At 68.6% G+C, this 56,392-nt stretch carries 56 protein-coding genes and 1 tRNA gene; 35 read left to right on the top strand and 22 right to left on the bottom strand.

From position 1 onward, the window contains the following. Nucleotides 1-784 precede the first annotated feature (784 nt). Together ABD810_RS06565 and ABD810_RS06560 are read left to right on the top strand one after the other, a co-directional pair. Nucleotides 785-1,381, top strand: a complete 597-nt coding sequence (locus ABD810_RS06565; RefSeq protein WP_344935574.1) for a hypothetical protein — start codon at nt 785-787, stop codon at nt 1,379-1,381. Between the two features lie 249 nt (nt 1,382-1,630). Then, the gene (locus ABD810_RS06560; RefSeq protein WP_344935572.1) at nt 1,631-2,500 is read left to right on the top strand and encodes a site-specific integrase; all 870 of its coding nucleotides are present in this window, start codon (nt 1,631-1,633) and stop codon (nt 2,498-2,500) included. 315 nt (nt 2,501-2,815) lie between these two features. On the opposite strand, the gene ABD810_RS06555 is transcribed toward ABD810_RS06560, so the two are convergent. Further along, the gene (locus ABD810_RS06555; RefSeq protein ID WP_344935569.1) at nt 2,816-3,412 is read right to left on the bottom strand and encodes a TetR/AcrR family transcriptional regulator; all 597 of its coding nucleotides are present in this window, start codon (nt 3,410-3,412) and stop codon (nt 2,816-2,818) included. A gap of 180 nt (nt 3,413-3,592) precedes the next feature. Between ABD810_RS06555 and ABD810_RS06550 the strand changes: the two genes are divergently transcribed. The 5 genes from ABD810_RS06550 to ABD810_RS06530 all read left to right on the top strand — a co-directional run bounded on the left by ABD810_RS06550 (nt 3,593) and on the right by ABD810_RS06530 (nt 7,685). Next, nucleotides 3,593-4,495 carry an NADP-dependent oxidoreductase gene (locus tag ABD810_RS06550; protein WP_344935567.1) on the top strand — a complete coding sequence of 301 codons (903 nt, stop codon included), beginning with the start codon at nt 3,593-3,595 and terminating at the stop codon, nt 4,493-4,495. After that, nucleotides 4,492-4,914: a PPOX class F420-dependent oxidoreductase gene (locus tag ABD810_RS06545; RefSeq protein ID WP_344935565.1), complete on the top strand. Its 423-nt coding sequence runs from the start codon at nt 4,492-4,494 to the stop codon at nt 4,912-4,914. The genes ABD810_RS06550 and ABD810_RS06545 overlap by 4 nt, the downstream gene beginning before the upstream one ends. 1,037 nt (nt 4,915-5,951) lie before the next feature. Next, nucleotides 5,952-6,668 (top strand): RNA polymerase sigma factor, encoded by a 717-nt coding sequence (locus tag ABD810_RS06540; RefSeq protein WP_344935563.1) that lies wholly within the window; start codon nt 5,952-5,954, stop codon nt 6,666-6,668. Beyond that, entirely contained in the window at nt 6,665-7,243 is a 579-nt protein-coding gene (locus ABD810_RS06535) for a hypothetical protein (RefSeq protein ID WP_344935561.1), read from the top strand. Before ABD810_RS06540 ends, ABD810_RS06535 begins: the two co-directional genes overlap by 4 nt. A gap of 106 nt (nt 7,244-7,349) precedes the next feature. Next, nucleotides 7,350-7,685, top strand: a complete 336-nt coding sequence (locus ABD810_RS06530; protein WP_344935559.1) for a hypothetical protein — start codon at nt 7,350-7,352, stop codon at nt 7,683-7,685. 239 nt (nt 7,686-7,924) lie between these two features. Here the strand turns inward: ABD810_RS06530 and ABD810_RS06525 are convergent, their stop codons facing one another. Further along, nucleotides 7,925-8,818, bottom strand: a complete 894-nt coding sequence (locus ABD810_RS06525; protein WP_344935557.1) for a hypothetical protein — start codon at nt 8,816-8,818, stop codon at nt 7,925-7,927. A gap of 491 nt (nt 8,819-9,309) precedes the next feature. Here ABD810_RS06525 and ABD810_RS06520 point away from each other — a divergent pair, with 491 nt between their 5' ends. Beyond that, nucleotides 9,310-9,738: a hypothetical protein gene (locus ABD810_RS06520; RefSeq protein ID WP_344935555.1), complete on the top strand. Its 429-nt coding sequence runs from the start codon at nt 9,310-9,312 to the stop codon at nt 9,736-9,738. Here ABD810_RS06520 and ABD810_RS06515 read toward each other — a convergent pair. Both ABD810_RS06515 and ABD810_RS06510 read right to left on the bottom strand, forming a co-directional pair. Continuing rightward, nucleotides 9,709-10,260 carry a flavoprotein gene (locus ABD810_RS06515; protein WP_344935553.1) on the bottom strand — a complete coding sequence of 184 codons (552 nt, stop codon included), beginning with the start codon at nt 10,258-10,260 and terminating at the stop codon, nt 9,709-9,711. The genes ABD810_RS06520 and ABD810_RS06515 overlap by 30 nt on opposite strands. Further along, nucleotides 10,257-11,720: a helix-turn-helix domain-containing protein gene (locus tag ABD810_RS06510; RefSeq protein WP_344935551.1), complete on the bottom strand. Its 1,464-nt coding sequence runs from the start codon at nt 11,718-11,720 to the stop codon at nt 10,257-10,259. Before ABD810_RS06510 ends, ABD810_RS06515 begins: the two co-directional genes overlap by 4 nt. Nucleotides 11,721-12,060: 340 nt before the next feature. Here ABD810_RS06510 and ABD810_RS06505 point away from each other — a divergent pair, with 340 nt between their 5' ends. The 9 genes from ABD810_RS06505 to ABD810_RS06465 all read left to right on the top strand — a co-directional run bounded on the left by ABD810_RS06505 (nt 12,061) and on the right by ABD810_RS06465 (nt 19,188). After that, on the top strand, nt 12,061-12,420 hold the full coding sequence (locus ABD810_RS06505) for a hypothetical protein (protein ID WP_344935548.1): 360 nt from the start codon (nt 12,061-12,063) through the stop codon (nt 12,418-12,420). 443 nt (nt 12,421-12,863) lie between these two features. Next, nucleotides 12,864-13,595: a GntR family transcriptional regulator gene (locus ABD810_RS06500; RefSeq protein ID WP_344935546.1), complete on the top strand. Its 732-nt coding sequence runs from the start codon at nt 12,864-12,866 to the stop codon at nt 13,593-13,595. Nucleotides 13,596-13,717: 122 nt separating this feature from the next. Beyond that, a complete protein-coding gene (locus tag ABD810_RS06495) occupies nt 13,718-14,137 on the top strand; it encodes a plasmid replication, integration and excision activator (RefSeq protein ID WP_344935544.1) in 420 nt (139 codons plus the stop codon). Beyond that, nucleotides 14,134-14,418, top strand: a complete 285-nt coding sequence (locus tag ABD810_RS06490; protein WP_344935542.1) for a hypothetical protein — start codon at nt 14,134-14,136, stop codon at nt 14,416-14,418. Before ABD810_RS06495 ends, ABD810_RS06490 begins: the two co-directional genes overlap by 4 nt. Beyond that, nucleotides 14,415-14,735: a hypothetical protein gene (locus ABD810_RS06485; RefSeq protein ID WP_344935541.1), complete on the top strand. Its 321-nt coding sequence runs from the start codon at nt 14,415-14,417 to the stop codon at nt 14,733-14,735. Before ABD810_RS06490 ends, ABD810_RS06485 begins: the two co-directional genes overlap by 4 nt. 91 nt (nt 14,736-14,826) lie before the next feature. Beyond that, nucleotides 14,827-16,248 (top strand): FtsK/SpoIIIE domain-containing protein, encoded by a 1,422-nt coding sequence (locus ABD810_RS06480; protein WP_344935538.1) that lies wholly within the window; start codon nt 14,827-14,829, stop codon nt 16,246-16,248. Continuing rightward, complete coding sequence (locus ABD810_RS06475) at nt 16,245-16,406, top strand: hypothetical protein (RefSeq protein WP_344935536.1); 162 nt, start codon at nt 16,245-16,247, stop codon at nt 16,404-16,406. The genes ABD810_RS06480 and ABD810_RS06475 overlap by 4 nt, the downstream gene beginning before the upstream one ends. After that, a complete protein-coding gene (locus ABD810_RS06470) occupies nt 16,403-18,064 on the top strand; it encodes a replication initiator (RefSeq protein ID WP_344935533.1) in 1,662 nt (553 codons plus the stop codon). Before ABD810_RS06475 ends, ABD810_RS06470 begins: the two co-directional genes overlap by 4 nt. Beyond that, on the top strand, nt 18,064-19,188 hold the full coding sequence (locus ABD810_RS06465; protein WP_344935530.1) for a tyrosine-type recombinase/integrase: 1,125 nt from the start codon (nt 18,064-18,066) through the stop codon (nt 19,186-19,188). The genes ABD810_RS06470 and ABD810_RS06465 overlap by 1 nt, the downstream gene beginning before the upstream one ends. Before the next feature lie 88 nt (nt 19,189-19,276). Here ABD810_RS06465 and ABD810_RS06460 read toward each other — a convergent pair. The 7 genes from ABD810_RS06460 to ABD810_RS06430 all read right to left on the bottom strand — a co-directional run bounded on the left by ABD810_RS06460 (nt 19,277) and on the right by ABD810_RS06430 (nt 22,880). Beyond that, nucleotides 19,277-19,351 (bottom strand) — tRNA-Val (locus ABD810_RS06460). 35 nt (nt 19,352-19,386) lie between these two features. Then, entirely contained in the window at nt 19,387-20,472 is a 1,086-nt protein-coding gene (locus ABD810_RS06455) for an ROK family protein (protein WP_344935528.1), read from the bottom strand. Nucleotides 20,473-20,758: 286 nt separating this feature from the next. Continuing rightward, a complete protein-coding gene (locus ABD810_RS06450) occupies nt 20,759-20,995 on the bottom strand; it encodes a hypothetical protein (protein ID WP_344935525.1) in 237 nt (78 codons plus the stop codon). A gap of 135 nt (nt 20,996-21,130) precedes the next feature. Next, on the bottom strand, nt 21,131-21,589 hold the full coding sequence (locus ABD810_RS06445) for a peroxiredoxin (RefSeq protein ID WP_344935523.1): 459 nt from the start codon (nt 21,587-21,589) through the stop codon (nt 21,131-21,133). A 115-nt stretch (nt 21,590-21,704) separates the two neighbouring features. After that, a complete protein-coding gene (locus ABD810_RS06440) occupies nt 21,705-22,133 on the bottom strand; it encodes a DUF3052 domain-containing protein (RefSeq protein WP_344935521.1) in 429 nt (142 codons plus the stop codon). A 134-nt stretch (nt 22,134-22,267) separates the two neighbouring features. Next, nucleotides 22,268-22,675: a secondary thiamine-phosphate synthase enzyme YjbQ gene (locus ABD810_RS06435; protein ID WP_344935519.1), complete on the bottom strand. Its 408-nt coding sequence runs from the start codon at nt 22,673-22,675 to the stop codon at nt 22,268-22,270. 10 nt (nt 22,676-22,685) lie between these two features. Continuing rightward, the gene (locus ABD810_RS06430; protein ID WP_344935517.1) at nt 22,686-22,880 is read right to left on the bottom strand and encodes a DUF1918 domain-containing protein; all 195 of its coding nucleotides are present in this window, start codon (nt 22,878-22,880) and stop codon (nt 22,686-22,688) included. A 122-nt stretch (nt 22,881-23,002) separates the two neighbouring features. Here ABD810_RS06430 and ABD810_RS06425 point away from each other — a divergent pair, with 122 nt between their 5' ends. Both ABD810_RS06425 and ABD810_RS06420 read left to right on the top strand, forming a co-directional pair. Further along, nucleotides 23,003-24,637: a HAMP domain-containing sensor histidine kinase gene (locus tag ABD810_RS06425; RefSeq protein WP_344935515.1), complete on the top strand. Its 1,635-nt coding sequence runs from the start codon at nt 23,003-23,005 to the stop codon at nt 24,635-24,637. After that, nucleotides 24,634-25,296, top strand: a complete 663-nt coding sequence (locus ABD810_RS06420; protein ID WP_344935513.1) for a response regulator — start codon at nt 24,634-24,636, stop codon at nt 25,294-25,296. Before ABD810_RS06425 ends, ABD810_RS06420 begins: the two co-directional genes overlap by 4 nt. Nucleotides 25,297-25,379: 83 nt before the next feature. Here the strand turns inward: ABD810_RS06420 and ABD810_RS06415 are convergent, their stop codons facing one another. The 4 genes from ABD810_RS06415 to ABD810_RS06400 form a co-directional block, all read right to left on the bottom strand. Continuing rightward, nucleotides 25,380-26,609, bottom strand: a complete 1,230-nt coding sequence (locus ABD810_RS06415) for an ABC transporter permease (protein ID WP_344935511.1) — start codon at nt 26,607-26,609, stop codon at nt 25,380-25,382. Nucleotides 26,610-26,646: 37 nt separating this feature from the next. Further along, on the bottom strand, nt 26,647-27,396 hold the full coding sequence (locus ABD810_RS06410; RefSeq protein ID WP_344935509.1) for an ABC transporter ATP-binding protein: 750 nt from the start codon (nt 27,394-27,396) through the stop codon (nt 26,647-26,649). Next, nucleotides 27,393-28,439: a peptidoglycan-binding protein gene (locus tag ABD810_RS06405; RefSeq protein WP_344935507.1), complete on the bottom strand. Its 1,047-nt coding sequence runs from the start codon at nt 28,437-28,439 to the stop codon at nt 27,393-27,395. The genes ABD810_RS06410 and ABD810_RS06405 overlap by 4 nt, the downstream gene beginning before the upstream one ends. 96 nt (nt 28,440-28,535) lie before the next feature. Further along, a complete protein-coding gene (locus ABD810_RS06400) occupies nt 28,536-29,099 on the bottom strand; it encodes a hypothetical protein (RefSeq protein WP_344935504.1) in 564 nt (187 codons plus the stop codon). Between the two features lie 365 nt (nt 29,100-29,464). Here ABD810_RS06400 and aceE point away from each other — a divergent pair, with 365 nt between their 5' ends. Further along, nucleotides 29,465-32,221, top strand: coding sequence for a pyruvate dehydrogenase (acetyl-transferring), homodimeric type (gene aceE, locus ABD810_RS06395; protein WP_344935502.1), 2,757 nt, complete (start codon nt 29,465-29,467; stop codon nt 32,219-32,221). A 115-nt stretch (nt 32,222-32,336) separates the two neighbouring features. On the opposite strand, the gene ABD810_RS06390 is transcribed toward aceE, so the two are convergent. Together ABD810_RS06390 and ABD810_RS06385 are read right to left on the bottom strand one after the other, a co-directional pair. Then, entirely contained in the window at nt 32,337-33,059 is a 723-nt protein-coding gene (locus tag ABD810_RS06390) for a helix-turn-helix transcriptional regulator (RefSeq protein WP_344935499.1), read from the bottom strand. 111 nt (nt 33,060-33,170) lie between these two features. After that, nucleotides 33,171-34,193, bottom strand: coding sequence for a PHP domain-containing protein (locus ABD810_RS06385; protein WP_344935497.1), 1,023 nt, complete (start codon nt 34,191-34,193; stop codon nt 33,171-33,173). Between the two features lie 175 nt (nt 34,194-34,368). Here ABD810_RS06385 and ABD810_RS06380 point away from each other — a divergent pair, with 175 nt between their 5' ends. The 9 genes from ABD810_RS06380 (at nt 34,369) to ABD810_RS06340 (ending at nt 42,806) form a co-directional block, all read left to right on the top strand. Further along, the gene (locus ABD810_RS06380; RefSeq protein ID WP_344935495.1) at nt 34,369-34,830 is read left to right on the top strand and encodes a hypothetical protein; all 462 of its coding nucleotides are present in this window, start codon (nt 34,369-34,371) and stop codon (nt 34,828-34,830) included. A gap of 1 nt (nt 34,831) precedes the next feature. Next, on the top strand, nt 34,832-35,986 hold the full coding sequence (locus tag ABD810_RS06375) for a glutathionylspermidine synthase family protein (protein ID WP_344935493.1): 1,155 nt from the start codon (nt 34,832-34,834) through the stop codon (nt 35,984-35,986). Nucleotides 35,987-36,082: 96 nt separating this feature from the next. Further along, nucleotides 36,083-36,532, top strand: a complete 450-nt coding sequence (locus tag ABD810_RS06370) for a DUF350 domain-containing protein (protein WP_344935491.1) — start codon at nt 36,083-36,085, stop codon at nt 36,530-36,532. A 105-nt stretch (nt 36,533-36,637) separates the two neighbouring features. Beyond that, nucleotides 36,638-37,747, top strand: a complete 1,110-nt coding sequence (locus tag ABD810_RS06365; protein ID WP_344937528.1) for a PucR family transcriptional regulator — start codon at nt 36,638-36,640, stop codon at nt 37,745-37,747. 117 nt (nt 37,748-37,864) lie between these two features. Further along, nucleotides 37,865-38,797 (top strand): ACP S-malonyltransferase, encoded by a 933-nt coding sequence (locus ABD810_RS06360; protein WP_344935489.1) that lies wholly within the window; start codon nt 37,865-37,867, stop codon nt 38,795-38,797. Nucleotides 38,798-38,802: 5 nt separating this feature from the next. Next, nucleotides 38,803-39,750, top strand: a complete 948-nt coding sequence (locus ABD810_RS06355) for a beta-ketoacyl-ACP synthase III (protein ID WP_344937526.1) — start codon at nt 38,803-38,805, stop codon at nt 39,748-39,750. A 71-nt stretch (nt 39,751-39,821) separates the two neighbouring features. Further along, a complete protein-coding gene (locus ABD810_RS06350; RefSeq protein ID WP_344935486.1) occupies nt 39,822-40,061 on the top strand; it encodes an acyl carrier protein in 240 nt (79 codons plus the stop codon). A 75-nt stretch (nt 40,062-40,136) separates the two neighbouring features. After that, on the top strand, nt 40,137-41,369 hold the full coding sequence (gene fabF, locus ABD810_RS06345) for a beta-ketoacyl-ACP synthase II (RefSeq protein ID WP_344935483.1): 1,233 nt from the start codon (nt 40,137-40,139) through the stop codon (nt 41,367-41,369). A gap of 12 nt (nt 41,370-41,381) precedes the next feature. After that, the gene (locus tag ABD810_RS06340; protein WP_344935481.1) at nt 41,382-42,806 is read left to right on the top strand and encodes an acyl-CoA carboxylase subunit beta; all 1,425 of its coding nucleotides are present in this window, start codon (nt 41,382-41,384) and stop codon (nt 42,804-42,806) included. A 104-nt stretch (nt 42,807-42,910) separates the two neighbouring features. On the opposite strand, the gene ABD810_RS06335 is transcribed toward ABD810_RS06340, so the two are convergent. Further along, nucleotides 42,911-43,771 carry a helix-turn-helix domain-containing protein gene (locus ABD810_RS06335; protein WP_344935478.1) on the bottom strand — a complete coding sequence of 287 codons (861 nt, stop codon included), beginning with the start codon at nt 43,769-43,771 and terminating at the stop codon, nt 42,911-42,913. 198 nt (nt 43,772-43,969) lie between these two features. Here ABD810_RS06335 and ABD810_RS06330 point away from each other — a divergent pair, with 198 nt between their 5' ends. Next, nucleotides 43,970-44,389, top strand: coding sequence for an ATP-binding protein (locus tag ABD810_RS06330; protein ID WP_344935476.1), 420 nt, complete (start codon nt 43,970-43,972; stop codon nt 44,387-44,389). 24 nt (nt 44,390-44,413) lie between these two features. Here the strand turns inward: ABD810_RS06330 and ABD810_RS06325 are convergent, their stop codons facing one another. Further along, on the bottom strand, nt 44,414-44,908 hold the full coding sequence (locus tag ABD810_RS06325; protein WP_344935473.1) for a DUF3145 domain-containing protein: 495 nt from the start codon (nt 44,906-44,908) through the stop codon (nt 44,414-44,416). A gap of 191 nt (nt 44,909-45,099) precedes the next feature. Here ABD810_RS06325 and ABD810_RS06320 point away from each other — a divergent pair, with 191 nt between their 5' ends. From ABD810_RS06320 to ABD810_RS06305, 4 genes are all read left to right on the top strand, one after another. Beyond that, on the top strand, nt 45,100-46,131 hold the full coding sequence (locus ABD810_RS06320) for a S8 family peptidase (RefSeq protein WP_344935471.1): 1,032 nt from the start codon (nt 45,100-45,102) through the stop codon (nt 46,129-46,131). 43 nt (nt 46,132-46,174) lie between these two features. Then, a complete protein-coding gene (locus ABD810_RS06315) occupies nt 46,175-46,693 on the top strand; it encodes an RNA polymerase sigma factor (protein WP_344935469.1) in 519 nt (172 codons plus the stop codon). Then, nucleotides 46,690-47,175 (top strand): hypothetical protein, encoded by a 486-nt coding sequence (locus ABD810_RS06310; protein ID WP_344935468.1) that lies wholly within the window; start codon nt 46,690-46,692, stop codon nt 47,173-47,175. The genes ABD810_RS06315 and ABD810_RS06310 overlap by 4 nt, the downstream gene beginning before the upstream one ends. 1,493 nt (nt 47,176-48,668) lie before the next feature. Next, a complete protein-coding gene (locus ABD810_RS06305; RefSeq protein WP_344935466.1) occupies nt 48,669-49,967 on the top strand; it encodes a CHAT domain-containing protein in 1,299 nt (432 codons plus the stop codon). Between the two features lie 98 nt (nt 49,968-50,065). On the opposite strand, the gene ABD810_RS06300 is transcribed toward ABD810_RS06305, so the two are convergent. The 3 genes from ABD810_RS06300 to ABD810_RS06290 form a co-directional block, all read right to left on the bottom strand. Next, nucleotides 50,066-50,869 (bottom strand): sulfurtransferase, encoded by an 804-nt coding sequence (locus ABD810_RS06300; RefSeq protein ID WP_344935464.1) that lies wholly within the window; start codon nt 50,867-50,869, stop codon nt 50,066-50,068. Between the two features lie 253 nt (nt 50,870-51,122). Then, nucleotides 51,123-51,713 (bottom strand): DUF5998 family protein, encoded by a 591-nt coding sequence (locus tag ABD810_RS06295; RefSeq protein WP_344935462.1) that lies wholly within the window; start codon nt 51,711-51,713, stop codon nt 51,123-51,125. Nucleotides 51,714-51,850: 137 nt separating this feature from the next. Then, on the bottom strand, nt 51,851-54,529 hold the full coding sequence (locus tag ABD810_RS06290) for a bifunctional acetate--CoA ligase family protein/GNAT family N-acetyltransferase (protein ID WP_344935460.1): 2,679 nt from the start codon (nt 54,527-54,529) through the stop codon (nt 51,851-51,853). A gap of 154 nt (nt 54,530-54,683) precedes the next feature. Between ABD810_RS06290 and ABD810_RS06285 the strand changes: the two genes are divergently transcribed. Continuing rightward, nucleotides 54,684-55,577, top strand: a complete 894-nt coding sequence (locus ABD810_RS06285) for a carbohydrate kinase family protein (protein ID WP_344935458.1) — start codon at nt 54,684-54,686, stop codon at nt 55,575-55,577. Nucleotides 55,578-56,392 lie beyond the last annotated feature (815 nt).

Below are 56,392 nucleotides of genomic sequence, written 5' to 3'. Positions count from 1 at the left end.
CGGCACCCGGGTTCGACCAGTCGCCTGGTGCGCTGAGCTCCGCGAAAGCCTGTTGGCCCGGGCCGGGGAACTGCTCGCTCATCGGCGATCCGAGCCAGCTGACGATGGTGCGCACCCACTGCAGCCCCTGGTCGCCGAGCTCCTTGGGGATGCCGAACAGGCCGAGGAAGACCTCCATCGGGTACCGCTTTGCTGGTGCGCGCTACTGGGTTCGAACCAGCGACCCCTCGCTTGTAAGGAGCCAAGATCCCCTCACCACTCCCCCGACCTGCTGCGCGGCGCGCCCGGCTGGCCACGACCGACCGTTCTCGGGGCTGGCTAATGGCACGGTGATCATGGTCATGACCTGCTCCTTGATCACGCCGAATGGCACGCAGTAGCACGCGCTCAGGCACGCGGATGGCACGCACACCTTCGGGTGGACAACCCCGTGCGAACTCCCCCACCTGATCACCCCGTCTGCCTCGACCCACCGCGAAGCGGCAGCAGGCCGGCGACGGAGCCACAAGCCCGTCTTCGCGTGTACGTCCACCGGTCCCTGTTCCTCGATCATGGGACGCCAACGATCACAGACGGGCTTGTGCCGGAGGAGCCGGCCTGCTGGGCTCGCCTGGGTCGCGGCAGCCGGGGTGATCAGTCCCCACCTCAGCCACCTACGGCCCTGCGGTCACCGCAGGAGACCACCCCGGAGCCGAGGCCCCCGCCGGAGGCGCTTTGTAGTCAGAACCCCGGCTACAAATGGCGGCTACAGGAACCTGGTGTTACCACGGTCCGTTCTCTCAACATGGGGAAGGTCGAAGACCGTGTACATGGCTTCGTCGATCGACACGGCTGGCTTGTCTTCCCGCTAGGCGGGCTGATGATGAGTGTGGCTCCCCTGATCCTGTTGGAACAGGCGTTTGATGAACCGTGGCTTTGGCCGCGGGTCATGGTAGGTGCCGGCATCGGTACGAGTGTCGTCGCTGTTCCCGCTGCCTTGGCCTTGGTCCAGAAGATACGCCGGACGGCGTTGGGCGTGCTCGCCCTGGTGGTTGCAGCCGCGATATTGACTACCGGCGCAATGAAGCGGTTCAACGGCAGACACGAGCCCATTCCTTTGGGAAAGGTTGGACAAGCCGAACTCGCAGGCTTGTTGGCTGCGATCGTCGCCTTGGGCGTTGTGGCTGTGCTGGCCATGGGAGCCCATGGCGTGGTCGGCCAGGCACGCGGTCGGCGACACCGTGGTCGGGTGGAGGAACTTGCCCCGAATACGTATACAGCGACGTGCGCGTGTGGCTGGCGAGGAAAGTCCAGACAGGACACCTCGGCAGCTTTTGTCGATGCGGGCAACCATGCGAACAAGGTAGACATCACGATACGGAAACAGGACTTCTTCTCTTGACCAGAGCGGCACCTATTCAGCGTCAGGCGGCGGCGCGCCTTAGTTCGCCTGCGCGATAAATGCCTTTTGATAGCTCTGCGTCACTCACTGTTTCAGCACTATCGTGCACTAATCTGTTTCGAAGGTGTCGGAGTTCCTTAAAATCAGACTGCTCTAGCTGCAGGTCATCGAAGAGATTAAAATAACGCTCGTCGGCAAGGGCGTGAGTGCGTCCGAGGTCGCGAAGTCGTACAGGTTCCTGCGAGCCGGATGATGACGGCGGCCGATGATCGGATCATCCCGCGCAACCCGTGCCGGATCAAAGGCGCGGACGAAGAGAAGCCGGACGAACGGCCGGTGCTGACGGTCGCCCAAGTGTTCCAGCTCGCTGATCTCGTGCCCGAACGCCTCCGCGCTCTCGTCCTGCTGGCCACGTTCGCGAGCCTGCGATGGGGTGAGGCGGCGGCACTCCGGCGGATGGATCTGGACCTGAACTCGGGCACGGTGAGCGTTCGGCAACAGCATGTGGAGCTGGACACGGGTGAGCTGCTCGTCGGTCCTCCCAAGTCGCGGGCCGGCGTGCGTACCGTCGCGATTCCCTCGGGGATCACTCCGGTGCTTGAGCATCACCTGGCCTCGTACACCGGTCCGGAAGACGACGCGCTGATCTTCACAGGTTCTCGGGGCGGCATCCTGCGGTGGAGCACTTTCCGGCGAGCGGCCAACTGGGCGGGGGCCACGCGCAAGATCGGGGTCCCCGGGCTGCACTTCCATGATCTTCGGCATACCGGCAACACGCTCGCGACCGGGTCGGGGGCGAGCCTTCGGGACCTCATGGAGCGGATGGGGGCACGACAGCGTGCCGACTGCGATGATCTATCAGCACAATACGGCGGAGGCGGACCGGAAGATCGCCGATGCGATGGACGGCAAGATCGCGAATGTGATTCCGCCAAGGCGAGTGCTCACCGAGCAAGATCAGCGATGAGTGCTAGTGGCACGTTAATGGCACGAGCCCCGTTTTCCGAGGTGGGAGACGGGGCTGTTTCCGCTGGTGGGCGCTACTGGGTTCGAACCAGTGACCCCTCGCTTGTAAGGCGATCCGAGCGGGGGCACGATCAGGGTCGATACCGGCCCTGACCTGGGCGTACGGTCCATGACCGTCCACCGGCGTCCGCCCCCGTACGGGTTCGTTGTCACCCGGATGGTCACCCAGAACTCGCGCTCTCTGCGCGTCCTGCCGTCAGCGCCGATTTCGGTGACTGCCACAGCACCTCGGCAGCAAGCGGGATTCCTGCCCGCCGGGTGACCGGTGTCCGTCGATCAGGCTGCGTGCGGCCCGAACCACACCGAGCCCAGATCATGACCGGGGGTAAGAGGAACGTCGACGTTCGGCACCGCGGCCAAATGCCACAGCAAGGCGATCGGCGAATGAGCCGTCGTCAAACGCGCTGATCACCCCGGCAGGGTGTCGTGAACGGCTTCGCATGGGCTGAGCAGGGTGGCGAGCTGATCTCGGCACAGCCGGCGATATTCCGCAGAGCCAGGGGCGACGCCTAGAACGCTCTGCACCATCTGCGGCATGGCGACCGGGGCGAAGGCAGCCATGTGCGCGAGCAGCACGATGAACTCGGCACTGACCGAGTCGGTGAGCTCGCCCGCGCGCTGACGATCACGGATGCGGCGCACACCCTCTTCGATTCGCTGCCCCTGTGCGTGATTGGACTCCTCGGCACCTTGGCCGGGATCGTCGCCGAGGGCCTGCCACACGACCAGGCGCGCCCAGTCCAGGTGATCGAGAGTCACGTCGAGATATGCCTGTAGCGACTCGGCGAAGGTGGCTTCCGGAGGCACCAGTGTCTCCTGGCGGGTGGACCAGCGCCGTCTGAGTTCATCGAGCAGGCCTTGCTTCCCGCCGAAGTAGTAGGCGATCAATTGCTGATTGACACCGGCCCGGGCCGCGATGCCCGCGGTCCGGGCGCCGGAGTAGCCCTTGGCCCCGAACTCGACTATGGCCGCGTCGAGGATCTTCTGCCGTGTTCGCTCGGCCATCCGGTCGCGCTCTCCCGGAGTGCGGTGCCGACGAGGCGCGCGTGGCTGTTCGTTGACTCCTTCTTGCGCGGTCACCGCCCCAGTACAGCAGTTAATCATTTGATTGACAACTATCAATCAAATGATTGATACTTCCTCGACTACCTGGACTACACGAAGGGGCAAGACATGGCGAGGATCGTGGTGTTCGCCGAGTACGGCGAACCGGAGGTGCTGCAGGTGGTCGAAACGGACGACCCGCACCCTGCGGAAGGGGAGATCCGAGTCCGGGTGAAGGCAGCCGGCGTACAGCCGTTCGACGCCGGCTACCGACGTGGCGCTTTCGCCCGGTACAACCCCGCCGTGTTTCCCGCGCGCCTTGGAAACGAGGTGGCGGGTGTCGTCGACATGGTCGGGGCCGGTGTCACCGAGTTCACCGCAGGCGAGCCGATCATCGCCTTCGTCGACGCTGTCGGCTACGCCGACACCGTCGTGGCACCGGCGACCAACGCCGTGCGCAAGCCGTCCGCCATGCCGTGGCCGGAGGCCGGAGTCCTGTCGGCCAGCGGGCAGACGGCCGACACCGCGCTCGACGCACTGAACGTCACCGCCGGCGACCGCCTGCTGATACACGCGGCGGCCGGTGGCGTCGGCTCGTTCGCGACACAGCTCGCGATCGCACGCGGGGCTACCGTGATCGGCACTGCGAGTCAGCGCAATCACGCCTACCTGGAGAGCCTCGGCGCCCTGCCGGTGACGTACGGACCGGGACTCGCCGATCGGGTCCGGCAGCTGGCGCCGGAGGGCATCACCGCGGCGCTGGACTGCGTCGGCGGCGAGGCCAACGACGTCTCTGTGCGGCTGCTCGGCACGGCCGAGCGCGCCATCACCCTGGTCGACTGGCAGGCCGAACAACGACTTGGGGTACGCAGGGTCGGGACCGACCGCTCAGCCGCCCGGCTCGCCGGTCTTGTCGCTCGCTATGAGAAAGGCGACCTGACAGTGCCGATATGGAAGCGATTCAACCTGGAGGAAGCGCCCCTTGCTCATCGCGAGATCGAGACCGGTCATGCCCGCGGAAAAATCGTGCTGGTGACGACGTGAGCCGAATCGACACCACCGTCTTCACCGAAGGTGAGATCACCTACCTTTCCGCCCAGCGGCTCGGCCGTCTGGCCACGATCGCGCCGGATGACGGCCCGCAGGTCAATCCGGTGTCCTGCTACTACAATCCGGTGACCAACACGATCGACATCGGCGGTCACAACATGGCCGCTAGCCGTAAGTACCGCAACGTGCGGGCGAGGCCACGGGCCGCCGTCGTCGTCGATGACATGTCGGGCGGCATGGACAGCATCCGATGCCTGGAGATCCGCGGCACCGCGGAAGCCATCGACGCCCCCTCCGACAGCGCCGCCCGTACGTTCGGCGCGATCATCCGTATCTACCCGCGACGCGTCATCAGCTGGGGCATCGACCCGCCACACCAAGCCCGCGGCGCCCGATCCATCCCGCGGGGTTGAGGTCAAGCGAATCAACGGAGCGGTCCGCGAACCTTACGTCGGACAAGCGGCGGCGGCCCATCGACGCCCCCCACGTACTCCCTAAAGAAGGCAGGCAACCACCGCGCGACGAAGCCCTGACATCCGGGTCATCCAGGAGGGAGCGAGGGCGATGGACGGCATCTTCCCGCTGTCAGAAGAGGCGTAGTCACTCAGTTAGTCACTCACGCCCCGTTTCCTTGATCGGAAGCGGGGTGTTTTGGCTGGTGGGCGCTACTGGGTTCGAACCAGTGACCCCTCGCTTGTAAGGAGCCATGACCGCCTCGCCAGTCCCCCGACCTGCGGCGCGCCAAGCGTCGCCGGCCACGAGCGACCTTCCCCGGCGCGAGCTAATGGCACGCTAATGGCACGGTGATCATGGTGATGACCTGGGTTGAGCTCACGCTGGGTGGCACGAAGTGGCACGCGCTTAGGCATGCCCATGGCACGTACATCGTTATGGCGTCGGCGCACGTACCCAATCCGCATTAGCAGCTCGGCCCTTGCCCGTCCCAGGACGTTTCAAGATGGACAAATGCATCGCTCCGGTCTCCCTGGAACGGCATCGCGCGGGACCGGACTGCAACTAGACACTGCAACCACCGAGGGATCACTGGATGCGGCCGCGCACGGCTCCAGCATCCGATCATCCTGTCCGCCTCGACCCGCACGCCCGGGTTCTATGATCAACGACATGCCAGAGCAACACGAATCCCGACATAAGGATTAAGAGTCGCATAAGCCGCAAACTGGCCACTGTGCCACAAAGGCACGTCAACGCATCCAGTCAGATGTCCAGCTTGCCTCAATCTTCACTTACGCCCAACCTTTCCCCCTGACATCGCCTTTATCACTACGACGGCATCTAACGGACGCCGTCGCCACAGAGCAGTGACCGACGCCACGCGGGTGCACTCCAGAGCGAAGGCGCCCAGATGCCGCATTAGCTCCAAATATCCGATTTGTGATGTTCTGTCCCGGAAGGGGTTGCAAGCGTAGGCTCATTCGCAAGATTGAGCATGAACATACATCTAATACCGTTTAGCCAAATCCGGCGAGCGGCGACTCTATACGGAATGTTCGTGACACAACCATCAAAGGGTCAATCCTCGGCCGCGAGAGAAATCCGGGAACCGGGAATGCTCGCGGATTCACATACGCCATCGACTTCTTCAATCGATGCCACCCCGAAGGGCGGAACAGCGCATTGGCTCCACAGTTACGACGCATTTTACGAATACATGTACCCTAGAATTCGGGTAGCCATGTTCGCCAAATGCCGCGACTGGGGACGGGCAGAAGACGTGGCTCAGACGTCCATGATCATATGCGAGAGAAAGTGGGCCATAGTCCATAGGCATCCTAAGCCTGACCTGTATGCCCACAAGGTTGCGAATCGGATCATGCTACGGATTCTGCAATCACCGGACATAACCCAGGAAGAATCTCTGACGAATGTCGAGGAAAACGTCCTTCAAGCTCATACGATCCTCACTAAGGCCGGCGCCGACGAGGCCGTAATAAGAAGAATCGTCATAGAGGGCGCTATCCGATCACTACCATCACGCCAAGCAGAAGTTGCTGTGCTGCGCTTCATCAACGACTGCAGCGAAAAAGAGATATCCAGCATCCTGGGCATCTCGATCGGTACGGTCAAGTCCACGGTCTTCACCACACGCGAGAAGCTTAAATCTTTGCTCGAGCCCATAATGACCGAGAGAGGCGATGCTGAGTGAACGATCGTATTCTCGATTCAGTCAACGATCGCTTACATGAGATAGCTGGTCGCCTTGCGTCCGGCGATTCACGCCCAGCGAACTATGAGCAAGGCATCGATAGCGACTACAAGAAGGTGCTCTCCACACTGATCCATTTGGTCGATGAAGAAGACCTATCTCAAGACGTCCTTCTTATACATAAGCAGGCAACGGCCACTCTACCTATATTCGATGAGGCAGACGTGGATGCCGCGATCGATTCCGCCGTAGCAGATCTCGAAAAGAAAGGCGGCCGCCACAGGCGCGAATCGAGAGTAGTCCAGGAACAGAGGAAACTGATCGAATCTCTCACCCAGTTAGGCATCGAGCAGCAGGATTTGGTCATCGTAGCGCGATGCCTCGGGGCAACGGATATCGCCCTTGACTTTTGGAAAAGTCCAGCCGCGCCTGAACCGATGATTATTGATGCGCTATGCGAGGAAGAGTCGATGTCTAGTGCTGAGGAATCCGTGGAGAGCGAGAAAAGCGCCAATAGCATCCGTTTCAAAGCCGGTCAGCACTCTCGCGGTCGCCGCCACTGTACCGGGTCTTGAGTTGACACGCGTAAGAGGAAATTCCATCACTAACGATCAGGGGGTCTGTTCCATGTCACCGGGAGAGATGAATATCAAGTGGCGAACTCTGGCAATAGGAAGTATATTGCTGAATCTCGGAACCATTGCCACCATTGCGGCTATAGCGGCAGCGAAGGACGCCGATACACTCAACACTCTAGCATTGGCGCTTGCCGTCATCGCTTTTGTATGTCAATTGATAATCTACGGTATCCAAACCTGGCAGCACGACGGCCAATCGCAGCAAGAGAACCGCTTGACATTGGAAAAGCTGGCTGAAGCATGCACACAGATCGACGCCGCATGTAAAGTGATCCAAGCCCAGCATACGAAATTCTTGTTATTGAAGCACAGTTCGTCGCAGGAATTGAGAAGCGAGACCGGGCTGTACAGCGTGTCAGCGTCAGAAACCCTCGACTAGTCTAGTACTCCAGTTGCAGTTGGTAATCGCGCCGCTTGAGTGGGCATGGGTGCGGCTAGCGCGTGATCATCGAATGTTGTGTGGACAATCAAAGATCCCGCGGTGGCCGCGAGCCACAGGCGGCGCCATCATCAAGACCAAGCTCACCGGCCCATTACCGGCGAAGATCACGACCATGATCTCAAAATTCTACAGGGGCCGTAGGCTTATGACCACGGGAAGATCGCGCTCGGTTAAGATCAGATATCTCTGCCTTCAGATAGATTTCTTGGGTCAACCAAAATCTTTGCCAGAAGCTCGCGAACAATAATCTCTGCCTGTCGTAAGTTATCACGTAATTCCAGAGGTCGCTCACCCTCGTGTACCAGTTTACTCCGAATATTGTAGAGTTCCTGAACTTCACGAGCTCGATCAGATCCGAGGTATCGAGTAACGGTGCGCCTAATTCCGGCACCGAGAGAAATTTGTTTGAGGAAGTTTAGGCGACCTCGAAACGATTGGGCCTCACCAACTTCCAGATGCCGAATCTCTTCGAGCCAGCCGTCAATAAGTTGCATAGCATCAGGGGAAACCGGGCCCCGCTCCTTGAGCACTTCAAGAACTCCGATAAGAGTGATGAACTGCGCCTCGTAAGAAGTTTCAAAGAAGCTGTCAATGTAGAGCGTGCATGCCAGCGCAATTCGTTGATCCGAAAGCGCTTGAGCGACAGCTTTTGAGGTTGCGCCAAGTTGGATGCCCTGCATTAGCTTGGGTAGCGCGAAGGACATTTGATACTCAATCGGCCCCGGTTTTAGTATGATGCGTTCAAGACTTCTAGACTGTGGGCATGCAAATGGTTGTTCCTTCCGGCTTGGTAGAGCTGAATTGTCATCCAGAATCATCAAGTCATCTTCAATCCTTATTCCGCAAGGAACATTTATACTCGCGATAAGCATGCCTCGCTTGAGGGTCAAAAACGCATGGCGGACTGCATCTTCGGATGGCAGATTACAAACGATAATCTCGCCGAGCGGGAAAGAGCCTGGCCGTATGGTGACGCCATATCCGGCGACCGTTTTGCTCAATTCTTCGGTGAAGCGTAATTGGGGTGCTGTGAACGGGACCAAGAGTCGCCACTGCATATCAGGAGTCATTTCCTCGCTGCCTAGTGAATGTGCATCGTACCGCCTTCCCGTCATCGGACGCTGATATATAGCATTGGTGTGGCTCGGTGGGCTGGGGCTGAGGAACGAAGTCCCGGACCTTCGATCGCCCCCATCCCCGTATGGCGGCCGGCCAGAGCATGGCGATCGTCGTGCTGCATCTGCGTGGTGGCGCGTCCTTGGTCGGCGGGTCAGGTTGCGTACGGCGGGCGCTGCGTACGGCGGGCGGCCCGCGTTCCCGCCGCCGGCCGGGACCGGCGCCCACGCCGCACGCCCGGCCGGGCGGAGCGGGCGGCGGGCCGTGCGGCGGCGCGGAGCGCTGCCGCCTTGATCCATAAAAGCGGAATTCGGCAACGTACAGCAAGGCCGACACCTACGTAGGCATCGACAGAGCTGGGGCCTGTCAACTCAGATTAGTGTCACTGACCAGGTAGCGATTTCTCCCCTGGTCTCGCCAACGGCGGTCTCGGTAGGTTCCGGACGTGGCGAAGCGAGGGACAACCGGGTTCATAGCGAAGTACTGGGGTTATTTGGTCTTTGCCCTTGCAATCTGGGGTTGGGTGGCTGTAGACGACAAGATCAAGATAGCTCCCGTACTCATCGTGCTCTCTCTTGGAGCGTTGGCGTACTTCCTCTTCAAGGTCCCCCACCAGTGCGGGGCGATTAATCGGCAGGCGAAGCCAGGACAAGATCCACGATGCCGAAACAATGCTAAGGGTCTCATGTTTGGCTGCCATCTCATGCAGCACAAACGGCAGAACTTCCTCCAGCGAATGGGCATCGGAAAATGGCGGGAGGCCAATCGCGGGCTGTGGATCAATCCGAAGGAATGTCTTGCCTCCGTAGTTGCACTGACATCGATCGTCTCGGGGATTGGTGGCCTAGTCGTCGCGATCGTCAAGCCTGGTTAGGGCTTGCGCCTGAGTAAGGGCAAGAGACCAGGGGTAAGTGTCGACGCGGTCGCCCCCCGAGCTGGGGGCGTGGGCCTCGAACTTTCCGGGACCAATGAGGACGCGGACACCTTCGGCACGTAGTTGATCCACGCTACAGCGAAACGGCGCTCTGCCTGCTAAGGCGGTATTGACGAACGGGAGAACGACGACAGGGATGCCCAGGCCGGGGGCTTCGGAGAGGATGCCGAGGGCGTAGGTGTCGGCGATGCCTTGGGCGAACTTGTTGATGGTGTTGTAGGTGGCGGGGGCCACGATGATGGCGTCTGCTCGGGGTGACCTCGGCTCCCCCGGCTTGCGGTATTGGCTGCGTACAGGGCGGCCGGTCTGCTTTTCCAAGGCTGGCACGTCGATGAAGTCGAGTGCGGGCGGGGTGGCGATGATCTGGACGGTCCATCCGTCGTCTTGGGCCAGCGTGACGAGCTTGCCGACGTCTCCGGCGGGGCCGGCGGCGCACACGATGATGTAGAGAACCTTGCTCACGCCGAGACTCCGAGAGATTCGGCGTATTCGCGGGCGTCGCGCCTCACGGTGATGGGCGCGGTCGCGAGCAGGTCGCGGACCAGCCGGAGAGTGGCGGGGCGGGCGGTGATCTCCTCGGGCGCGATTTCGCTGGCGGCACGGAGTACGTAGAGGGCCTGGTCGTGCTTGTTCCAGGTGAGAAACGCGCGGGCGGTATCGAGCAAGAGAGTGGCTTTCCGTTCATTGATCGGTAGGGCGTTGATGTCGACTTGTCGAGCGAAGTCGATGGCGGTGCCGGCGTCGCCCATGGTGAGGGCGATGTTGACCCGGTGGCATAGAACGTTGTTGGGACCAAAGGCGGTCCACATGTGGTTACCGTCGTGGCCGAGTCTGCGGCCTGCCTGGTCGGCTTCATCGAGCAGCTCGGCGGCGGTGTGCCGGTTGCCGGTCTTGGCGGCGGCGACGGCTCCGGACAAGAGCAGAGACCCGTAGATCGAAAGGTCGTTGTCGTTCGGGCGAGTGAGGTCGGTGTCCATGCGCTGCGCGGCGGCACTGGCGGTGTTGATGGCTGCGCGGTGGTGTTTGCCATCCATGAGGGCGCGGGTGATGATCCGTGCGCTAGAGCCGATCATCAACGGGTTCTCGGAGGCGTGGGCCGCTTGGGTGCTGCGGTCGGCTGCTAGCCAGGCGAGACCCTTGTCGTCTTGCTTGAGCAGGATGGACGCGGCGACGTGGTGGGCTTCGGCCGACAGGACGTGGGCGCGATGGCGAGCGTCGCCAGTCGCGCTCGTACAGGCGATGCGTGCAGATCGCAGCAGGCCAGGAAGCATCGCGGTCACCTCGGCATAGTGGCATGCCTGATAGGTGCTCTTGGCCTGGGCAACGCCGCGGGCGAGTCCGGTGATGTCGATCGGCTGCTCTGTCGCGGCAGGGTAGTCGACCAAGGCGGCGGCGAGGTCTTCAATTCCGTCTGTTGGCCGGCTGGTCGGGGCGGGCTGGAGTACGGCGCTGAATAGGGCGGCGCCTGTCAGTCCGACGAAGTCGCGGCGTCTCATGGTGTCCTCGTCCTCCCCTGAGCGGACGAGATCCACAGTAGGTGGCCCCATCCGCGGGGAGTCGACCGGTGGCGAGGTGACCGCCCAGGGCGGGAGCAAGGTGGTATCCCGGGACGGGCTAGCCGTGGTGCTGCTGCGCGGGGCGAGCCCTAGAGCGATACGGGCGGGGTCGGGCATGGCCAGTCCATCAGCGACGCGCTCGAAAACCTCAAGGGCTGTGACCTGCGCGGACCCGTTCATGATGGCGCTGACTTTGCCTTGGCTGAGGTTCACCGCGATACCGATTCGGGTTTGACTCATACCGCCGTATTGACGGACCAGGCGGAACACATGGCCGATATCCCGAGCGCATAGCGCGTCAAATACGTCCTGGCGCTGCCAGAACGCCACAGATAGGCCGATGGGCTCGCTCGCCTGTGCCCGCATGCGCTGGTCCCCCAGGTCGTCACGGATGGCCGACCTACAACAGGTAGGGGACCTTGGGTTATCCCGTCAAGGGATAACGAGCCGGGATGGGTTGTCGATCTGGCTTTCACGACTCTGGACACATGCGTTTAGAGGGCGAACAGAACCAGGCGGAATGCGCGGCATGCCGAGGAAAAGGCTGGCGCTTCGTCAGGGCGCATCGGGTCAATGCGGAGGCACGGCTGGCGGGTGAGCCGGTGGCTCTGCGCCGGGTGGCGTGCTTCGAGTGTCCAGTGGTGGAGGGCGAAGCGGCCTGACCTCCTGGGTCGTGTGCTCGCTGGTCTGGGTGAAGGGAGCCGGCATGGTGGTTACGACTGACCTGGTGTCTCAGGATGCGGCGGCGTTGTATGGGACTGTGCTCGCTGCGTTCAATGACGAGCTGAAGCGGCACGGCGTCGCCGGGCGCGTGGTCCGGGTGATACGGCTGCGCTTGCGCCCTCAGGACTACGCCGTACCGCGCTACGTCTCCCCTGAGCTCGAGGTGCGCGGCGCGGATCTCCAACTTCGGGCAACGGTGACGATCGTGCCGAGCAGCAAGGATTTGGCGTATTGCGTGCGTCCAGTCGATGACGACCTGCGTTTCCTCTTTCCTGTGAAGGAGGCGGCCGAGGCGTTGGCGTTCCTGGTGGGCCGGGCGCAGGATTGGCAGGCGTCGCGATGACCGCTGTCATCACCCTGGGGCTACTCCAGCAGCGTCACGGCAGGACGTGGCAGATCCTGGATTTTCACGGTGGGTGGGTCGCCTACCGGCATCACTCCTGGTCTGAACGCGCGGCGGGGTTCGGCATCGCCAATGTGGTGGGGGCCGATACGCTCGCCGATCTCGCGGCTCGGCTGGATGAGCAGGACAGGGCGGAAGCCCGACGTAAGGGACTGGCTGTCCCAGCGCCGCGTACTCCCCCCGACGTTGGGCCGGTTCGGGCTGGTTAGCCCTGTCCTGGACGAGCCTCCACGAATTCCTGATCGTGGGGGCTCGTCCGCATGCGCTGATCCTTCTGCGAGTTGGCGGGTCGTGCGCGTTACCGCTGGTAGGACCTACGCATAGGTTGGCTGTCCTGCTAACGTGCTTGATTAGGCAGGCAAGCTGAATGCGAGGGTCCCGGGATGTCGTTCGAGTACACACCCCCCAAGTACGCGCAATTGATCGCCGAGATAGAACGGCGGATCGAGTCCGGCGAGTACCCGCCCGGGTCTCCGCTACCCAGTGAGCACCAGCTCATGGCCGAGTTCGGCATGGCGCGTCCGACGGTGGTCAAGGCGCTTGGGGTGCTGCGGGATAACGGCTGGATCATCTCCGAGCAGGGCAAGGGCCGCTTCGTGCGGGGCCGGCCTGCCTTGGCCGCGGGGCAGCATCCGCGTACCGGCCGGGAACTGCTGGATCGCAAAGAGATCCCGAGCACGACGAGGCTGGTCTCGGCTGGGCTGGTCAAGGCTCCTCGGCGGATCGCCTCCTATCTCGGTCTGGATGACGGTGCCTCGGTGGTGCTGCGCAGGACGGTAGTCCATCAGGGGGATGAACCCTCGGAGATCGTGTCGGTGTGGCTGCGGTCAGAGCTGGCCGAGGGGACGGCGCTTGCCGCGTCTGCTGAGCTGCCTCAAGGGGTCGGCCGGCTAGTGGAGTCGGCGGCCGGGGTGGGTCTGGATCACATCGTTGAGCATCTGACCGCGCGTAACCCGACCAAGGAGGAACGTGGCCTGCTCGGCGTCGCGGCATCGGCTGCGCTGCTGGATCTGTACGCGGTGGCCTGTGATGCGACCGGTAAGGCGCATGTGGTGCTTCAAACCGTGCTACCGGGGGACCGTCACGAGCTGGAAGACGCCTACCCGATCCGGTAGTCGAAGTTTCCCGACGAAGCCCGCTTGGTTTGCTTGACTAGCCAAGCGGGCTTCGCGTTTACTGGTATCAGGCAGCTTGGCCAGTCAAGCTGGCTGAGCAGATGACAGGAAGGAGATACGACATGGCGCTACAGGGGCCCATCCCGATCAACTTCGAGCAGGTTTTCCCGCACGGCTGCTACATCGTGGGGCAGGTCGAGCCGGTCAAGGACTTCGAAGCCTCTACCGGCGGCAAGTTCGTCCAGGGGCGTGACAAGAACACCGGTGAGCTGGTCTGGCAGGTCGCGGTGATGGACGCCGACCCGACCGTCAAGGCCGCACAGAAGACGGTGGCGGTCAAGATCCTCGCTCCGGTGCAGCCGGTTCCCCCGGCGCCCATGGCGGGCCTGCCCATCACCCCGGTGGAGTTCGATGGTATGACCGTCACCCCGTACGTTCACCAGGCGACCGGGCGGCTGGCCTACTCCATCCGGGCTCAGGAGATGCGCGCTCCCCGGCCGATCGGCAAGCCGGCCCCGGCCGCGAGCAAGGACGCCGCGTGACGCCGCGCCGGTCGGGGGTGTCCTGGACGCAGACCTTCCTGCACGTCCAGGGCCGAGGGGCGGCCACCTGCCACACCTACCCCGACCGTACGCCGATTTTGGAGCTGTCGGCCGGGGCCAGCGTGGTCAAGCTCGTCCTTCCGGCCACCCGCATCAATGACGCGCTGCGGGTCTTCGCCCGGGAGCTGGCCGAACAGGCGGCCACCTTCGCCCGCGAGGTCGAGCGCATGCACCACCGCCAGAACACGCACAACACGATGCGAGGGGAGAACGTGGCATGAGCGGCTACAGCTACACCACCATCAGCATGCACCCGGGCCAGTCCCCCCGGGTGGGGGTGAGCATTCATCCCGACGATCACGCCAGGGTCGCCTACTACTCGGCGGGCGACAGTGCCCGCGCGTTCCTGTCCGTCGAATACGGCGGCGCCTGGGTGAACATCGGCACGACCTCCGACACCACCGTCACCGACACGCACGTGAAGTTCGCCCGCGACCTGCTGGAGGCGGCGGCGCGGTTCCTGGCCGACTGCGAGCGCCTGCGCGACCAGCACGCCCGGCAGGTTACCGACCAGGCGACGTCCGGCAAGGCCGCCTGATCGATTCGGGTGGGGCCGCTGGAAGCGGCAACTTCCGGCGGCCCCCGATCTCTCCCGCTCCACGCGATGTCACGAAAGAGGTGTTCAGTTTATGCTGCGTAAACTCCCCGGGGACTACACCCGGGAGATCGTCTCTACCGTCCCTAACGCATTGGTCTTCCGCCCGACCGTCGTCAACACCCCTGCCATCGTCACTCTGGTCGCGATCGTGAGCCGCGCGGTGGCGGGACTCGTGCGCATGGTGTGGCGGCACCCGATCGCCTGCCTGGCCGTCGCCACCCCGCCCGCCCTGGCTGTGCTCTACGGCTGGCTCGTCGCGGTGCTGGTCGTCGTCTCGACCATGACGACGCTGGTGGGCTGGTGGCTGAGCCATCCCGCCTCGTTCACCCGGTGGGCGGGGCTGCGGCTGCGGGCGTGGTGGCGGTGGATGTGGACCTACCGGCGGCATTGGCAACCGGTCATGGTCATCGCCGGTCTGGCCGCGCACATCGGCGGGCGTGAATACCTGCCACGCCTGCTCAAAGTGACCCGTACCGCGACCGCCGACGTCGTCTGTGTACGCATGCTGTCGGGCCAGTCGGTGACCGAGTGGCAGGACCGGGCCGACAACCTCGCCCACGGGTTTGCCTGCGTGCAGTGCCGGATCAAGCTCGACCGGCCGGGCCGGATCAGCCTGGTCTTCCCGCACCGTGACCTGCTCGCCGCACCGATCCTCGCGCTGTCAGTCCCCCGCGAGACGCAGGTCTCAGCGGTGGCGATCGGCCTGCACGAAGACGGCTCGTTGTACCGGCTCAAGCTGCATGGCACACACGTGCTGGTGGCTGGCGCTACGGGGGCGGGTAAGGGGTCGTGGCTGTGGTCGGCGATCCGCGGCTTACTGCCCGCTCGCCGGGCCGGGCTGGTGGAGATCTGGGCGCTGGACCCCAAGCTCATGGAGCTGTCCTACGGCCGCGACCTGTTCGACCACTATGCCGCCGATCCTTCGGATTGCGCCGACCTGCTCGCAGCGGCAGTCAAGGTCATACAGGAACGGGCGGGTCGGTTCGCCGGCGTCCAGCGCAACCACATCCCCACCGTGCATGACCCCTTCGTCCTGGTGGTGGTGGACGAGGTGGCGTTCCTGACCGCCTACCAGGCCGACCGCAAGTTGAAGGAGCGCATCACCGCCGCGCTGGCCACCCTGACCACCCAGGGCCGTGCGGTCGGTGTCGGGGTATTGGCGGCGTTGCAGGACCCGCGCAAGGAAGTGCTCAACATCCGCAACCTGTTCCCCGACAAGATCGCCTTACGGCTGGACGAGCCGAGTCAGGTCGATCTCGTGCTGGGCGACGGCGCACGCGACCGTGGCGCGCTGGCCGACCAAATTTCCTCAAGCCCACTGATCGGTGCCGGAGTGGGATACGTGCGGCTGGAAGCCTCTCCCGAACCGGTCCGCGTCCGGGCCGCCTATGTCTCCGACTCCGATATCCGCGCCATGGTGGCCGAGTTCGCCGGGGTTGGTGAAGGCCGATGACAACGCCCCTCCTTCACCTCCTCGACGGCTTGCGGTGCGAGATCTGCCGCTGCCGCGACGTGCTGTGGCTTGACCCGGTGCGGGGCCTGGTCGAGTGCCACGAATGCGGTCAGACCGCCATCACGCTTCCGGCCGAGGACGGCGGTGATGCCCTGTGACCAACTCCGCCGAACGATCCATCCCCCGGGCCGTCCGCACGACGATGCCGCTGGCCCTGGACGTCATCAAGGAGGTTGCCAAGCAACACGGCGTGTGCGTCCAGCCCATCCCGCTCAAGCGCACCGACGTCCAGACCGGGAAGATCGAAGTCATCAACGTCCCCTGCGGCGCCACGCTGGCGAGCAAGTGTGAGCCGTGCGCCAACCGGGCCGTCCAGCTCCGCAAGGCGCAGTGTCGCGAGGGTTGGCATCTGGAGGCCGAACCGGTCGCCGAACCTGCCGCACCGACCGACCGTCAGCTCTGGCTCATGGAGGAACGCGCCGATGCGCATGTCCTCCGAGAGCTGGCTGAAGAGAGCGGCGGGGACGTGGCGGTCTGGGATGAAGTCATCACCACCCTGGAAGACGAGCTGACCACCTCGGGCGTGCGTGGCAGCGTCATCCCTGGGGAGGGCAAGCCGCGGCGGTCACGCTCGACCCGTCGCCGGCAGGACGCTCCGGATCTGCCCAAGCGGCAGCGAGAGAACCGCACTGTCGGACGCACCTTCAACGCACCCGATGGCAAGGTCTACCGGCCGTCGCTGTTCGTCACCCTGACCTGCGACAGCTACGGCAAGGTACGCCACGACGGCACCCCGGTCGACCCCTCGACGTACGACTACGTGCGCGCGGCACGGGATGCCATCCACTTCCCCAAGGTGGTCGACCGGTTCGTCCAGAACCTTCGCCGGGTCGCCGGGTATGAGGTTCAGTACTTCGCCACCGTCGAACCGCAACGGCGGCTGGCTCCCCATCTGCACATGGCCGTACGCGGAACCATGCCCCGGGCCGAGGTCAAGGCCGTGGCAGCAGCCACTTACCACCAAGTGTGGTGGCCGTCGTGCGACGTGGTCCGCTTCGAGGGCGAGCACCTGCCGGTCTGGGTGGCTGACGACCGCAGCGGCGGGCAGGCCGGCGACTACCTCGATCCCACGACGGGCGAAGTCCTGCCGACCTGGGAGCAGGCCCTCGACCAGCTCGACGCCGATGAAGACGCCGAGCCCTTCCACGTGGTGCGTCTTGGGGAACAGGTCGACGTCAAGGGCGTCCTCGCCGGGTCGCACGGCGCCGATCTCGGGCTGTACTACCTGACCAAGTACCTCACCAAGTCACTGACCGAGTGCCACGAGCCCACCACCGACGCGCAACGGGCGCACGTGGAACGGCTCATGAACGTGCTTCGCTACGAGCCATGTGCGCCGACCTGCCCGAACTGGCTGCGCTACGGGGTACAACCCAAGGGAGCGAAACCGGGCATGCGGCCGGGCGGCTGCCGGTCCAAGGCGCACAAGCCCGAACACCTCGGCTACGCCGGGCGCCGCGTCCTGGTCTCGCGCAAGTGGTCCGGCAAGACCTTGTCGGAGCACAAGCAGGATCGCCGGACCTGGGTGCTCGAACAGCTCGACCTTTCGGCAACCGACGATCAGCCGGCCCCCGACCCGCACCGGTATCTGTGGCGCGTCGTCACCCCCGCCGATGACGATGTGCCACATCTGGCCGAACGGCTGCTCACAGAGATCGCCAACCGGCAACGATGGCGCACCGCTCTACAGCAAGCCCAAGCACGAGCAGACGGACAACCCATCCGCGATCTTTCGGCAACGGGAGTGGCCGCCTGATGGCGAACAAGGAAGGACGCCGACGCTTCGGCAGTATCCGTAAGCTGCCGTCCGGCCGTTTCCAGATCCGCTACCCGGGACCGGACGGGCGTCTACGTACCGGTGAGTCCACCTACGCCACCGAGCGCGACGCGGACAAGGCTCTCTCGCTCGTGGAGGCGAAGCTCGTCACGGGCGACTGGACCGACCCGCAGCGGTCCAAGGTCAAGATCGTTGACTACGCCGAGAAGTGGATCAACGAGCGTACGAACCTGCGGCCCCGCACGGTCGAGATCTACCGAGGGCTGCTGCGGCGGTACGTCGTGCCGTATCTCGGCAACGTGCCTCTCGGCAAGATCGATACGGCTACGGTCCGGGAGTGGCGAGCAACCCTCGTCGGCAAGGGCGTGGGCGCGTCCGAGGTGGCGAAGTCGTACCGGTTCCTGCGGGCCGTGCTGATGACCGCGGCCGATGACCGGATCATCCCGCGCAACCCGTGTCGGGTCCGAGGTGCCGGCGAAGAGACCCCGGACGAGCGGCCGGTGCTCACGGTTCCCCAGGTGTTCCAGCTCGCCGATCTGATGCCGGAACGTCTACGCGCGCTCGTCCTGCTGGCCACCTTCGCGAGCCTGCGATGGGGCGAGGTGGCGGCGCTCCGCCGGATGGACCTGGACCTGATGGCGGGAACCGTCAGTGTTCGGCAACAGCATGTCGAATTGGACTCCGGAGAACTGCTCATCGGTCCGCCCAAGTCACGGGCCGGCGTCCGCACCGTCGCTATCCCCTCCGCGATCATTCCGGTCCTGGAGCATCACCTCGCGAACTACACCGGTCCGGAAGACGACTCGCTGATCTTCACCGGTGCTCGGGGCGGTGTCTTCCGGCGGAGCAACTTCCGCCGCGCGGCCGGCTGGGCGAGCGCGACACGCAAGCTCGGCTTGACCGGTCTGCATTTCCATGATCTGCGGCATACGGGGAACACGATCGCGGCGGCGTCGGGGGCGAGCCTTCGCGATCTCATGGAGCGGATGGGCCACGACAGCGTACGGGCCGCGATGATCTATCAGCACAGCACAGCCCAGGCTGACCGGAAGATCGCCAACGCGATGAACAACATGATCGAGGAAGCCGGTGGGGGCGGGTGATCACCGCGACGCGTCAAGATCTCGAAGCTAATGGCACGCTAATGGCACGGAACCCCCGTCAGAAGATCTCTGGCGGGGGTGTTTTGGCTGGTGGGCGCTACTGGGTTCGAACCAGTGACCCCTCGCTTGTAAGGCGAGTGCTCTACCGCTGAGCTAAGCGCCCCGCACGCGCTTCGTTGAGCGCGGACGGGCTACACCTTACGGTACAGAAGGCGACCTGAGCACATCGAGAGCCCAGGACGCTCCCGCGTCGGCAATGCCCGCCGCTTGCCAGCCGAGCAGGGCGGCGCCGAGCATTCCCGCGTTCATGCCGAGAGCGGCGTGTCGAAGGGGAGGGGCGGATCTGAACGTGAGGCGGCCTTCGAGGCGTTCGGCCAGCGGGTCGAACAGCGCCGCGCCTGCCTCTGCCAGTCCTCCCCCGATGACGATCGATGACGGGTCCAGCAGCAGGGTGTACGAGGCGAGGGCGATCGACAGGGCCTCCAGGGCCTCGTCCCAGACCGCGGAAGCGTCAGGGTCACCGCGCATGGCCAGAGCCACGACGTCCTCGGCGGAGGCAGGTGGGGCGGAGGCGGAGTGGGCGGCCGGGGCCGAGGGCGGGGCGGGATAGGCGCCGGGGGCGGAGGCGGGATTGGAGTAAGCGGCTGCCGACGGGCCTGGGGCGGAGTAAGCGGTGTCGGGTCTTTGTACGGAGGCTGCTCGGCTCAGGCGTTCGCCGTAGCGGCGGCCGACCGAGGCGGCTGAGGCATAGGTCTCCAGGCAGCCGATCTGGCCGCAGGCGCAGCGTTCGCCATCGGGAAAGACCGAGATGTGGCCGATCTCGCCGCCCCATCCGGAAGACCCGCCGTACGGCCGGCCTTCGATGATCATGGCTCCGGCGATTCCCGTGCCGATCGGGAGGAACAGGAAGTCGGGTTCGGAACGGCCGGCGCCGAGGACGCGCTCGGCCAGACCGCCGGTTCGTACGTCATGGCCCAGCCGGACCGGCACGCTCAACGAGGTGAAGTCGGTGGCGAGCACGTCCTTCCAGCCGATGTTGGCGGAGTAGACGGCCCTGTCCTCGGTGACCAGCCCCGGTACGGCGAGGCCGACACCGGACGGCGTGCCATGACCGGCCTGGGCGAGGTCGTCGATGAACGTCCGGATGGCGGCGATCACGCGCAGGGGCCCGTCGACGCGGGGGGTCGGACGCCGGTCGGTCAGCAGTACCTCACCGGAGGCGCTGACCAGACCGCCCTTCATCGCGGTGCCACCGACGTCCAGGGCGACGACGTAGGAGCTCATACGCATGTCCTCGCTTCGATGGAGGAAGTGGCGCGACCGGTCTCGGCCACCTGGTTCCTCCCGTTCGTAAAGACACTCGACCCGCTGCACCCGTACGTCCGGTTCATAAAGGTCCCCCTGGACCCGTACATCCGCCAATAAAGGCTGAGTCCCAACTGCCGGATCTTGACGTTGTTGCAGATTCCCGCGCAGTTTTGCCGATTTGCGAGCACGAGTCAAAACCAGAAGAAGGCGAGAGAGGTCCCAGCACGGACCGGTGACGAGACCAGGGGCCGGAAGGAAGGGATCAGGAGGTGGGTTGTCTGCCGAGGACGCGGCGGAGGGCGGCCTCGACCTCCTCAGACAGCCCGGGCGCCCCGGCCTTCACCAGCGTCTCTGTCTCGGCGGACCGCGCCAGCCGTACGGAGCCGCACGACCGGCACTCGACCTCCCCCAGCCTGCAGATCAGCATGGTGGAACCGCAGGATCCGCAGTGATCCAGATCGAGGTCGTGCTCGCGCTGGCAGGTCGGGCAGATGAGCACCTGTTCTTCGCGGCGGACTCCGCGTCGCCAGGGGCTCGCGCCACGTACCGGGTCCGTCTGCCGGACCCCGCACCGATAGCAGGGCATCGTCGCCACCGCCTTCGTCTTCGCCAGGTCATCGCCCGGCGTACATCGCTAGGTGATTTCGGCGAGCACCTTGTGGTACTCGGAGATGTCGCGCGCCGAGGCAACCGGGTTCACTCGCTTCCACCGAACCACGCCCTCGCCGTCGATGACGAAGGTGCCGCGCAGAGCGAGGCCCCTGTCTTCATCGAAGACACCGTACGCCTGGGCCACGTCGCCGTGGGGCCAGAAGTCGGAGAGCATCGGGAACGTGAAGCCCTCCTTGTCGGCCCATGCCCGTTGGGTGAACATCGAGTCGACGGACACGGTTAGCACCTGGACGTCTTTCGGGGCGGACGCGACGAGATCATCGCGAAGGGCGCAGAGCTCCCCGTGGCAGATCCCGCTGAAGGCCAGCGGGTAGAACACGAGCAGCACTCGCCTTCCCCGCAGGTCCGCCAGGCGCACCGGAGTGCCGTGCTGATCCTTCAGCTCGAAATCCGGGGCTTTGTCACCCACCTCGACGGCCATGCCGGTCCTTTCCCCACAGAAGACGTCCAGAAGATGAACGAACGACCGCGAGCGCACATCATCCTGCCGTACGGCCTGTGTCAGCCGTACGGCAGGGGAAGCGAATCGAAGAGCTCTAGCGGCGGCCCTTGGGACTGACAAGCCGCGTGCCCGACCAATCGCGGGCCGCGCTGACGCTGCTGGTCTGGGAGAGGCCGGCCGTGGTGGCGTCCTCCCCGATGTCGCTCGGCTCGACGTGGCCTTCCCGTCCCACCTTGGGAGTCAGCAGCCAGATCTGACCGCCGTCGGCCAGCCCGGCCATCGCATTGGTCAAGGTGTCGAACAGGTCTCCGTCCCCATCGCGCCACCACAGCAGCACGACGTCGATGACCTCTTCGGAGTCCTCATCGACCAGTTCGTTGCCGGTCAGCTCCTCGATCGACTGGCGAAGTTCCTCATCGGAATCCTCGTCCCAGCCGATCTCCTGCACCACCTGACCCGGCTTCAGACCGAGTCGCTCGGCCAGGCCGCGCTCGCCCTGCGCCTGACCCGCGGTCGCGCTCACGTTTATCCCTCCTGCTTAGATGGCCCCGCCCTATGCGGTTTATCGGCCCCTGCGAGGCCGCTTCGGCACAGTCCACACGCTGTGACCCATCGTCGTCAACGGTCGCCACGACCGGTGACCCGCACCGTTATCTGCTAGTCGGACAAAAACGACAAACGAACACGCCGTTCCGTGTTGTCGACGTTGAGGTCGACGATAGCGACTGACTGCCATGTTCCCAGCGCCAACCGCCCGTCGAGCACCGGCACCGACGCGTACGGCGGGATGAGTGCCGGCATCACATGCGACCTGCCATGACCGCGCGAGCCGTGGGCGTGACGCCACCGGTCGTCGGCCGGCAGCAGATCGCTCAGCAGGCTGAGAAGATCGTCGTCGCTGCCGGAGCCGAGCTCCAGCAGCGCCACCCCCGCCGTCGCGTGGGGGACGAACACATGAAGCAGCCCGTCTCCCCCGCACGACCGCGCGAACTCCTCGCACTGCCGGGTGATGTCGTGCACTCGTTCCCTGGTCCCGGTACTCACCTCGAACGTCTGAGATTTCACCTAACGGATCTTATGATCCCCGCTGAACTGGGACGACAATCGCATCGGGACCGGGAAACACCAATCCGGTGTGTCCGTCGTCGAAGCGAACGACGTATGGCGGGCATCCGTCGGGGCCTCGTACCTCGATGATCAGACCCGGCCGATCCCTGTCACCCACGTTGGTTCCGTGGACAAGGAGCCGGTCGCCTATGGTCGCGTACATGTCGATCCCTCCTTCTTCAGGGTCCCTTCCAGGGTCGTACGGCTCGCGCCCGACGGAAAGAGGGGGAGCGCCTCCCCCGGCGGAGGGAGGGGAAAACAACACCGAAACGTTACTCTGCGAGGATGTGGCGCTTCGGGCTCCGGACGCGGACGGCCGCCTCCTACGTGGTGGTCACCGTGGCGGCCGTGCTCATCGTGGAGGCGATCCTTCTGGGCCTCATCGTCTCTTCGGCGAGCGGGTCCGATCTCGCCGAGCGTCTCCAGGCCCAGGCGGGCAGGGACGCGAAGATCATTAGTGTGACGGCGGCCAAGATGTACGCGGGCGAGGAGCCCGGCGACCAGCGGAACATGCTCGCGATGGCGATGAAGGCGTCCACCTCCGAGACGGGCTTCGGAAGCTACGCGCAGGCCTCCGAGAAAGGGCTGGGGACGCCCGCCGGGACGGCCACGGAGAAGGTGACCGGCGTCCCGGTCGAACTGCTGCTCGACTCCGGCGGCCGGATCATCGCCAGTACCGCCCCCGGCACCTATCCACCGGAGACCCTGCTGAAGGTCAGGCTCCCTGCCGGGGTGGAGGGCAGCGGAGGGAAAGGCACACCGAAGGGCGCCGCCTGGTGGATCAGCCCGATCCTGGCTCCAACGGCGTACGGTTCCCCGCCGCCCAAGGGAGGGAAGATCCCCACCGGGGATCCGAGCACCCTCGGCAAGCGGTCCTCGTCCGCACTGCGAACCGTCGGATACGTCTACGTCCAGGCACGCGGCCAGGGCACCGTCTCCTTCGCCGACTCCGTCGTCCCCCAGCTCGCGCCGGGCGTCCTGGTCCTCGTACTGGCCGTACCGGTCGGCGTGGTGTTCGGCATGCTGAGCACGCGCAGGCTGATCAGCCGCATCACCCGGCTCGCGGAGGTCACGACCGCCGTGGCCGACGGTGATTTCAAGCCCCGTGTCGCCGTGTCAGGAAACGACGAAGTCAGCCGCTTGGAGGAAGGCTTCAACCGGATGACCGAACAGCTCGGTGCCGCCGTGGCGGCCGAGCGGCTCACGGCGCAGGCCGACGCCCGCCAGGCCGAACGGTCCCGGATCGCCCGCGAGCTGCACGACTCCATCTCGCAGGACCTGTTCTCCCTCAGCCTGCTCGCGGCGGGCATGCGCAGGGCCGCGCCCGACCAACTCCGGCGCGAGGCCGAGACCATGGAACGCACGGCCGCCAGGACCATGCGGGAGATGCAGGCGCTCCTGCTGGAGCTGCGCCCGGTGGCGCTGGAGGACGCCGGCCTGATCCCGGCGCTGGAGGAGCTGTGCCACGCCTACGAGGCCCGCCTCGGCATCACGGTGCGCACCCACCTCGAGGACGTGTCCCTGGCCCCGGCCGCCGAGCACGCCGTCCTGCGCCTCACCCAGGAGGCGCTGGGCAACGCCATCAAGCACGCCGAGCCCGGCGTGATAGACGTGCAACTTCGCCGCACCGGCCGCGAGGTCTATGTCCGTATCGCCGACGACGGCCGCGGCTTCGACCCGTCCTGCGCGCCACTGAGCCACGGGATGGGGCTCGGCCTCATGCGGGAGCGGATCGAGGAGCTGGGCGGCCACTTCCGCCTCACGAGCGAGCCGGGCGGCGGCACGGTCGTCACCGCCTCCCTCCCCGCGTGGTCGCCCCCCGTGAGCCCCCTGGTCCAGATCGCGAAGCCCCAGCCCTCCGCCCGGCTCCTTCTCCCGTCTGCGGCGACCGAGGCCGCACGCCCGGTGGAGGCGACGTGATCCGCGTGCTGATCGTGGACGACCACGAGGTGGTGCGGCAGGGCCTGCGTTTCGTCCTCGATCAGGAGGAGGGCATCGAAGTCGTCGGGGAGTGCGCGAACGGTGCCAGAGCCCTCACGGCCGTACGGGCGCTGCGGCCGGCCGTCATGCTCCTGGACATGGTCATGCCCGGTATGGACGGGCTCGACGTGCTCCGCGAGCTGGGCCCCGACCGGCCCGCCGTGATCGTGCTCACCTCCTTCCAGGAGGACGAGCGGGTGGTCGCCGCCGTACGTCTCGGCGCGCTGTCCTACCTGCCGAAGACCACGTCCGTGGACCGGGTGGTCGAGGCCGTACGAGCCGCGGCGCGCGGGGGCAGCATCCTGGAGCCGGGCATCGCGGCGCTGCTGGTGCGCCAGGTACGGCACGGGGAGCGGCGCGGCCCCCTGGACGCGCTCACGCCCCGGGAGCGTGAGGTGCTCACGGCGCTGACGAGGGGCCGTTCCAACGGCGAGATCGCCCGTTCGCTCTCCCTTGGCAAGGAGACGGTGAAGACCCACGTGTCGAGCATCCTGGCCAAGCTGGGCGTCGCCGATCGCACCCAGGCCGCGATCTTCGGACTGCAGCAGGGCCTCGTCCCGCTGGAGGAGGCCCTGGAGTCCGACGGCCCGCAGGGGTAGATCGGCCGGGCCCGCCCTGCGAAGCGCCTGGGCCACCCTGCGAAGCGCCGGTGACGCCGTGAGCTTCGCAGGGTGGCGGTCGGTCAGACGGCGCGGAGGGCATCCGTCGGGGGCAGCCGTGCGGCTCTCAGCGCCGGGTACAGGCCCGCGAGGGCGCCGACGACCACGGCCACCGCGAAGCCGCCCCACAGGGCCTCCGCGGGCACCAGCACCGTCCAGCCGCGCGCTCGTGCGAGGGCCAGCGTGACCGCGCAGCCGATCACCACTCCCCCGGCCCCGCCGAACGCCGCGAGCACGAGCGACTCGGTCAGGAACTGCCCGGCCACGTGGCGGCGCGTCGCCCCGAGGGCCCGGCGCAGGCCGATCTCGCCGCGGCGCTCCAGTACCGAGATCACCATGATGTTGCCGATGCCGATCCCCGCGACCAGCAGCGCGATCGCCCCGAGACCGAGGAAGAGGACGGCGGCCGACTCCGCCACCGCGACCCGGGCGGTGAGGGCGTCCGATGGGCGGGCCACGTCGACCTGCTCGGGGTTGGGCGGATTGGTGGTCGGCGCGAGCAGCCCGGCCACGTCGTCCACCTGATCCTGCCGTGCCCGTACGTACAGCCGGCTGGGGTGCCCGTCGTAGCCCAGCATCTTCTCCGCCACCGGGAATCCGACCAGCGCCGACCGGTCGATCTCCGGCGCCAGGACCAGCGGGTCGAGGATGCCCGAGACGGTGAACCAGTGACCCCCGAGCCAGACCCGGGTCGCCGCGTCGGCACCGGTGATGCCGAGGGTCTGGGCCGCCTGGTAGCCCAGCACGACCACCGGGTAGCGCGCCGAGGCGGCGTCGAGGAAGCGGCCCTGCCTGACCCTGCCGTCGAGGGTCGCCAGCAGAGCCGGGTCGCACGCCCGTACGGCGAGGCCCCCGGTCTGGCCCACGGGCACCAGCTGGTTGCGGTAGACGTTCTGCTCGGTCAGCTGGGTGGTGGGGGCGACGCTGGTGATCCCGGTGACGCGGCGGATCATCCGCGTGGCGTCGACGGGAAGCCGCGCCTCGGCGCCGCCGAGGTCCCTGCCGTTCGCGACCGTGATCAGGTTGGTGCCGAGCTGGTCTATCTGCTGGAGCAGGGAGGCCTGGCTGGAGCGGGTGACGCCGAGAACGGCGACGATCGAGGCGATGCCGATCGCGATGCCCAGCGCCGACAGCACGGCCCTCAGCCGTCGCGCCCGCAGTCCCAGGGTCCCGACGGGCAGCAGATCCGCGGCCCGCATCCGGCTGAAGGGAACAGCCGCCGTCTCCGCCGGCGTCATCGCGGAGCGGCTCATGCGGTGCCCCTCTCGGCGCCGTGCCGCGCGGGGCCGCTCATGCGGTGCCCCTCTCGGCGTCGTGCCCGGGGCCGCCCGTGCGGTGCTCGTCTCGGTGCTCGCTGACGATCTGGCCGTCGCGGAGCTCCACCCGCCGCGGGCAGGCGGCGGCGATGTCCGGATCATGTGTGACGATCATGAGAGTCGTCCCCTGTTCGTTGAGCTCCCGAAGAAGCGCGATGATCTCCGCTCCGGTGGCGGAGTCCAGGTTGCCCGTGGGCTCGTCGGCGAAGACGATCGAGGGCCGTCCGACCAGGGCACGGGCGATCGCGACCCTCTGCCGTTCCCCGCCCGAGAGCTTGGCCGACCGGTGTCTCATCCGGTGCCCGAGCCCGACCCTGGCCAGCGCGTCGGCGGCCAGGCGGCGGCGCTCGGCGCTGGGCACGCCGCGGTAGAGCAGCCCGGTGGCCACGTTCTCCAGCGCGGTCAGGCTGTCCAGCAGGAAGAACCGCTGGAAGACCACCCCGACGTGGTGGGCGCGCAGCCCCGCCAGCCGGCGGTCCCCGTACTCCTCGACGGCGTACCCGGCGAGCCGTACGGAACCGGAGGTCGGGCGGTCGAGCGCCGCCATGAGGTGGAGCAGGGTCGACTTCCCCGAGCCCGACGGGCCGAGGAGGGCCACCATCTCCCCGGCCCTCACGTCCAGCGAGACGCCCCGTACGGACTCCACCGGCGGCTCACCGGGGTAGACCTTCCGCACCTCGTCCAGCTTCAGCACGGGCCCGCCTATGAGGCCAGGATGTCTCATGGGCCGGGAACCTCCACCTGGGCGCCCTCCTCGACGCCGGAGACCTCCACCACGCCGGTGGTCTCGTCGAAGAGCCCGGTCTCGACGGGGACCGTGGTGCGGCGGCTCCCGGCCACCGTCACGACCGCGAACTTCCCGCCCGGCTGCGCGAGCAGGGCGACGATCGGCACGGTGAGAACGCTCTTGCGCTGGTCAACGGTGATGTCCACCGGGACCAGCGCCTGGTCGAGCGTCTTCACCGGCTTGCCGGTGAGCCGGATGGTGATCGGGACGGCCGACTGCGCCTGGTCGCCCTGCTCGCCGGGAACCGCCACGGCGACCGCGCTGATCCGTACGACCTTCCCCTTGCGCGTACGGCCGTCCGGGAGGGTCACCACGACCTTGTCGCCCCGGCGGATGGACGGGGCCATGGCGGGGTCGAGTCGCACCGACACGACGGGCGTCGCGCTGGTCCCGTGCAGGACCACGCCCGTCGCCGCTGTCCCCGGCCGCGCGTCGTGGCCGCTCACGCGTAGCGGCCCCGGCAGGAAGACCACCTGCCCGAGCGGCACGGTCCCGGTGACCGGCAGGCGGGCGTCGTGCTGCCACCTGCGTACGGCGTGGTAGGTGGAGAGGCTGTAGTGGCGGTCCACGGTGAATCCGGTGTGGCCCAGTGCCCGGAGGTTGCGTTCGAGCTGTTCGACGTCGGGCCCGGAGGTCATGCCGAGCGTGAACGGGCGCCAGGCGGGACGGGGACCGTACATCAGGGGGACCTTCCGGCCGTCCGCCTCGTAGAGCGCGTGCCCGCGGGTGATCGTCGCCCCGATCCTCGGCAGCCGCGTGACCACCCCTCCACCGCCGTTGACCGAGTAGGCGCCGTCATAGGTGATCGTGCCGTTCACCTGCCTGCGCTGGGCCACGTCCCCCATGGTCACCGGGACGGTGCCGGTGGTGACCGGGCCCACGGTCACGGCGGGGGGCTCGTCGCGGAGCAGAACCCAGCCGCCGCCGGCCAGGCCGAGGAGCACCACCCCCGCCAGCGAGGCCCTCAACGGCCTAGCCACCGCAACACACCAGGTCCTTGACCGCGTGGCCGGTCGGTGAGGAGATCCGGCGTGCGGGGAGCCGAGGCATCGGTCCGTGCCGACCGGTCCGCGGGGTCACTTGGCGTCCCCGGCGATGCGGAGCTTCTTGTCGGGATCGGGGTTCTCCTTCGCGCATGCCCGCATCTGCTGGAGAAAGCCTCGCTTGCCCTGGTCCAGCAGGCGCTGGGGCAGCGGGAAGGCGCCGGTCGCGTCGGGGTCGGGCCAGTCGGGCAGGCCGTTCGCACGCATACAGCGGGCGTACTTGATCAGTCCCTGCATGTACTGCGCGGACGGCGCGCGTACGCTCTTGGCGTCCGCCGGCAACCGGCGCAGGATGTCCTTGCACGCCGGGGCCACGTCCTTCTCCTTGATGTCCGGCGCGTTCTGGGGAAAGGTCGGGAATCCCGTTCGCGCGTCGGTGATCGGATCGGGGAACGCGGGCGTGCCGTGGCTTCTGACGCACTGGGCGAACTCCCGCAGAATGGCCATCTCCGCGTGCGGCCCGCCGCTGGACGCTCCCGTGGCGGTGGCGCTCGCCGCCGTATCGGCGCCGCCCGCCGCCGGAGGGCTCCCGGAGCAGCCGGCGATCACCCCCAGCAGGCAGATACCGACCGCTATGATCCTGAATCTGCTATCCATGAACGCCTCCGAGATGGACGACCCTGGTAGAGGCCGTACTCTCAAGGCTTCCGGGCGGGAACCTGCCGCACATCGCGCCGGGGCGGGGTTGGAAGTCCCTCTCCCGGGGGAGGCAGTGAAGTGCGGGAACCCTGAGTACCCCCCAAATCGGGGCGGGGACGGACCCCCGGTTTCGTGTGGATTATTGCTTGCCGGGAGAATCGTCCTACCATCGGTGGTCTAGGCCACAGTTATGCCCCTGCCAGCAGGGACATCTTGGTTACCGGGCGGTAGAGATGCACTTTCCGGTGTAAGCAGCCAGGATGGAAGACGACCTAGACATCGAAGAAGAGGCTTACCAGTCCATCCTCGGAAGGCGAGACCCAGTGGCTTCCGGACGCCAGCGTTTCTCGATCATCAGCGACGGCCTACCCAGCCAGCTGCCTGATGTCGATCCCAGCGAGACCCAAGAGTGGCTCGAGTCACTTGACACCGTCGTCAAGACGGAGGGTCGCAGCCGCGCCCGCTATCTGATGCTGCGCCTGCTCGAGCGGGCCAGAGAGCACCAGGTCGGGGTTCCCGGCCTGCGAAGCACCGACTACATCAACACCATCCCGCCGGAGCGGGAGCCGTGGTTCCCTGGCGACGAGTACGTCGAGCGGCGCATCAGGGCCTACACCCGGTGGAACGCCGCGGTGATGGTGACCCGGGCCAACGCCCGCACCAACGTCGGTGGCCACATCGCCACCTACGCCTCCGCCGCGTCGCTGTACGAAGTGGGCTTCAACCACTTCTTCCGCGGCAAGGACCACGGCGAGTCGGGTGACCAGGTCTTCATCCAGGGCCACGCCGCTCCGGGCATCTACGCCCGGGCGTTCCTGGAAGGCCGCCTGAACGAGTCGCAGCTCGACGCCTTCCGGCAGGAGCTGTCCCACGGCTTCAAGGGACTGCCGTCCTACCCGCACCCGCGCCTGATGTCCGACTTCTGGGAGTTCCCCACGGTCTCCATGGGCCTCGGAGCGATCGGCGCGATCTACCAGGCACGGTTCAACCGCTACCTGCTCAACCGGAAGATCAAGGACACCAGCCGCAGCCACGTGTGGTGCTTCCTCGGCGACGGCGAGATGGACGAGCCGGAGTCGCTCGGCGCCATCGGCCTCGCCTCCCGCGAGGAGCTCGACAACCTCACGTTCGTCATCAACTGCAACCTGCAGCGGCTCGACGGACCGGTACGGGGCAACGGCAAGATCATCCAGGAGCTCGAGTCGTACTTCCGCGGCGCCGGCTGGAACGTCATCAAGGTGGTGTGGGGCCGCGAGTGGGACCAGCTCCTGGCCGCCGACGTCGACGGCGTGCTCGTCAACAAGATGAACACCACCCCCGACGGGCAGTTCCAGACCTACTCCGTCGAGTCCGGCGAGTACATCCGGGAGAACTTCTTCGGAGACGACCCCCGGCTGCGCAAGATGGTCGAGCACCTCTCCGACGACGACATCCGCAAGCTGTCGCGTGGCGGCCACGACTACCGCAAGGTGTACGCGGCCTTCAAGGCGGCACGCGAGCACGTCGGCCAGCCCACGGTCATCCTCGCCCAGACCATCAAGGGATGGACCCTCGGCAAGGACTTCGAGGCGCGTAACGCCACGCACCAGATGAAGAAGATGTCCAAGGCCGAGCTGAAGGAGTTCCGCGACCGGCTCTACCTCCCGATCCCCGACAAGGACCTCGAGGGCGAGCTGCCGCCGTACTTCCACCCGGGCGAGAACGACGAGGAGATCGCCTACATGCGGGAGCGCCGTGCGGCGCTCGGCGGCTTCCTGCCGAAGCGCGTCACGCGCGCCAAGCCGCTGAAGCTGCCCGGCGACAAGGTCTACGCCGACCTGAAGAAGGGCTCGGGCAAGCAGAACGTCGCCACGACCATGGCGTTCGTCCGCCTGCTCAAGGACCTCATGCGCGACAAGGAGATCGGCGCCTACTTCGTGCCGGTCATCCCCGACGAGGCCCGCACCTTCGGCGTCGACGCGATGTTCCCGACGGCCAAGATCTACTCCCCGCACGGGCAGACCTACGACGCGGTCGACCGCAACCTGCTGCTGTCCTACAAGGAGTCGGTCGAGGGCCAGATCCTGCACGAGGGCATCAGCGAGTCGGGCTCCATGGGCTCGGTGATCGCCGCGGGTTCGGCGTACGCCACCCACGGCCAGCACATGATCCCGGTCTACATCTTCTACTCGATGTTCGGGTTCCAGCGCACGGCCGACCAGATGTGGGCGCTCGGCGACCAGATGGGCCGCGGCTTCCTGCTGGGAGCCACGGCCGGGCGCACCACGCTCAACGGCGAGGGCCTCCAGCACGAGGACGGCCACACGCCGCTGATCGCCTCGACCAACCCCGCGGCCGTGTCGTACGACCCGGCCTGGGCCTTCGAGATCGCCCACATCGTCAAGGACGGCCTCCGCCGCATGTACGGAGAGCAGCCCGAGGACGTCTTCTACTACCTCACCGTCTACAACGAGCCCTACCCCCAGCCGCCCGAGCCCGAGAACCTCGACGTCGAGGGCGTGCTCAAGGGGCTCTACCGGTTCGCGGAGGCCCCCGACATCGAGGGTCCCCGGGCGAACATCCTCGCCTCCGGCGTCGCCGGTCGCTGGGCCCTCGAGGCGCAGCGCCTGCTGGCCGAGGAGTGGGGTGTCGCGGCCGAGGTCTGGTCGGCGCCCTCGTGGACCGAGCTCCGTCGTGACGCGCTCGACTGCGAGGAGCACAACCTGCTCAACCCCGAGAACGAGCAGCGCGTGCCCTACGTCACCCAGGTGCTGACCGACGTGCCCGGCCCGTTCGTGGGCGTCAGCGACTACATGCGCGCCGTGCCCGACCAGATCTCCCGGTGGGTGCCCGGCGACTGGAGCTCCCTGGGCACCGACGGCTTCGGCCTGTCGGACACCCGCTCGGCGCTGCGCCGCCACTTCCACGTGGACGCCGCGTCGATCACGCTGGCCGTGCTGACCGAGCTGGTCAAGCGTGGCGAGGTCAAGCAGGAGGTCCTGCGCGACGCCATCGCGCGCTACCACCTGAAGAACGGCGTCACCGAGGTCGTCGCACAGCCGACCCCGGAGAGCAACGAGACGCAGTCGATGGGGGTCTGACCTTCCATCGGGCCTCGGCAGGCCTCCGCGCGACCGTGCGCGGGGGCCTGCCGCGTCTCACGCGGGCGGGCCCGCGACCTCCGGCCCGGCCCTCGGCCCTGGCGAAGCCCCGCGCCTACCCGAGCGCGGGGTCGCGGGAGACCAGGTCGGGGATGTCGGGGGCGTACTCGTCGAGTTGCCGCCGTGGGTGCGCGGGCTCGCCCGTCAGCGCCGCGGCGGCGATGCGGTCGAGCCGGAAGACCCGGACGTCCTCTCTGAGCCGGCACCACCCGACGAGGTACCAGAAACCGCCACGCCCGCCGATGAAGACCCCGGGCTCGACGTCTCGCTCGGTGGACGCGCCCGCGCGGTCGACGTAAACAATGCGCAGCACCCGCCGGTCCTGCAACGCCTCCTCGATGACGCGGGCCACCGCGGCCCTGCCCTCGGCGGCGTCGGGCGCCTCCATCTCACCGATCGGGTCGACCTGGGAGGCCGGCTCCCTGGAGCGCATCCCCTCGGGCACGGGCATGGCGGCCACCAGCTTGCGCAGCGCGCTGCGGGCGTCGGCGGCGAACGGCTGCTCACCGGTCCGGCTCAGCGCGACCGCCACGGCCACCGCCTCGTCGGGGGTGAAGCTGAGCGGGGGCAGGGACGTCGCCTTCGCTATGGCGTAGCCCCCGTGGCCGCCGGCCTCGGCGTATATGGGCACGCCCGCCTGCTGGAGAGCCGAGATGTCCCTCTCGATGGTGCGGACGCTCACCTCGAAACGGTCGCTCAGCTCGCGTGCGGACCGGCACCGGGGGGAGATCGCGCGCAGCTCCTCGACGAGAGCGTAGAGCCGATCGGTTCGGTTCACATCCCGAAGCTACGCCGGGGCACCGACATTTGCCCGGGCTCGCGGGGATCCGATTGCCCTGCCTACGCGGGGATGCAGTGCCCCGGCCTGTGCGGTGGTCCAGTGCCCGGCCTACGCGGTGGTCCAGGCCATCAGGTCGTCGAGGGCCCAGGTGTCGATCACCCGTTCGGGCTCGATGCCGCACTGCACGGCCCGCGCGCACCCGTAGTGCTGCCATTCGAGCTGGCCCGGGGCGTGGGCGTCGGAGTCGATCGAGAACACGCATCCCATCTCGTACGCCGTCCGCAGCAGCCGCTTCGGCGGATCGAGCCGGTCGGGACGGGAGTTGATCTCCACGGCGACGCCGAACCGGCGGCACGCCTCGAAGACGATCTCGGCGTCGAAGTCCGACTCGGGGCGCAGGCCGCCTCGCCGGCCGTCGGCCCGGACGATGCGCCCGGTGCAGTGGCCGAGCACGTCGACCCGGGGGTCGGCCACGGCCACGACCATCCGCCGGGTCATGTCCTCGGCGTCCATCCTGAGCTTGGAGTGCACGCTCGCGACGACCACGTCGAGCCGGTCGAGCAGCTCGAGCTCCTGGTCGAGCGACCCGTCCGGCAGGATGTCCACCTCGATGCCGGTCAGGATCCTGAAGGGCGCCAGCTTCTCGTTCAGCGCGGCGACGACGTCGAGCTGCTCGCGCAGCCGCGCCGGGGACAGCCCGTTGGCCACGGTGAGGCGCGGCGAGTGGTCGGTCAGGGCCAGGTAGTCGTGGCCGAGGTCCCGCGCGGCCGCCGCCATCTCCTCGATGGGCGACCCGCCGTCGGACCAGTCGGAGTGGCTGTGCAGGTCGCCCCTGAGGGCGGCGCGCAGGGCGGCGGTCGCCTCGTCCAGGTCGAGGCCCGCCGTGTCCTCCAGGCGGCGCAGGTAGGTGGGGGTCGCGCCGTCCAGCGCCTCGGTGATCGCCAGGGCGGTGACCTTGCCGATGCCCTTAAGCTCGGAGAGCCCTCCCGATCGCGCGAGCCGTATCAGCTCCTCGGGAGGGATCTCCGCGACGGTGGACGCGGCGCGGCGGAAGGCCCGCACCCGGTAGGTGGGCTCTCCCGCCCGCTCCAGGAGAAAGGCGATCCTCTTCAGCGCTTCGACCGGCTCCACACCCGCGAACCTACCCGGCGGAAGGCCTCCGCCGCATGCCGCCGGTCGCCTGCGCCCCGGTGCTGCTATAGGCGACAAATCCGGATATTGAGGCTTTTGGAAACTTTGCTGCCGACGCCTGCGTTGACCGGTCCAAACGGTACGCTGTGCAGACTTTTTCGAGAGATGGAAACCGATGGCGAAACCCGAGCCTGAGCCCGGCCGACCACCCCACCCGCTGTCCCAGCGGATGGCCGGGTCAGGCGGCAGGCCCCCGGCCGGCAAGGGCAAGGGCAAGGGCTTGTCCTCCGGCATGGTCACCCTGGGCACGATGGGCCTGCTCTCGACTCTGGTGCTCGGGTTCTGCGCCGCCCAGGACAGGTTCGCCGAGCAGGTCACCGCCGACTGCGTCGATCTCAACAGCCGCCAGGCCGACGGGTCGTACCAGGTCGTGGACGACGACGACTGCGACGACGACCGCCCGCGCGGCCACCTCGGCTCACACGGCGCCTACGGCTGGTACTACGGGGGCGTGCGACAGGCCGGGCGCGTCCTTCGGGGCACGACCATCCGGCCCGCCACCGCGCACATCAGCAGCCGTTCCGGCTCGGTGCTCCAGCGCGGCGGCTTCGGTGGCCGCGGCCACGGAGGAAGCTGACATGCGGCGCCTGACCTCGGCACCGCGGGACGGCTGGGAGAAGATCATCGAGTCGCAGGGGCTGGCCTACCACCGGTCCGCGCACCCGGTGGACCTGACGCGTCCTTACTGGGACGAGAGCACCCACTATGTCTTCACCATGCAGGAGATCCTCGACCTGGAGAGCCAGGTCGAGGAACTGCACGGCATGTGCCTGGAAGCGGTCGAGCACGTGGTCGCCCACGGCCGCTACCGCGACTTCGCGATCCCCCAGTGGGTCGCGCCGGGGGTGGAGGCGTCCTGGCGGCGCCGGGACCCGCATGTCTACGGCCGCTTCGACCTGCGCTACGACGGCACCGGGCCCGCCAAGCTGCTGGAGTACAACGCGGACACCCCGACCAGCCTCGTCGAGAGCTCGCTGATCCAGTGGTTCTGGCTCAAGGACGTCCATCCGGACGACGACCAGTGGAACTCGCTGCACGAACGCCTGGTCGACCGGTGGAAGGAGCTTCCGCTCCAGAGCGGCCCGGCCCACTTCGCATGGACGAACATGGACGAGACCGGCGAGGAGGTGATGACGCTCGGCTACCTGCAGGAAACCGCCGACCAGGCGGGCCTGGACACCGTCGCCATCGCCATGGAGGACATCGGGTGGGATCCCGGGCGCATGCGCTTCGCCGACCTGGAGCAGCGGGTGATCCGGACGCTGTGCAAGCTCTACCCCTGGGAGTGGGCGGTCGCGGACCCGTTCGGCCCGCAGGCGGTCGGCCAGCAGATCTCCATGACCTGGATCGAGCCGCTGTGGAAGATGGTGCTCTCCAACAAGGCGCTGCTGGCCCTGCTGTGGGAGATGTATCCCGGCCATCCGAACCTGCTCCCCGCCTACCTCGACGGCCCTCGCGACCTGCCCGCCCACATCGAGAAGCCGCTGCTCGGCAGGGAAGGCGCGAGCATGCGCGTCGTCACCCCGGAAGGCACGCGGCGGACCGAGGGCGACTACGGCGCCGAAGGCTACGTCTACCAGGAGTTCCGCGCGCTGCCCGACTTCGACGGCTGGCGCCCGGTGCTCGGCGCCTGGGTCGTCGGGGACGAGGCGGCGGGGCTCGGCATCCGGGAGACCTCGGGTCTGATCACCGATGACTCATCCTCTTTCGTCCCCCACCGCATCATCCCCTGAGCCGTCCTCACCGCGCGTTTCCGAGCCGGCACCCCGCATCGTCCTCTGAGCCCGCCCCCCGCGAGCCTGGCCACCCGTACGTGCAAGGAGAAACCAATGATCATCGCGCTCGCCGGCCCGCTGGGAGAGGCGCTCGGACGAGGGGCCCTGGCCATCCTCGCGTACGCGATCCTGGGCGTCCTGCTGCTGGTCGCCGGCTTCTACGTGATCGACATGGCGATCCCCGGCCGGCTCAGCAAGATCATCAAGACCGATCGGAACCCCAACGCCACGCTGCTCACCGCCTCCGGGCTCACGGCCATCGGGCTGATCGTCGCGGCCTCCATCTGGTCCTCGGGCGGCGTGCTCCAGGAGGGCCTGCTCGCCACGCTGGTGTTCGGCGTCGTGGGCATCGCCGTGCAGACGCTGGGCATGCTGCTCTTCGACCGCGTCGCGGGCATCTCCGTACGGGAACTGGCGAAGGAGCCGAAACTGCAGCCCGGCGCCGTCCTGCTCAGCGTCACCCACGTCGTGATCGGGCTCATCACCGCCGTCGCGGTGATATAGAGCACCACCGGCCCGCGTACGGCTGTCGCACTCGCGTTGACCTGGCACCCTAGGGATGTGAACGACCGGGTACGTGAGGACACCGCGCGGCGGCTCGAGCGAGCGATGGGGAGTCTCGGCACCGCCGCGATGACCCGGATGGACGACCGGCTGCCGTGGTACCGCGCGCTGTCCGCGGAGGACCGCTCTTGGGTCGGGCTGGTGGCCCAGGCCGGCATCGCCGCCTTCGTCGAGTGGTTCCAGCACGCCGACGAGGGCAGGCCCACCCCCAGCATCGAGATCTTCGGCACCGCGCCGCGGGAGCTGAAGCGCTCGGTGTCGCTGCAGCAGACGGTCGACCTGGTCCGCGTCGTGGTCGAGGTGGTGGAGGCGGAGGTCCAGGAGCTCGCCGCGCCCGGCGGCGAGGAGCTTCTACGGCAGGCGATGCTGCGCTACACCCGCGACGTGGCGTTCGCCGCCGCGCACGTCTACGCCCGCGAGGCGGAGGTGCGCGGCGCGTGGGACGCGCGCCTGGAGGCCCTGATCGTGGACGCGCTCGTCCGCGGCGAGGTGGACGACGGGCTGCACTCCTGGGCGGCGGCGCTCGGCTGGACGTCCTCCCCCGTCGTGGTGCTGGCGGGGTACGCCCCCGACGTGGACCCGCAGACGGTGATAGACGGCATGCGGGACAAGGGCCGGCGTCTCGGCCAGGACCTGCTGGCCGGCGTGCAGGGTGACCGTCTGATCGTCATCGTGGGCGGCGCCGACAGCATCAAGGACGCGGCCAGGCACGTGGTGCCCCGCTTCGGGCCGGGCCCGATCGTCATCGGCCCCGAGGTCCCCGACCTGCACGCGGCGGCCCGCTCGGCCCGCGCGGCCACGGCGGGCCTGCGGGCGGCTACGGGATGGCCGGACGCCCCCCGGCCGGTCCTCGCCGAGGACCTGCTCGCCGAGCGGGCGATCGACGGTGACGACGACGCGCGGGTACAGTTGATCGAGAACGTCTACAAGCCCCTCGAGGGCACTCCGCTGCTCGACACACTCGCTACCTACCTGGAGCAGGGGACATCTTTGGAAGCCACGGCACGTCTGTTGTTCGTGCATCCGAACACAGTGCGTTACCGTCTGAAGAAGATCACGGAGCTGACGGGCTACCTGCCGACCGAGGGAAGGTCCGCCTTCACGTTGCAGGTCGGCCTGATCCTCGGGCGGCTCTCGCGAGCAACCGTAACGTAAATCGGGTTCGGTAACGGTCCGGAAACCGCTACTGGAGGTTTCCTACAAAGACCCCCCGACAAAGTTCGTACGGATCATTAGCAGTGTGGTGAACTCCTACAGGGCATGGTGGATTTTGTGCTCGTCATCGTCGCTCCCGGCCAAGGTGCCCAATCGCCCGGCTTCCTGTCTCCGTGGCTTGAGATCCCCGGTCTGCGTGACCGGCTGTCCGCATGGTCGGACATCGCCGGCCTCGATCTGATCTCCTACGGGACCACGGCCGGCGCGGACGAGATCCGTGACACCGCCGTCGCGCAGCCACTCTTGGTAGCCGCCGGCCTGGCCGTCGCCGAGGAACTGCTCGGCACGGGGTTCCCCGAAGACGCCCTTCCCGGCCTGGCCGCCGGGCACAGCGTCGGGGAGTTCACCGCCGCGGCCATCGCCGGCGTCCTCACCCCCGAGCAGGCCGTCGCCCTGGTCCGCGAGCGCGGCCAGGCCATGGCCAAGGCCGCGTCCGTGACCGAGACCGGCATGACGGCCGTGCTCGGCGGTGACGAGACCGAGGTGCTCGCGGCGATCGAGCGTCACGGCCTGACGCCCGCCAACATCAACGGGGCGGGGCAGATCGTCGCGGCCGGCACGACCGAGCAGCTTGAGGCCTTCGCGGCCGACGGCCCGGCCCGCGCCCGGTTGATCAAGCTGGCCGTGGCGGGAGCGTTCCACACCCGCCACATGGCCCCCGCGGTCCAGCACATGCGGGCCGAGGCCGCCGGCCTCCCCCTGGGCGACCCCCGCACGACCCTGCTGTCCAACGCGGACGGCGCGGCCGTCGCGACCGGCGCCGAGTTCGTCGAGCGGCTGATCGACCAGGTCGGCCGCCCCGTCCGCTGGGACCGGTGCATGGCCACGATGGCCGATCTGGGCGCGACGGCCATGATCGAGCTGCTGCCCGGAGGCACTCTCACCGGCCTGGCCAAGCGGGCGCTTCGCGGCATCGCGACGGTGCCCCTCAAGACCCCCGACGATCTCGCGGCAGCCCGCGCCGTGATCAGCAAGGAGACCGCCCAGTGAGGATCATGCGGGGCGCCCCGGGCGCCAAGGTGCTCGCGTTCGGCGGTTACCAGCCGGCCGGTATCGTCACCAACGACGACCTGGCCAAGGCCATGGACACCAACGACGCCTGGATCCAGAGCCGCGTCGGCATCAAGGAGCGCCGGGTCGCAGGTCCCGAGGAGTCCGACGTCGACCTCGCCGTCCAGGCGGGCGGCAAGGCCCTGGCGGCCAGCGGGCTGTCGGCGGCCGAGATCGACCTGGTCGTCGTCGCGACCTGCACCCTGGAGACGCAGATCCCGAACGCCGCCGCCCGCGTGGCACACCGCCTCGGCGTCCAGGCTCCCGGCGCCTTCGACGTCAACGCCGCCTGTGCCGGCTTCTGCTACGCACTGGCCGCCGCCGGCGACGCCGTACGAGCCGGATCCGCGACGAACGTGCTGGTGGTCGGCACCGAGAAGCTTTCCCAGTGGATCGACTGGACCGACAGGGCCACCGCGGTGATCTTCGCCGACGGCGCGGGGGCCGCCGTGGTCGGGCCGTCGGAGACGCCGGGCATCGGCCCCGTGGTCTGGGGCAGCGCGGGCGACAAGTCCGACGCGATCATCGTCAAGGACCGCGACTCCTTCCTCCACCAGGAAGGACAGGCCGTGTTCCGCTGGGCCACCACGGCCCTGCACCCGGTGGCCAAGGAGGCCTGCGACCGTGCCGGGGTCGATCCGTCCGAGCTGGCCGCCTTCGTCCCCCACCAGGCCAACCTGCGCATCATCGAGACCATCGCCCGCAAGCTCGGCGCCGAGAAGGCCGTCATCGCCAAGGACATCGTGCTCGCCGGCAACACCTCCGCGGCGTCGATCCCGCTGGCGCTGAGCCGCATGATCGAGCGCGGCGAGGTCCAGTCGGGCGACCTTGCCCTGCTTCTCGGCTTCGGGGCCGGCCTTACCTACGCCGGCCAAGTGGTGGAGATTCCCTGAACCTGTACGGAGGCCCGCACGGCTCGCCGTACACATCAAGAGAACAACCAACCCAAGGAGAAAATCGCGACATGGCAGCAACCGAGCAGGAAATCCTCGCGGGCCTCGGCAAGATCATCAACGAGATCACCGGCATCCCGGCCACCGAGGTCACCCCGGAGAAGAACTTCGTGGACGACCTCGACATCGACTCGCTCTCCATGGTGGAGATCGCCGTCGCCGCCCAGGACGAGTTCGGCGTCGAGATCCCCGACGACCAGCTCAAGCACCTGAAGACGGTCAAGGACGTCGTCAACTTCATCCAGAACTAGTTCTCCCCCTCAGGCGCCTGCTGCCCGGGCGTCTGAGCCCCCCTGCTTCGCGACGATCACAAGGAGCGCATCAAAGTGAGTACAGACCGGGTACGTGTCGTTGTCACCGGGCTCGGCGTGACAACGCCCCTCGGTGGAGACGTCGCCTCGACCTGGTCGGCGCTCCTCGCCGGACAGTCGGGTGTCAGGACCCTCACCGAGGACTGGATCGACCTGCTGCCCGTCAAGTTCGCCGCACGGGCGGCCGTGGAGCCCACCGAGGTGCTCCCCAAGCCCGAGTCGCGCCGCCTCGACCGCGCCGAGCAGTTCGCGCTCATCGCCGCCCGTGAGGCCTGGCAGGACGCGGGGGCGCCGAAGGTCGAGTCCGACCGGCTGGGCGTGGTCGTCGGCAGCGGCATCGGCGGGATCACCACGATCCTCGCCGCCTATGACGTGTTCAAGGAGAAGGGCTGGCAGCGGCTCTCCCCCTTCACCGTGCCCATGCTGATGCCCAACGGCTCGGCCGGCTGGATCGGCATCGAGCTCGGCGCGACGGCGGGCGTCCACGCCACCGTCAGCGCCTGCGCCACCGGCGCCGAGTCCATCGGCTACGCCATGGAGATGATCAGATCCGGGCGTGCGGACATCGTGGTGGCCGGCGGCACGGAGGCCGCCATCCACCCGCTCAACCTCGGCTCGTTCGCGGCGATGCGCGCGATGTCGACGAGGAACGACGAGCCCGAGCGCGCCTCCCGGCCCTGGGACAGGGGCCGCGACGGCTTCGTGCTCGGTGAGGGCGCGGGCATCATCGTCCTCGAGTCCGAGCAGCACGCCCTGGCCCGCGGCGCGCGCGTCTACGCCGAGGTCGCCGGGGTCGGCTACTCCGGCGACGCCCACCACATCGCCCAGCCCGAGCCCACGGGCGCGGGCGTCAGAAGCGCGGCCCGCAGGGTCCTGGAGGACGCCAGGCTGACCGGACAGGACATCGTGCACGTCAACGCGCACGCCACCTCCACGCCCGCGGGGGACGTCGTGGAGGCCGTGGCCATCAAGGACGTCCTCGGCGACCACCCGCTCGTGACGGCGACCAAGTCGATGACCGGCCACCTCCTCGGCGGGGCCGGCGGCATCGAATCCGTCTTCACGATCAAGTCGCTGTACGACCGCATCGTGCCGGCCACCATCAACCTGGAAGACCTCGACGACGGCGTCGAGGTGGACATCGTGCGCGGGGAGCCGCGCAAGCTCCCCGAAGGCCAGATCGCCGCGATCAACAACTCGTTCGGGTTCGGCGGCCACAACGTCGCCGTCGCCTTCACCAGCATCTGATTTGGAGCGACAGTGACCGTGCTCGACAACGGGGTGGTGACCGCAGCCTCCGACCAGGAGGCCACTGATCCTCGAGACCCGCTCATACGTCTGTCCGCCTTCTTCGACGAGGGATCGATCCACCTGCTCTCCCCTGAGGGCCGCAGCGGCGTGCTCGCCGCCATGGGCCGCGTCGAGGGAGTGCCCGTGGTGGCCTTCTCCAGCGATGCCCGCGTCCAGGGGGGCGCGATGGGCAGCGAGGGCTGCGAGCACATCGTGCACGCCTACGACGTCGCGGTGCGCGAGCGGGTGCCGGTGGTCGGCCTCTGGCACTCCGGAGGCGCCCGCCTCGCCGAGGGCGTCGAGTCACTGCACGCCGTCGGCCGCGTGTTCGCCGCCATGACCCGGGCATCGGGCGTGGTCCCGCAGATCTCCGTAGTGCTCGGCCCGGCGGCGGGCGGCGCGGCGTACGGGCCGGCGCTGACCGACCTGGTGATCCTCTCCGACCGGGGCCGCATCTTCGTCACCGGCCCCGACGTCGTCCGCAGCGTCACCGGCGAACAGATCGACATGGCCGCGCTGGGCGGTCCCGAGCCCCACAGCAAGCGCAGCGGCGTGGTGCACGTGGTCACCAAGACCGACACCGAGGCGCTGCTGAACGCCCGCCGCCTGGCCGTGCTGCTGGGCCACCAGGGCCGCGTCCGCCTCGAATCGGTCGAGGACGTCGACTTCTCCGGCCTGCTGCCCGAGGAGGCCCGCCGGGCCTATTCTGTGCAGCCGCTGGTCAACGGCCTGCTCGACGAGCCGGGGGTCGAGCTGCACCCCAAGTGGGCGCCCAACATCGTCACCACGCTCGGCCGCCTCGGCGGCCGCACGGTGGGCATCATCGCCAACAACCCGATGCGCCTGGCCGGTTGCCTCGACTCCACCTCCGCCGAGAAGGCGGCCCGCTTCGTCCGCATGTGCGACTCCTTCGGAGTGCCGCTGGTCGTCCTGGTGGACGTCCCCGGCTACCTCCCCGGTGTCGGGCAGGAGCACGACGGCGTCGTACGCCGCGGCGCCAAGCTGCTGCACGCCTTCGCCGAGGCGTCGGTGCCGCGCGTGACGCTGGTCACGCGCAAGGCGTACGGCGGGGCGTACATCGCGATGAACTCCCGGTCCCTGGGCGCCACCAAGGTGTTCGCCTGGCCGACCGCCGAGGTCGCCGTGATGGGCGCGGTCGCGGCCGTACGGGTGCTGAAGCGCCGCGAGATCGCCGCCGCGCCCGAAGAGGAGCGTTCGGCCCTGGAGGCACGGCTCGCCGAGGAGCACGAGAAGGTCGCCGGCGGCCTCGACCGCGCCATCCAGCTCGGCGTCGTCGACGAGGTCATCAAGCCCGCCGAGACCCGCAGCACCATCGCCAGGGTCCTGGCCCAGGCCACCCCGGCCCGCGGCGCCCACGGCAACATCCCGCTGTAGACCGCCGGCCGCGGAGGCCCCGCACCGGAACGCCGGTACGGGGCCTCTGCCGGCTTCAGGGCCCCGCTGGGCGGCCTCGGCCGGGCGTCGGAAGGTCGCGTCTTTCAACCGTCCTGGGCGGCCGAGGCGATCAGCACCACGGTCTCGTCCGGTGAGAGGGCTCTGGCCAGGAGGCCCGCGAACATCAGCGCGTACCTCCGGAGCTCTTCTGGTTCTTCGAGTACCATCCCGCTGGCGGCCTGCTCCAGGTAGACCACGCCGGGATCGCCGGGATCGGGGAACTCCAGCAAGCAGAACGGCCCGTCCATCGCGCAGTGGGCGCCCGCGGCGAACGGGACGGCCCTGATCTCGACGTTCCGAAGATCGCTCATCTCCAGCAGGTGGAAGAGCTGCCCGCGCATCGTGCCCGGCCCGCCGACCCGCCGTCGGAACACCGCCTCGTCGAGCACGGCGACCAGCCGGATCGGGTCATCCGGCCGTGTGACCAGATCCTGCCGCGACATGCGGACGGCGACCTGCTCCTCGATCTCGGACGGCGCCGGATCCGTCGCGGTGGCCCCGATCACCGCTCGCGCGTACGCCTCGGTCTGGAGCAGGCCGGGAACGACCTGGGGCTGGTAGGTGCGCAGGACCGAGCCCTCGGCCTCCAGCCCGATGTAGGAGTCGAAGCCGGGCTTCAGCGTGTGGCGGTAGCGGTGCCACCATCCGCGCTTGCGCGCCTCACGTGCCATCTCCAGCAGCGTGCCCCGCGCCTCGCCGGCGAGGCCGTACACCTCCAGCAGCGCGGCCACGTCGGCCGGGGTCGGCCTGCTCAGGCCGGTCTCGTGCCGCCAGAGGGTGATGTCGGTCGTGCCCACCAGGGCGGCGACCTCCTGGCGGGACTTCCCGCTCGCCGCCCGGAGCCTGCGCAGCTCGGCGATGAGGCGGCGATGCCGTGCGGTGGGGCTACGACGTGCTGCGCTCACGCACCCTCCTTCGGACGTCTTCAGGCCGCTCAGTCTGGCGGTCACCGAGAGCATCCGGCAAGGCACTCTTTGACACCAACCAATCTGAGGCTTTTCAAGTTGCTGCATTAACGACTCTGCTAGCAATGTGACCGTGGGCGATCAGATGGGCACACAATGTGTCCAGAGCGTCAGATGACACGCGAGAGGCGGTTGTCGATGAAAGTGCCGGCAGAGCAGGGTACGCCCGCTGTCACCCGTCTGGTCACGGCCACCTTCCCCGGCACGCACGACCAGGCCGCGCAGGCCCGCGCATTCGTGCGCGAGGTGCTCGGCCACGCGCGCTACCACCGGATCGCCGGCGACGCGGAGCTGCTGGCGAGCGAGCTGTTCACCAATGCCGCCCGGCACAGCCGTTCGAGGGACACGGGGAAGGTGACGATCATGGTCCAGGCGGGCGATGTGGTCCGTGTGGAGGTCGTCGACGACGGCTCGGCCGACCGCCTCCCCCGGGTGATGACCCCGGATCCCTCCTCGCTGGGAGGAAGAGGGCTGTTCCTCGTACGCGCGCTCTCGGCGCGCTTCGGAGTGCGCAAGCACGAGGCCGGCACCACGACGTGGTTCGAGCTGATCCCTTAGGAGCGGCCCCCTTGGGGGCGGGCGTCACACGGCGGCGTGCAGCCAGCGGACGGGGGCGCCGTCGCCGGCGTAGCGGAACGGCTCCAGTTCCTCGTCCCACTGCTTGCCGAGCAGCTTGTCGAGCTCTTCCTCCAGGACGACCCTGCCCTGCGCCGCCATGAGCATGACGTTGCGGAGCCGGTCCTCGGGGATCATGATGTCGCCGGACACCCCGATCACGGCCGTGAAGGCACCCAGGGTGGGCGTGTAGGCATGCCGGGACCCGTCGACGCCCGCGGAGGCGTCTTCGGTGATCTCGAAGCGGATGCGCTGCCAGCCCATGAGCGACGAGGTGATCGCCGCGGCCGTGCCGGGGCGGCCCTCCCACTCGGCCTGCGTGCGCACCGTGCCAGGCTGGGCCGGCTGCGGAGTCCACGACAGGTCAACGGGTACGCCAAGCACACCCGCGACCGCCCATTCGATGTGCGGGCACAGCGCGGGCTGAGCCGAGTGGACGTACAGCACGCCACGAGCAGACACCGGACCTCCCGTTTCGTACGAGGTGCGCCTTCCCCAACGTCCTCATACTGGGATGATCACAAGTGACTGAGGGAGAGACTACCGTCCGTCGTGGCGGGGCACCAGAGCCGGGTCATACCTAATCACGCTTGGCAACTCTCCGCATGGGGAAAGATACGTTCCGTGTTTACCTCCCCCATAAGGAGCCGCCGGTGAACGTGCAGGTAGTCGAGCACTTACCCGGCCGCAGTGCTCTCATCAGGCCCGGTGTGCTGCTCACCGAGGCCCCGGACGCCGCGGCGAGGTGGACACAGGCGGTCGAGCATCTGGACGGGCTCTCCGTCGTGCGGCTCGCGCCCGGAGCCGACCCGTGCGAGATCGCCGCGACGCTCTCCGCGCAGGGATACCAGGCCTGCCCCAACCACGTCGTCGTCGGCCAGCCGCTGTACTTCGGCGGGCCCACCGGGGTGCCGCTTCCGGCGGCGGCCCCGGCCTACGAAGCGGGCGAGCCCTCCCCGGTGACCGTCGGGCTGCTCGACACCGGCGTGGCGCCGCATCCGTGGTTCAAGGACGCCGGCTGGTTCCGCGACCAGCCCGACGAGGTCCTCGACGCCGACGGCGACGGGGTTCTCGACACCCAGGCGGGCCACGGCACCTTCATCGCCGGCCTGGTGCTGCGCCAGGCTCCGGGGGTACGGCTGCGCGTGGCACGGGTGCTGGACAGCAACGGGGTGGGCGACGAGGTGGGCGTGCTCCAGGCGCTCGGCCGCTTCCGGGACATCCGCCTCGACGTGCTCGTGCTGTCGTTCGGCTGCTTCACCTACGACGACCGGCCCTCGCCCCTGCTGCAGCGCGCGCTGGCCTGGTTCACCGACACGGTGATCGTGGCCTGCGCGGGGAACACCGCCTCCTCACGGCCCTTCTGGCCCGCCGCGCTGCCCCGCGTCATCGCCGTGGGGGCGCTCGATTCCACCGAGAACGGGCGCGCGAGGTTCTCCGCGTACGGCCCCTGGGTGGACGCCTGCGCCCGTGGGGAGGCTTTGACCAGTAGTTTCGTGGACTTTGATCATTTCAAGAGCTATGCCGTCTGGAGCGGCACGTCGTTCTCGGCCGCCGTGGTCGCCGGGGCCGTCGCCGCCGCCGCGCGGCACATGTCCCCCGGCGAGGCCGTGAGCCACGTGCTGGACACGCGGCGCGGCAGGCGATTCCCCGATCTCGGAGTCCTGGTGCCCGGGCCCCGCTAATGTGCTCACCAAGAGCATCCCCTCCGGCACGCAAAGTCACCTCATGCCTCACGACCTCGACCTCCTCGACGAGACCGCCTGGCGCGACCTCGTCGACCGCTTCGGCTACCGCATGTGGGCCGTCGCCCGGGCCTTCGGGCTGAACCCCTCCGACGCAGCCGACGCCGTGCAGGCCGCCTGGCTCCGGCTGATCGAAAGCGTCCACACGATCCGCGACCCCGATCGCATCGGCGCGTGGCTCGTCACCACGACGCGCCACGAGGCGGCGCGCATCGGCCGGGGCCGGGCGGGCGACCCGCTGCCCGGCCTGCCCGCCGAGATCCCGGCACCCGACGGCGACCCTGTGGCGGCCATGCTCACCGAGGAGGACGGGCGCCGGCTGTGGGCGGCCGTCGACACGCTTCGCGAGCCGTGCCGCTCGCTCCTCCGGCTGATCGTCACCGTCCCCGAGATCCGCTATGCCCAGCTCGCCCGGTGCCTGGACATGCCCGTCGGCAGCATCGGGCCCACCCGCATCCGCTGCCTCAAGCGCCTGCGCTCCCTCATGGAGGAAGATCGATGACGGACGACGAGTACGTCCTGGCGGCCCTGCGCATCGCCGCGGGTGCCGACCCGCTGCCCGCACGGGTCTCGGCCGACGCGCGCGCGGTCTACGGGCTGCGCCTGCCAGGAGCGGTGACGGCGAGCCCCGTGAGGCCGGCTCCGGAGGCGGCGACCGGCGTCCGGCCGCTGGGCGGCGTCCGGTCCGACGGCTGCGCGGACGACGGCGACCCCCGGCTGCTCCGCTTCGCCGCCGAAGGGCTGACCATCGACATGGAGGTCACCGTCTGCGACTCGCACATCGACCTCGCCGGTCAGGTGCACCCCGCTCCCGGCGACGGCGCCCGTGTAGAGATCAGGACCCCGCACGTCAGCAAGATCCGGTTCCCCACGGAGACCGGCGAGTTCGCCACCACCGGCCTGCCGCTCGGCTGGCTGAGCGTGGTCTGCCACCGCCCGGACCGCCCTCCGGTGGCCACCCGCTGGCAATGCATCCGCCGGTGAACGACCCCGGCCCGTGCCGGTGAACCGGCTCATGGCGGATGAGACGACGGCCGTACCGGCGAACCCGCTCATCGCGGATGAGACGACGGCCGTACCGGCGAACCCGCTCATCGCGGATGAGACGACGGCCGGGCTGGTGGCCGTGGCCGAGCAGGCCGTGGTCCTGTCGGGCGCCGATCCGCGCGAGGCCCGCGAGCGCGCGCAGGCCGTGCTGGCGGAGGCGGAGGCCGGCCACTGCCCCGAGGCGGTCTCCGTCGCCCACCGGGCCCTTGCGCTCGCGGCCCGGGAGTTCGGGTCTCTGACGCTCGCGATCGACCATCTCGAGAAGGCGGTCGCCGCAGCGGGGGACCACCCCGAACGTGCCGCTCAGGCCCGGCTCTCCCTGGTGACCGTCCGCGCCGACCTCGGCGATCCCGTTGGCGCGCTCCGGGTCGCCGACCAGGCGGAGGGGCATCTGACCGGCCTCGACCCGGCTCGTCTCGGCGTGCAGCGCGCTGTCGCCCTCGTCCAGCTCGGCCAGATGGAGGAGGCGGTCGCCCACTGCGACAGGGCCGTCGAGCGGCTCACCGGGGCCGGCGACCCCCGCTTCCTGGCCGGAGCCCTGCTCAACCGCGGCATCGCCCACACCTATCTCGAGCTGTACGACGCCGCGTCCCGTGACCTGTCGGTATGTGCCGCGATCGCCAGGAACGCGGGCCTGGACCACCTCGCCACCCTCGCCGAGGCCAACGTGCCCTTCGTGGCCACCCGGCGCGGCGACATCCCGGCCGCCTTCGCCGGTTACCAGGCCGCGGAGAAGGCGCTGACCGGCTATCCAGAGCGGCTCGCCGCGATGCGCGCCGACTTCGCGGGCGCGCTGCTCGCCGCACACCTCCCCGGGGAGGCACGGGCGCTTCTCGGCCAGGCGGTGCCCGACCTCGCCGCGGCGGGCGCCCAGGTGGCGCTGGCCGAATCCCGCCTGCTGCTCGCCCAGGCCGAGTTGCTGGTCGGCGACCCGCACCAGGCGACGACCACGGCCGGGCTGGCGGCGGACGAGCTCACCCTCCAGGGACGTCACGCGTGGGTGCCGCTGGCCACGGAGGTGGCTCTTCGGGCCAGGGTCGCCATCGAGCGGCCGACGCGAGGGTTGCTCGACGAGGTCCGGGCGCTGGCGGCGGCTCTGGCCGCGCATGGCTGGCCGGCGCCGTCGGCGGGACTGCGGCTCACCGCCGCCGAGCTCGCGGTGCGCCTCCGCGACCTGACCGCCGCCGAGACCGAGCTCCGCCTCATCGTCACCGATGACCGGGCATCCGGCATCCCCCCGGCCGCCGATCCCTCCACACCGGCCGCCCCGCAGGCGCCTCAAGCCGCAGGCACCCCGGACATCCCCCCACCCACCGACCCCACCACACCCGCCGCCCCGCGGGCNNNNGGCCGCCGATCCCTCCACACCGGCCGCCCCGCAGGCGCCTCAAGCCCCGGTCCCCCCGCCCGCCGGACGGACGCACCGCGTCGTGCGCCACCATGCCCTGGCCCTCCTCCGGAGCCTGCGAGGCGACCGATCCGGTGCCTTCGCCGCGCTCCGGGCCGGCCTGGAGGCGGCGACCACGGGAACCGAGCGCCTCGGCGACCCAGGAGTACGCGCTCACGCCGTACGTGCGGGAGAGCGGCTCGCGGACTTCGGGCTCTCGCTCGCGCTGCGGGACGGATGCCCCGAGACCGTACTCGCCTGGGCGGAGCACTGGCGCGGGACGGCGCGGGGGCGGCCCGGGGAGCCCTTGATACCCGAACGGCTCCGCGCCGCGCTCGGCGACGCCGTGCTGATCGAAATGGTCCGGCACGGCGATCGGCTCGCCGCCGTCGTCGTCACGTCAGACCGCTGCGTGCTCCGATGGCTGGGGTCGTACACGGCCTCCGCGGAGGCGACGATCCGCCTCCGGTACGGCCTGCGCCGCGCGGGCCTGCGCGACACGGGCACCCGTGGCGGAGTGGCGGCGGAGGCCGAGAGGCTCGCCGAACGGCTGCTCGGCCCCCTGGCAGGCGACATTGCGGACCGCCCGGCGGTGATCGTGCCCAGTGGCGCGCTGCACACCCTGCCCTGGCCGGTGCTCCCTCCCTTCCGCGGCCGGCCCCTCTGCGTGGCCTCCAGCGCGGGCACCTGGCTGGCGGCGGCCTCCCGGCTGCCCGGCCATCTCTCGCACGGGGACGGCGGCGCCGCAGTGGCCGCGGTGGCGGGTCCCGGGCTCCATCACGCCGAAGCGGAAGCGGCGATGGTCGTCCGCGCGTACCGGGAAGCGCCCCACCGGCCGCGGCAGGACCCGGCTCGCGCTGTGACGGCCGCGCGGGTCGGCGCGAACACCGGGGACGTCCTCGAAGCGCTGGGCCACGCGGAGGTTCTGCACGTCGCCGCACACGGGTACTTCTGCGCCCGCAGCCCGTTGCTGTCGAGCGTCGCTCTGGACGACGGCCCCCTGATGGCGTACGACCTGCTCGGGCTCCCGCGGTCGCCGTGGCTGGTGGTGCTGTCGGCCTGCGACGGCGGGATGGCCCACGCCCCGGTCGACGGAGCGCCCCTGGGCCTGGCCGGGGCCTTCCTCGAACAGGGCACGGCGTGCGTGATCGCGGGCCTCGTGCCGGTGCGCGACGACGAGGCCCTCACGCTCATGACGCTCTTCCACGCCTTGCTGATCTCGGGTCACACGCCTGCGGAAGCGCTCGCCACGGCCGGCGAGAAGACGGGCGTCCTGGGGTTCGCCTGCTTCGGCTCCCTCGGGCACCCGGTCTTCCCCCGGCTCGTGCCGCCCGGCGGATAGCCTCGGCGGTGACCCGGGAAAGCCTGGCCGCGGCCCGCTTCTTGCGATCGAGCCGTACCGGATCGGTCAGTCCTTGGCGATGGGCCGTGCCGGGTCGGTCAGTTCTTGGTGATGGGTCGTGCCGGGTCGGTCACCCAGTGGGACCAGGAGCCGACGTAGAGGGCCGCGGGGACGCCGGCGAGCGCCAGTGCCAGCACCTCATGAGCGGCGGTGACCCCCGACCCGCAGTAGGCCCCGACGGGCACCTCCGGCACGACTCCGAATGACAGGAACCGTTCCCTGAGGAACTCGGCGGGGTGGAAGCGCCCGGAGGAGTCGACGTTCTCCGACGTCGGCGCGCTCACCGCACCGGGGATGTGCCCGGCGACCGGATCGATCGGCTCGACCTCACCGCGGTAGCGCTCGGACGCGCGCGCGTCGAGCAGCACCCCGTCGTCCGCCAGCGCGCCCGCCTCGGCGGCCTCCAGCACCGGCATCCCGCCTGGACGGGCGGTGAAGTCTCCGGGCTCGGGAACCGGCTCCTCCTTGGTCACCGGGAACCCCTCGTCCACCCATCGGCGGAATCCGCCGTCGAGCACACGCACGTCCGGATGCCCGAAGTAGCGCAGCGTCCACCAGGCCCGGGCCGCGCTCGTGGAGTCGGCGTCGTCATAGACCACGACCGGCCGCGAAGCGGACACGCCGAGCCGCCGCATCGCCTCCTGGAAGGCGCCGGCATCCGGCAGAGGGTGCCGGCCACCGGGCCCGGCCGGTCCAGCCAGGTCGCGATCGAGGTCGCAGAACGCGGCACCGGGGAGGTGTCCCTCAAGGTAGGACTCGATGCCGGGGGTTCCTGCCAGCCGCCACCGGACGTCGAGGATCGTGGCCTCACCCAGGTCACCAGGATTGATCAACAGGCTCATCGGAATTCCGGGGCGGACGCCCTCATGGCCGCGGCCAGGGGTGCACGCCCCTTCCCCCCTTCTTCTCGTGAACGACGTGCGGCTCTTCTCGTGAACGACGTGCGGCGGTGGGAGTGATCGGAACCGAGAGCTCTCAGCCTCTTGGACGTGGGATCGCCGGCCTCCGACCCGGCGGAGTCGAGATCCTCGGACGTGGTCCGGCGGGACGGAGGCCTGCGGGTGGCGCTTCGGCCGGACGGCCCGGCCGCCGGGGTCAGCCCGCCGAGCGGGCGGTCGCCTCGGAAAGCGCCTTGGCGAAGGCGAGGACGTTGCTGACGGCCTCGGGACCGTCGGCGGCCTCGCTGACCCTCAGCGAAAGGTCGTCGGCGGTGATGGCACCGGTGTAGCCGTGGTCGGCCTCGCAGTTCTCGTCCCCACAGGTCGCGGGCTCGAGGTCGACGTGGGAGATCGCGCCCCAGCCGATCGTCAGCGTGACCTCCGTCGGCGGGACGCCCGCCACGTACGACGCGGGGTCGGGAACCACCCGGGTGACCGCCACGGACTGGACCCTGCTCAGACGCACCGCTTCGGTGGTCGTGGACGCGTGTGAGGTGGGCATTCCGTCCGCGGGCGGGTGCTCGTCGGTGTGGCACACCAGGAGCCGTGTGGGTGAGAGGACCACCACGGTGACGTGCCTGCGCACCTCCATCGCCGGATCGAAGGTGGCCTCATGGTGCACGACGAACGCCGTCACCTGCTCCTTGCCCAGCGCGGACTCCGCCGCGTCGGCCACGAGATCGGGGTAGTAGCCGCTGCGTTCGATAGCCTCGCGCAAACCTGCGGCCGAGACTCGGGTTTCCCTCATGGGTCCATCCTGCCCTGTCTCGGCACGGTGTTTCACCTCACCGCCACCACCTTGGCACCCTCGTCCACCACGAGCACGCCGGCGACGTCACATCCTCCTCAGGGTGCACACCCGCCACAGCACGGGAGGCCCGCCGGTCAGCCCAGGCGTCTCGGCCCCCGGTCGGGCCGGGGGCCGACGGTGCCGCGGAGCACGGCCCTGGCTCCAAGCACGCTGACACCGGCCTCCCCGACCAAGATGGGGTCGAGGTCGAGCCGGGCCACGCCGGGAAGCTCGTCGGCGAGCCGCCCGACCCTGACCAGCAGGTCCTCCAGCGCCTCCACCGCCACGGGCGGGTAGCCGTACTCCCCGAACAGCAGGGGCGCGGCGCGCACGGACCGCACCAGCGCGGCCGCGTCCTCGTCGGTCAGCGGGGCGAGCCGGAAGGCCTCGTCCCCGAGGAGCCGTGCCGTCACCTCCCCCAACCCGAACGACACCACCGCTCCGAAATCGGGGTCGTCCACGACTCTCACCACCGTCGGGACCGCCGGCTGCGGCGCCATCCGCTGGACGGACAGCGGCACGCCGGGGCCCAGCCGTGCCGCCAGGTCGTCGTAGGCGTGCCGCACGCCTTCCGGGTCGGACAGGCCCAGACGGACCGTCCCGGCCCGGTGGGACACCTCCAGGCCGGCCGACCTCACGACGACCGGCCGGCCGAGCCGGTCGGCCGCCGCGACGGCCTCCTCCGGCGAGGCCACCACTTCGGAGGGCCAGACCTCCAGTCCGTACCTGGCGAGCAACTCGGTGGCGTCGACCTCGATCGAAGCGCCCGCGGCCGCGGTCGCGCCGAGGTCCCCGTGTGCCTCACCGGTGCCGGCGGTCGCGAGGATCCGGTCGACGATGGCCCTGGCGCCGGCGGTGTCCACGTCGCCGAGGTCGGGGAAGCTCCCCTGTGGCCTCTCCCGCCAGGAGGCGTGCCGGACCACGTGGGCGAGGGCTCGTACGGCCTCCTCGGCGGCGGGGTAGGACGGGATGGATCCCTTGCCCGGATCGCCCTTCTCGCCGGGTACGCGCAGCTCCGGCGGCATGCCCATGCGTCCCTCGAAGGTCGCGAGGACCGGCTTGCCGGTCTTCCCCGCCACCCGTACGAGCTCGGCCGCGACCTCGGCGGCGTTGCCCGGCACCGGCGGCATGTAGATCGCGACGATGGCGTCCACCGCGCCGTCCATGTCCGCCAGCGCCTTGCGGTACTCGCCCGCACCCGCCCCGGCCCCGAGATTGGCCGGCGGGCGCGGCTCCAGCCCGGCCGCCACGCAGGCGTCCACCGCGAGCAGCGCCATGGCGTCGGAGTTGCTGACGACGCCCACCCGCGGGCCGGCGGGCAACGGCTGGTAGGCGAGCAGCTGGGCCACGTCGAAGAGCTGGGTGAGGTCGTCCACGCGGACCACCCCGGCCTGCTCGAACAGCGCGCTGAGCGCGGTGTCCGGCAGCCCGAGGACCGGGGCCGCGTGCCCGACGGGCACTCCCTGGGTGGTGCCGCCGCTCTTCACGACCACGATCGGCTTCTTCCGGGACGTACGCCGGGCCAGCCGGGCGAACTTGCGCGGGTTTCCGAGCGACTCCAGGTAGAGAAGGATCACGTCGGTGGCGGGGTCCTCCTCCCAGTACTGCAGGAGGTCATTGCCGGAGACGTCGGCCCTGTTCCCGGCTGACACGAAGGTCGAGATGCCCATGCCGCGCTGCGCCACCCGCTGGAGCAGCGCGGTGCCGAGCGCGCCGGACTGGCTGAAGAAGCCCACGCGCCCCCTGCCCGGCAGGTGCGCGGCCAGGGTGGCGTTGAGCCGGACCGCCGGGTCGGTGTTGGCGATGCCGAGACAGTTGGGGCCCACCACGCGCAGGCCGTACGAGCGGGCGATGCGCACGAGGTCGTCCTGCCGTGCACGCCCGTCCTGTCCCGTCTCCCCGAAACCGGAGGAGACGACGACCAGACCCTTCACCCCCTTCTCCGCGCACTCCTTCACCACGTCGAGCACGGCGTCGGCGGGTACGGCGACCACGGCGAGGTCCACGTCCTCGTCGATCGCCGACACGCTCTTGTACGCGCGGACCCCCGCCACCGCGCGTACCTCGCGATGGACCGGGTAGACCGGGCCGCTGAAGTCGGCCCCGAGGAGGTTGCGCAGCACGGTCTGGCCGATGCCGCCCGCCTCGCGCCCGGCGCCGACGACCACGACCGAGGCCGGCGTCAGCAGCCGCTCGATCGAGCGCGCCTCGGCCCGGTGCTCGCGTGCCGTCGTGACCTCACGCGAGGTCTCCGTCGTCGCCAGGTCGAGGGTCATCCGTACGACCCCGTCCTCGAACTGGCTCTGGGCGGTGTAGCCGGCCTGGCGAAAGAACGCCATCATCCGGGTGTTGGACGGCAGCACGTCGGCGATGAAGCGCTTGATGCCGCGCTCCCTCGCCGCCGCGCGCAGGTGCTCCATGAGCACCGAGGCCACTCCCCTGCCCTGATGGGCGTCCTCGACCAGGAACGCCACCTCGGCGCTGTCCTGCTCCTCCATACGGTCGAAACGGACGACCGCCACCATCTCCGTGCCGAGGGTCGCGATCAGCGCCACACGGTTGACGTAGTCGACGGTGGTGAACCAGGTGATCTCTCGATCCGACAGACGGGGACGCGGCCCGAAGAACCGGAAATAGATCGACTGATCGGACAACCGGGAATAGAACGCGCGGAGGATATCGGCGTCTTCTGGCCGGATGGGCCGCAGATGTGCGGTACCTCCGTCGGCCAGGACGACGTCGGCCTCCCAGTGCGCTGGGTAATGAGGTTCCACATTGATGAGGGTAAGGGGCCTTGTGTCGGATTTGTTGAGCAACGCTTGTGCATCGACTGTGCACGGGTGTCCGCTCTATGCCCCACGCCCCGGCTTGAAGCTGTTAGGTTTTGCTGTCAGCAGCCTCCTGTAGTGCCAGCAAGGTGGTGACATCATGACGCGGGTTGTCGTGGTGGGCGATCTGATGACCGATGCGGTCGCACGCGCCCGCTACCCTCTCGCCAGGGCAAGCGACACTCCGGCCGTCGTCACCATGCATGGTGGCGGGTCTGGGGCCAACATCGCGTCCTGGCTTGCAGTCGAGGGTGCGGAGGTGGCCTTCGTCGGCCGCCGAGGCGCCGACATCACAGGCCGTAACCGTGACATGGAGCTCATGGGATACGGCGTCGACGCCCGCCTGGTCATGGACCCTGAGCGGCCTACCGGCACGTGCGTCGTGCTGGTCACGCACAAGGGCGAGCGCACTCTGCTCTCCGATCCCGGCGCCAACGCCGCCCTGTCCCCCGAAGACCTGCCCCGCGACCTGTTCGCCCATGGCGGCCACCTTCACGTCTCCGGGTACACCCTGCTCAACGACGGATCGCGTGACGCCGGTCTGGCCGCGCTCGACCACGCTCGCCGCGCGGGCATGTCGATCTCGGTCGACTGCGCCTCCGCCGCGCCGCTGGAGCGCACCGGGGCCGAGCCGTTCCTCGAGTGGACCCACAGCGCCAAGCTGCTCTTCGCCAACGACGCGCAGGCCAAGGTCCTCACGGGCCGCGACGACCCCGCCTCCGCGGCGAAGGTGCTCACTGCCTGGTTCCCCCAGGTCGTGATCAAGCTGGGCGGCGAGGGATCCCTGTGGTACACCAACAACCGGGCGGAGCCGGTCCGCGCGCCGGCCGACCACATCGAGCGGTCCATCGACGGCACCGGTGCGGGTGACGCGTTCACCGCGGGGTTCCTCCAGCCATGGCTGGAGGGCAAGCAACCGGCCGACGCCCTGGCCGCCGGCAATGCCCTGGCCGCAAAAGCCATAGGCAACCTAGGCGCCCGCCCCCGCCTCTAACCCCCGCCCACAGACCCACGGGCGGGGGCGCCCGGCCAAGGACCCCCCGGACCCGGGGCCGCACCACCCTACGATCATGCTGTCTTCAACGGCAGATCATGGCAGGGGTATGGCACTTCTTCTCGCAGGTGGGGGCATTGTCGGTGATGTACATCGGCATGCGGAAGGACGAACGCGCACAGGCCCTCCCGGCACCCATTTGATCGGGGTACCCACCTGCTGCCCACCCAGGTCAGACCAGCCCTGTAACGGCTAGCAGGGTCATTCGCTCCACCTTCTGCCGAGCGGGGTCATTCGCTCCACCAGCTGAGCGGGGTCATTCGCTCCACCTTCTGCGAGCGGGGTCGTGAGCTGGGCGGGCAACACCCGGGTACCCCAGTCAAACGGGTGCCGGGTGGGCCCTGAAGATCGATAGGCATAGCCGGGACACATCCATGCCTCCTCGATCAGTCAGACGGTGTCCATCCCGTTCCGATGCGTCCCCTCGTGTGGTGAGGTGAACCCGACCTCGGCCATAACCGCTCCGCGGTGACGTACATCGGCACGCGGATGGACAACGCACACAGGCCCTCCCGGCACCCATTTGATCGGGGCACCCGCCCGCTGCCCACCCAGGTCAGACCAGCCCTGTAACGACTAGCAGGGTCATTCGCTCCCACCAGCTGAGCGGGGTCACTCGCTCCACCTCCTGCGAGCGGGGTCTTGAGGGCCACACCACCCCAAGGGCGGCACCTTCCCGAGGGCCGCACCACCCCCAGACCGTGACTCATTTGGGGATCGGTCGTTGGATCGATCGTGGATGCGTTCCTTCGACG

The sequence above is a fragment of the Sphaerisporangium flaviroseum genome (assembly GCF_039537005.1).
Lineage (GTDB): Bacteria > Actinomycetota > Actinomycetes > Streptosporangiales > Streptosporangiaceae > Sphaerisporangium > Sphaerisporangium flaviroseum.
This window is presented reverse-complemented; position numbering and strand designations above follow the sequence as displayed.

Bases quoted from the DNA above. Each gene is read 5' to 3' on its own strand.
- ABD810_RS06565 (WP_344935574.1), top strand. From the start codon at position 785: ATGGGGAAGGTCGAAGACCGTGTACATGGCTTCGTCGATCGACACGGC.
- ABD810_RS06560 (WP_344935572.1), top strand. From the start codon at position 1,631: ATGATGACGGCGGCCGATGATCGGATCATCCCGCGCAACCCGTGCCGG.
- ABD810_RS06555 (WP_344935569.1), bottom strand. From the start codon at position 3,412: ATGGCCGAGCGAACACGGCAGAAGATCCTCGACGCGGCCATAGTCGAG.
- ABD810_RS06540 (WP_344935563.1), top strand. From the start codon at position 5,952: ATGAACATACATCTAATACCGTTTAGCCAAATCCGGCGAGCGGCGACT.
- ABD810_RS06525 (WP_344935557.1), bottom strand. From the start codon at position 8,818: ATGACTCCTGATATGCAGTGGCGACTCTTGGTCCCGTTCACAGCACCC.
- ABD810_RS06510 (WP_344935551.1), bottom strand. From the start codon at position 11,720: ATGCGGGCACAGGCGAGCGAGCCCATCGGCCTATCTGTGGCGTTCTGG.
- ABD810_RS06505 (WP_344935548.1), top strand. From the start codon at position 12,061: ATGGTGGTTACGACTGACCTGGTGTCTCAGGATGCGGCGGCGTTGTAT.
- ABD810_RS06500 (WP_344935546.1), top strand. From the start codon at position 12,864: ATGTCGTTCGAGTACACACCCCCCAAGTACGCGCAATTGATCGCCGAG.
- ABD810_RS06495 (WP_344935544.1), top strand. From the start codon at position 13,718: ATGGCGCTACAGGGGCCCATCCCGATCAACTTCGAGCAGGTTTTCCCG.
- ABD810_RS06485 (WP_344935541.1), top strand. From the start codon at position 14,415: ATGAGCGGCTACAGCTACACCACCATCAGCATGCACCCGGGCCAGTCC.
- ABD810_RS06480 (WP_344935538.1), top strand. From the start codon at position 14,827: ATGCTGCGTAAACTCCCCGGGGACTACACCCGGGAGATCGTCTCTACC.
- ABD810_RS06475 (WP_344935536.1), top strand. From the start codon at position 16,245: ATGACAACGCCCCTCCTTCACCTCCTCGACGGCTTGCGGTGCGAGATC.
- ABD810_RS06465 (WP_344935530.1), top strand. From the start codon at position 18,064: ATGGCGAACAAGGAAGGACGCCGACGCTTCGGCAGTATCCGTAAGCTG.
- ABD810_RS06455 (WP_344935528.1), bottom strand. From the start codon at position 20,472: ATGAGCTCCTACGTCGTCGCCCTGGACGTCGGTGGCACCGCGATGAAG.
- ABD810_RS06445 (WP_344935523.1), bottom strand. From the start codon at position 21,589: ATGGCCGTCGAGGTGGGTGACAAAGCCCCGGATTTCGAGCTGAAGGAT.
- ABD810_RS06430 (WP_344935517.1), bottom strand. From the start codon at position 22,880: ATGTACGCGACCATAGGCGACCGGCTCCTTGTCCACGGAACCAACGTG.
- ABD810_RS06425 (WP_344935515.1), top strand. From the start codon at position 23,003: ATGTGGCGCTTCGGGCTCCGGACGCGGACGGCCGCCTCCTACGTGGTG.
- ABD810_RS06415 (WP_344935511.1), bottom strand. From the start codon at position 26,609: ATGAGCCGCTCCGCGATGACGCCGGCGGAGACGGCGGCTGTTCCCTTC.
- ABD810_RS06410 (WP_344935509.1), bottom strand. From the start codon at position 27,396: ATGAGACATCCTGGCCTCATAGGCGGGCCCGTGCTGAAGCTGGACGAG.
- ABD810_RS06400 (WP_344935504.1), bottom strand. From the start codon at position 29,099: ATGGATAGCAGATTCAGGATCATAGCGGTCGGTATCTGCCTGCTGGGG.
- ABD810_RS06380 (WP_344935495.1), top strand. From the start codon at position 34,369: ATGGCGAAACCCGAGCCTGAGCCCGGCCGACCACCCCACCCGCTGTCC.
- ABD810_RS06375 (WP_344935493.1), top strand. From the start codon at position 34,832: ATGCGGCGCCTGACCTCGGCACCGCGGGACGGCTGGGAGAAGATCATC.
- ABD810_RS06370 (WP_344935491.1), top strand. From the start codon at position 36,083: ATGATCATCGCGCTCGCCGGCCCGCTGGGAGAGGCGCTCGGACGAGGG.
- ABD810_RS06365 (WP_344937528.1), top strand. From the start codon at position 36,638: ATGGGGAGTCTCGGCACCGCCGCGATGACCCGGATGGACGACCGGCTG.
- ABD810_RS06355 (WP_344937526.1), top strand. From the start codon at position 38,803: ATGCGGGGCGCCCCGGGCGCCAAGGTGCTCGCGTTCGGCGGTTACCAG.
- ABD810_RS06350 (WP_344935486.1), top strand. From the start codon at position 39,822: ATGGCAGCAACCGAGCAGGAAATCCTCGCGGGCCTCGGCAAGATCATC.
- ABD810_RS06330 (WP_344935476.1), top strand. From the start codon at position 43,970: ATGAAAGTGCCGGCAGAGCAGGGTACGCCCGCTGTCACCCGTCTGGTC.
- ABD810_RS06315 (WP_344935469.1), top strand. From the start codon at position 46,175: ATGCCTCACGACCTCGACCTCCTCGACGAGACCGCCTGGCGCGACCTC.
- ABD810_RS06310 (WP_344935468.1), top strand. From the start codon at position 46,690: ATGACGGACGACGAGTACGTCCTGGCGGCCCTGCGCATCGCCGCGGGT.
- ABD810_RS06300 (WP_344935464.1), bottom strand. From the start codon at position 50,869: ATGAGCCTGTTGATCAATCCTGGTGACCTGGGTGAGGCCACGATCCTC.
- ABD810_RS06295 (WP_344935462.1), bottom strand. From the start codon at position 51,713: ATGAGGGAAACCCGAGTCTCGGCCGCAGGTTTGCGCGAGGCTATCGAA.
- ABD810_RS06285 (WP_344935458.1), top strand. From the start codon at position 54,684: ATGACGCGGGTTGTCGTGGTGGGCGATCTGATGACCGATGCGGTCGCA.